We start from the raw sequence: 56,277 nt of genomic DNA on the forward strand, positions 1-56,277 counted from the left end.
CCGAACCCGGAAGCTAAGCCCTCCAGCGCCGATGGTACTGCACTCGGGAGGGTGTGGGAGAGTAGGACACCGCCGGACAATCTTTCAGTTCAGGGTCACCCCTTCGGGGGTGGCCCTGAACTGCGTTACGGACCAATTCGAGGCCGAAAGACGCCAGCGCGTCAGCGTCATGCTGAACGCCGCTCGGCGACTGTGTCAACGATCAGGCCGCGGCGGATCGTCCGGGTGTGCCGGCACAGTCATTCCGACCTGCTCGAACGGGCCGACGATCAGGTGGTACTGCTCAGGCGTGAGCTGCTCCGGCTTCCAGATCGCACGGGCCGCGCTCAGGGTCGCCACGATCGCCTCGCTGATCGCCCCGACACGGTACGCCCAGAACTGCGGGCCGCGGGCGCGCAGGTCATCCCGCACGCGCTTGTCCAGCTTGCTGAACGCCGCAGCGGACAGGCTCGGCTTCGGCTGCCGTCCGTGAGCCCGGCGCACCGCCATCCGCAACTCGTACACCCGCTCCAGGTCCTCGCTGCTCAACTGCGTCGCGACAGTGATGAACCGGTCGACCTCCGCCGTGAACGAAATTGCCATTGCGGCACCGACCTTCCTCTACAGGGCGGACAGCTCTACAGGACGGGGTGCGCGGTGCCTCCGCACCGCCGCGCGTCCATGCGATGGTCAGGACGGCTCGCGACCGCAGATGAAGCGCGGCTCGGCGGAGTAGCGCCAGGTGAACTTCTCCCGCTTCACGACCTTGCCGTCCTTCTTGAACACCCGGTAGGCGTCCTGGGTGAAGCCCTGGCTGCCGCCGGCCGGGATGCAGGTGGGGCCGGGCTCCAGGTAGACCGTCTTCGGCTGGGTGATGCTGCGGCGCGGGGTGTACTCGGTCTTCACGCTGTCCCAGATCTTCGTGCTCCAGATCGACACCGTGATCGAACTCGACGTGTAGGAGGTGTCGATCAGGACGCCGTGCTCGGTGTTGTTGCGGAACTTGAAGTCCAGGTCCGGCCAGAAGATGGTCGACTCGATGACCGCCGGGTAGCGGCTGAACCAGTACGAGTGCGGCTTGTGCTCGACGTCCTCCAGCCCGGCGTAGTACGTCGCGTTGAACAGCGTCGTGGTGAACTGCGAGGTGCCGCCGCCCACCCCCGGGACCAGCTTGCCGTCGAGGATGACCGGGGCGTCCCGGTAGCCCTGGGCGTAGCCGCGCTCGCCGGTGTGCCCGTTGAGGGAGAACGTCTCGCCGGGCAGCACCACCGTGCCGTCCACGTCCTTCGCGATCGTGACGATGTTCTGGCTTCGCGGCGAGGAGAGCCCACCCGTGAAGTGCGTGGTGAAGGTGGAAACCCGCTCCTTGATGCCCAACCCGGCCAGCTTCTCCGCGGTCAGCTCCGGCTCCGCCGGCTTCAGCTCGCCGGTGACCTTCCGGTCGTCCGCCTTCGGCAGGACGGCGAGCAGGTCGCGGCCGAGGGCCGCGCTGTCGAGCTGCTGCCCGGGCTTGCCGTCGACGACCTTCGGCTTGCCGCCGGAGATGGTCATCCGGGCGTCCCTCGGCGGCACCTCGATCGCGGCCAGGTCGGCGCCGAGCGCGGCCCGCAGCCGCTTCACGTCGACCTGCGGGGTGAGCTTGCCGGCCTTGTCGGCGGTGAACCGGAGGCTCCTCGCGATCGCCTTCGGCGGGATCTGCACCGAGCCCTTGCCGGTGGTCAGCGTGACCGGGGCGGCGACGGCCGGCTTCGCCAGCTCGGCGACCAGCCGGTCCACCTCCTCGGCGGTGGTCGCCGGGTGGGTCTCGACCAGCGGCACGGTCACCGGCTGGCCGGCGAGCCAGCCCTCCCGTACCACCTGCGCGGAGCGTTCCGGATCGAGGGCGAGGCTCGGCTTCGGGTGCACCGCCTTCGGCGTGGTGCCCTTCCAGGTGATCGCCGGCATGGTCATCTTCCGGCCCTGGGCGCCGACGACCTTCTCGAGGGCGGCGTCGAGCCGGACGGCGTCCACGGCCACCACCGGCTGCACCGCCCGGGACCCCACGAGCCGGTCGACGGCGTGCGCGTCGGCCTCGGCCGCCGCCGCCACGGTGGCGTCGACGTCGACCGCCAAACCGACGGTGGCAGGGTCGATCGTGGCGGTCCGCTCGCCGACGCGTACCGACAGCGGGGCGTTGAGCGTGGCGGCGCGGCGTTCGAGCTCCGTCCGCAGCTCCCGGGCGGCGTCCGCGCGGCTCCGGCCGCCCAACTCCGCGCCGAGCACCGTCGTCCCGCGCGGCACGTCACCGGCGTACGCGTAGGCACCCGCCCCCGCCACGGAGGCCAGCACCGCCGTGGCGGCCCCGGCGGCCAGCAACAGGCGGGTCCGGCGGGACCGTGACCCGCCCGGCCGGCCAGCCGGCGCGACCGGCTCCGGCTCGTCACCGGGCCAGGTCACAGCCTTGACCTGCACGGTGGGCCGGTCGTCGGCGGGTGGAATCTTCTCGCCGTACAGCGTCACGGTCACCTCGATCGGACGTACCACAACGGGGGAGCGCGCCTCCGCCCGGAAGACACCTACGGTAACCGGCGCCCCGGCGGGTCGGGAGTCAGCGCCCCACCCTTCGCGTCGCGGCGTGTCGCCCGGCGTGTCGGGGGACACCGGCCGGTCGTCGGGCGGGCCGGCGGGCATGGCACGGTAGGGAACATGGGAGCGGACGAGGCGGTCCTGGCGTACGGGGGCGGTTGGCTGGACCGGGCGGGGGAGCTGCGTACCGACCCGGAACGGCTCGCCGCACTGCTGGCGGACCCGGCGAGCACCCTGCTGCCGCTCTGGCGGGACCGCTGCCTGGTCGCGGGGGACGTGCCGGTGCGGCTGACCGGGGAACGGGCGGCCAAGGCGCTCACCGTCGCCGACGAGACCGTCTTCCTGGGCATGGACGAGGGCTCGGCCGTCTTCGCCGTCGACCTCTCCGGGCTGCCCGAGGCCGCCGCCGTCGAGGTGGCGGAGGCGAGCGCCGCCGTGGACGTCCGGGCGCTGGTCGGCCGGCTCGACCCGGCCGGGGCGGCCGTCCAGGCGTACGCGCGGGGGCTGCTGCACTGGCACCGCCAGCAGCGCTTCTGCGGCACGTGCGGGGCGTCGACAGTCGCCCGGGGCGGCGGACACGTCCGGTCGTGCGCGCGGGCGGACTGCGGACGGCTCCTCTTCCCCCGGATCGAGCCGGCCGTCATCGTGCTGATCGAGGCGCCCGGCGTCCCCGACCGTTGCCTGCTGGCCCGGCACGCGGGCGCGCCCGAGGGGGCGTACTCGACGCTCGCCGGCTTCGTCGAGGTGGGCGAGAGCCTGGAGGACGCCGTCCGGCGGGAGATGGCGGAGGAGGCCGGGGTGACGGTGACCGACCTGGCGTACGTGGGCTCGCAGGCGTGGCCGTTCCCGGCCGGCCTGATGGTCGGCTTCCGGGCCACCGCCGCGTCCGAGGAGGTGCGGGTGGACGGCGAGGAGCTGCTGGAGGCGCGCTGGTTCACCCGGGACGAGCTGCGCCAGCGGGCGGCCGCCGGACGGCCGCTGGGCCGCGCCGACTCGATCGACCACCACCTGCTGCACTCCTGGCTGACGGCCGGGGCCTGACCGGGCCAGCTCCTCCAGCGCGACGTGGTCACCGCCTGTGTCTCAGCGGACGAGCACGGCGACCGGCGCGGACGGCGTGCCGGTGTCGATGCCGTCGGTGGCGGCGACCCGGAACTCGTAGCGGTGCCCGCGGACCAGCAGCACGGCGGTGAAGTCCGTCCCGCCCACCGGCACCGGGTCCGTCCGCCATTCCCCACCGGCCGTGACGTCGCGGACCTGGACGCGGTAGGCGAGGCCCGGCCCCGCCGGCCGCCAGCTCAGTCGGGCCTCGCCGTTGCCGGCCGCCGTCGCCGCCAGCCCGGCTGGCGTGGGCAGCCGAGGGACGGCCCGGACCGGCCTGCTCTGCCGCCCGGCACCGGCCTGGTTGGCCGCGGCGACCACGAACTCGTACTCGTGTCCGTTGCGCAGCTGGCGGATGGTGGCCTCGGTGCCCTGCACGGGCACCTCCTCCTCGGTGAACTCCCGCTCCCCGGCAGTGAGGTCCCGCCGGTAGACGCGGTGCCACCCGCCGGGACTGGCCGACCGCCAGGTCAGCTCCACCTCGGCCGTGCCGACCTTCGTCACCCGCAGGTCGGTCGGCACCACCTTCGGCGCGCTGAAGGTCGCCCGGGCCTGCACCGGCGGGGAGAGCGGGCCCTCGCGGTCGCGGTCCACCGCGCTGACGGCGAACTCGTACTCGTGGCCGTGCTCAAGGTGGCGGGCGAGGTGGCTCGGCCGGCTCTCGAGTGCGGGCGACCCGAGGCGGCTCTGGCCCGCCGTCAGGTCGCGCCGGTAGACCCGGTAGGAGACGCCGGGACCGAGGTTGGCCCAGCCCAGCCGGATGTCGCCGTCCGGCTGGGCCTGTGCGGTCAGTCGGGCCGGCGCGGCCGGCGGGCTGACCGATGCGGTGGCCCGGACGGGCGTCGAGGGCGGGCTGTCCCCGCCGCCGCCGACCGCGACGACGGTGAACTCGTACGTCCGGGCGTGCCACAACGAGCCGACGGTGGCGCTGGTGCCGGTGAACGTGCCGACGAGGGCCGGTTCCCGCTGCCCCGCCGTGACGTCGCGCCGGTAGAGCCGGAACACCTGGACGAACGGGATCGGCTCCCAGTGCACCGCGACGTCCCCGGTGCGGCCGGCCGCGGCCCGCACCCCGCTCGGCGGCGGTGGCGGCGGCACGGTGGCGGTCATCCGCGCCACCGGCGAGGGAGGACCCTCGCCCCGCCGACCGACGGCGGTCACCCGGAACTCGTACTCGTGGCCGTTGACCAGGAAGTCGGCCGAGGAGCGGGGCTCGGCGGACGGCTCGCCGATCCGCACGAAGTGGGTCTGCCCGGCGGTCACGTTCCGGCGGTGTACCAGGTAGCGCAGCTCGTCATCGACCGGGACGGGACGCCACCGCAGCTCGGCGTTGCCCGCGCCCCGCGCTTCGGCCGTGAGTGCCACCGGCGCCGGCGGCACGTCGGCCCGGTCCGGCCGGGGGCGGGGCCAGTCGACCTCGACGAAGCGCGGCCGGTAGAGGCCGGCGTCGGCGTAGGTCACGGCGTCGTCGACGTTGTTGACGTTGTAGGAGATCAGCAGCTTGCCCGGACGAGCCAGGTCGGGGTGCAGGTCGGCGTCGTAGACGAGATGCCCGGCGTCCGTCTCGGGCGCGCGGTGCAGGTAGTCCGGACCTTCGAACGGACCCGTCGGCCCACCCGCCGTGTACGCCACCACGTCGGCGCTGAACACCAGGTTGTTCTCGTGGGTCACGAGCACGTACCGGTCGCCGACCCGCTGCACCCCGTACGACGTGCCGACCCCGCTGAGGATGCGGGCGGACTTGTCCGCTGCGGGCGCCCAGCCGGTGCCCGTCCAGAACTCCCACGGGCCGTTCAGGTCGGTCCCGGCGACCCGGGCGACATGCGCGAACTTCGTCTCGCCGCTCGCCTCGGTGCCGTAGATCAGGGTGTGTCCGCCATCGCGGAGCAGGCTGGAGCCCCACGAGATGCGCTCTCCCAGCGGCAGCGGCCGGACCGCGACGGGTGTCATCCCGGGCAGTGCGAAGGTCGCCAGCGAGGTGCCCAGCAGGACGTGGTCCAGCGGGCCGTCGCCCGTCCGGCGGTAGCGGTTGACCAGCATCTGGAGGGTCTCGTCGACGACCTGGGCGTCGCCGATCCAGTAGAACTGGTCGGCGGCCGGGGGCGGTACGAGCGAGGCGGGGTCCTCGGCGGTGCCGCCGTGCACCGTCTCGCGCAGTTCGTCGCCCTGCTGCACCACGGCGGAGTTGTTGATGAACGACGCGGTGCGGGGGCGGGAACCGTCCGGGCCCACAGGGCCGAGAAACGTGTCGGAGAAGAGCCAGAGGAGCCGGCCGTCGGGGAGCCGGACCGAGGCCGTCCGGTCGGCGCCGTTCCATCGGCCGGAGGTGTCGCCGTAGCGCTCGAAGAGGGCGGTGAGCCGGTCGGCCGACATGCCGCCCTCGGCCCGTGCCCGGCCCGGTACGCCGGCCGTCAGGGTGAGCACCAGCGCGGTGGCGTACAGAACGAGCAACCAACGGGCGTGGGTGCGCACCTTCCCTGGACCGGACCCGGTCGTGGCCGTGCTGACGCTCACCAGAAACCCCCGTCTCCTGGTTATCCGTCCCGCACTGTGACATGTCCTCCCGCTTGGGTGGTAGTGGCCGTACGGGTGCGTTTCGACCTGCTGCCCCGCTCGTGGGCCAATGTCAGGAATCCGGTGGCGACGGCGGTGGCCGCCGCCGTCGCCAGGGCGGCCCCGGCGATCCCGGCGACGGTCCGCGGCACGACGGTCGCGACGGCGGCCACGAAGATCACCGTGGACGTCCACAGCGGAGCGGCGGGCCACCGGACCGACGCCGCGACCCGGGCGTTGACCAGGATGAACACGACCGCGTACAGGGCGCCGGTGGCGGCGAAGACCGGGGCGTAACGACCGGCCGCGGCGTAGTCGGGGCCGCCGGCCAGGCGGAAGGCCAGCCCGCCCGCGAGCGCCGAGCCGAGCACCAGCACCGCCCCGGCGCCGGCGACCAGGGCCAGCGCGGCGACCAGGGCCCGCCGGTCCCCCTTGGCCAGGCGGGGCAGCACGATCACGGTCACCACCTGCGGCGCCCACAGCGCCCCCTTGGTCAGCACCGTGCCGACGGCGTAGGTGCCGGAGACGTCCGGCGGCAGGAAGCGGCGGGCGAGCAGGAGGTCGGCGTAGGAGACCACCAGCATCGCCAGGGTGGCGCCGCTGGCGGTGAGCACCGTCCGGGTGGCGAGGGAGGGCACGGCCGGGTCGATGCCGGCACCCCGGTTGAGGCGCACCAGCAGGGCGAGCACCAGGACCGAGGTGAGCGCGCCGGCCAGCAGCGACCCGGTGAGCCCGCCGCCGAGCGAGAGCCCGGCCACCATGCCCCCGTAGCGGCCGGCGCCGAGCAGCGCCATGCCGCCGGCGAGCCGCAGGAAGCGCTGGTCGCCCTGCAACTCGCCGAGCCAGCGGCCGGCCGCCACGACCGCCACGGTCAGCACGCCGAGCAGCAGCACCGCCGGGGCGGTCAGTCGGAGCTGGACGGCGGCCACCGGCAGCGTCAGGGCGAGCAGGGCGGCGGTGACGAGCACCGTGAGCAGGGCCGGCCGGGCGGTGGCGGCGCGACCGTGCCGGGCCCGGTGCACGGCGACCGCGATCTGGAGCCCGGTGCTGGCCACGCCACCGATCGCACCCAGCGCCAGGAGCGTGGCGAGCGCGCTCAGCTCCGCCGGATCAAGGTGCCGCGCACCGAGGACGGGCACCACGTAGGCCAGCCCGTTGACGAACACGCCGGCGAGCGTCACTGCGATGCCGGCGGTGCCGAGCCCGGTCGCCCGGCCGGGCTTTTCCGAATCCGTACCCATCAACCGTCCCGTGTCGCCGGCACTCCCGGCTGTGCAACGGGCGCGCGTACAGTGGCGCCACGCCGGTGCCACGCCCGGTCAGCGTAATGAGGAGGTCAACCCTGCGGGAGAGGTCGATGCTCGTCGGGCTCGGGCTGGCCGTCACCCTGCTGGTGCTGGCTCCGCTGGCGGCACCCGGTTACGTGCTCAGCTACGACATGGTCTTCGTGCCGCACCAGCCGTGGCGCGCCGAACTCGTCGCCCCGTCCGACTCGCTGCCACGGGCGGTGCCGTTGGACGCCCTGGTGTCGCTGGCGAGCCAGGCGGTGCCAGGGTGGCTGGTGCAGCGGCTGGCGCTGGTCGCGGTGCTGCTGCTCGCCACCGTCGGCGCCGGATTGCTGGTGCCGGCCCGGCACCCGGTCACCCGGCTGGTGGCCGCCGTCGGGTACGTGTGGACGCCCTACCTGGCGGAGCGGCTGCTGATCGGGCACTGGGGTCTGCTCCTGGCGTACGCGTCGCTGCCCTGGCTGGTGCTGGCGGTGATCCGGCTGCGGGCCGGTGGACGGCGGGCGCTGCCGCTGCTGGTGCTGGCGGCCGCCCTCGCCGCGGTGACCCCGACCGGCGGCCTCATCGCCCTGGCGGCCACCGTCGTGCTGGTGCCGCGGCGCGGCAGGGGCCGGGTCGGCGCGATCGCGATCGCGGTGGTGCTGCTGCTGAACGCGCCCTGGCTGGTGGCTGCCGCCCTGACCAGGGCGGACGCCCGGACCGATCCCGACGGGGTGGCGGCGTTCGCGGCGCGGGCGGAGAACTGGAGCGGAGCGCTCGGAGCCCTGGCCGGCACGGGCGGGATCTGGAACGCGCAGACCACACCGGTGAGCCGGTCGTCCCCGCTGGCGCCGCTGGCCACCGCCGTCGTGCTGGCCCTGGCGGTCCTCGGCTACCGGGCGCTGCGCCACCGCTGGCCGGACGGGTTCTGCGACCGGCTGGCCGGGCTGGCGGCCGGCGGGTTCCTGCTCGCAGCCCTGGGCGTGCTGCCCGGCCTGGGCGCGTCGCTGGAGTGGCTGGTCGCCACGGTGCCGGGAGCCGGGGTGCTGCGCGACGGGCAGAAGTTCCTCGTCCCGTACGCCCTGCTGGTGGCCGTGGGGTTCGCGCTCGGCGCGGAACGGCTGGCCGGAGCGGCCGGCCGGGTCGGACGGGCCGGCGCGGGCGCGGTGCTGGCCGGGGCGCTGGCACTGCCGGTGGTGGTTCTGCCGGACCTGGCGTTCGGCGCGGCCGGCCGGCTGCGGCCGGTGGCCTATCCGGCGGACTGGGACGCCGTCGCCGCCCGCCTTGACGGCCAGCCGGGCGAGGTGCTCTCGTTGCCGCTGGGCTCCTACCGGGCCTATGCGTGGAACGGCGGCCGGACGGCGCTCGACCCGCTGCCCCGCTACGTCGACGCCGAGGTCCTCGTCGACGACACGCTCTGGGTGGGCACGAGCGAGGTGAGCGGGGAGAACCGGCGCGTCGCGCACGTGCGGCGGGTGCTCGACTCCGGTGCCCCGGTGCGGGCCACCGGGGTGCGCTGGGTGGTGGTGCAACGGGTGGCCGGCGGGCAGCGGACGGACCCGGCGACGCTGGTCGGGCTCCGCGAGGTGTACGCCGGCGAGGACCTGACCCTGTACGAGAACCCGACCACGCGGGGCCCCGGTGCGCGGTGAGCTGCCGAGGGTTCCCGCCGCCAGGCCGGAATCGATCGTCCTCGCGGCCCTCCCCACCGACGCTACTTGGTGGTAACGTCCCGCGCACGCAGCTCACGAGGAGGAAGTCAGCACCATGCGCAGTGCTCTCTCGTTGGTTCTCGCCGGAGTGATCGCGGTCGCTCTCGGCGTCTTCGGGTCGGTGGCGCTGGCCACCACCCTCACCGGCACCTCGTCGTCCGAGGCCGCCAAGGCCGAGCAGGCCGCGCGGACCAGCTCGGACGGCGGTGGCGGCGGCGCCAACAAGCCGCTGGTCTACGGCACGAGGTAGGACGGCTCCACCGGTTCCATCTGCTCCGCCGGCACCACGCTCCGAACGTTCGCGGCCCTCGTCACGAGGGCCGCGAATTTTTCGCCCGAGATCGGCCAGGTGAAGCGGGCCGCGTGCGCCCGCGCCGCCGTGCCCATCGCGGTGCGCCGAGCGTCGTCGGTCAGCAGCAGCCGCACCTTGGCGACGAAGTCGTCGGCACCGTCGGCGAGCAGGCCGGTCTCGCCGTCGACGAGCGCCTCCTCGACTCCGCCGGCACCGCGGAACGCCACCGTCGGCGTGCCGACCGCCCCGGCCTCCACGATGGTCAGCCCCCAGCCCTCCTTGAGCGAGGGGGTGAGCGCGACCCAGGCGCTGGCCAGCAGCTCCCGCTTCTCGGCGTCACTGATGAAGCCGGTGAACCGGACCCGGTCGGTGACGCCCAACTCCTCGGCGAGCTGGCGCAGCTGCGGCTCCCACCAGCCCTGGCCGGCGACCACGAGGGTGAGCCCCGGCAGCTCGCCGGTGAGCCCGGCAACCGCGTGCAGGGCCAGCTCGACCTGCTTGTGCGGCACCAGCCGGCCGAGCACCACCAGGGACGGCTGCGGGGTGCGCGGCACCGGCCCCACCGTCATGTCGGGGGTGCCGTTGTGCACGATGGCGACCCGGGACGGGTCGATGCCGAGGGTGGCCAGTTCCCGCCGGGTGGCCGCCGAGACGGTCACGTACTGGCAGCGGCGGTAGACGCGCGGGGCGAGCCAGGACTCGACCCACCAGCCGAAGCCGGCCAGCCAGCGGCCCAGCACCACCGGCCACTGCTCACGGTGCACGTGGTGCACGAGTGCGATGACCGGCCGGCGGGCGTACAGGGCGGACAGGAAGGGCAGGCCGTTGCCGACGTCCACGATCAGGTCGGGGCGACCGCCCCGGCGCCGGGTCAGCGGCCCGAGGCCCAGGGCTCCGGCCAGGTAGACGAGCGCGGCGCGCAGGTAGACGGTGTGTCGGCCGCCGCGCCGCAGCACGCGTACGCCGGCGGCGGTGATCTCCTCGGCGGGGCCGGCGGAGTGGGTGGCGCAGAGCAGGGTGGCCCGGTGGCCCCGGCGTACGAGTTCACCGGCGATCCGCTCGACGTACACCTCCGAACCGCCGCCCTCCGGGTTCCGGGTGTCGCGCCAGTTGAGGAAAAGTACGTGCCGGGTGGCGGCAGGCGGTGCTTCCACACTTACTCCTACTGCCGAGTAGTCTTCGCGTCGCGTCACACTATGGGCTTCGTCACGGCCCCCGCAATGCCCGATCGGAGGCGAAATGCAGCAGGCGCCGGCCCGCCCGGAGCTGACCGACCGACCGGACGCCACATCGAGAAGGGTGTGGCGTCTACGCTTGGTCGCGGTCTGTCTCGGTTTGTCGGCCCTGGCGTTCCTTCAGGATCCGGGCATGATCGCCATCGACACCAAGGTGGACCTGGCCGTCGATCCAGCCGGATGGCTGAGCCGCGCCCTGCACGTCTGGGACCCGGACGGAACCTTCGGCCAGCTTCAGAATCAGGCGTACGGCTACCTCTGGCCGATGGGCCCGTTCTTCCTGCTCGGCGAGGTGCTCGACATCCCGGCCTGGGTGGTGCAGCGGCTCTGGTGGGCGCTGGTCATGACGGTGGCCTGCACCGGCGTGGTCCGGCTGGCCGAGCGGCTGCACATCGGCACGCCGGCCGCCCGCCTGCTCGCCGGGGTGGCCTTCGCGCTCTCCCCCCGGCTGGTCACCGAGCTGGGCCCGATCTCGGTGGAGGCATGGCCGAGCGCCCTCGCACCCTGGGTGCTGGTGCCCCTGGTGGGGCTGGCCCGAGGCGGCTCCGTACGCCGGGCGGTGACCCTGTCCGCGCTGGTCGTGGCGTGCGCCGGCGGCGTCAACGCGACGGCGGTGCTGGCCGTCGTGCCGCTCGCCGGTCTGTGGCTGGTCGGCCTGCACCCGTTCCGGCTGCGGATCCGGGCGCTCGTCGCCTGGGGGCTGGCGGTGGGCGCCGCCACCGCCTGGTGGCTGGTGCCCCTGCTGCTGCTGGGCCGGTACAGTCCGCCGTTCCTGGACTACATCGAGACGGCGCCGGTCACCACGGCCCCCACCGACATGACCACCGTGCTGCGCGGCGCCTCGCACTGGCACGCGTACCTCAACGGCGCGTACGGGCCGCCCTGGTCGGCCGGCTGGCGGCTGGCCACCGAGCAGCCGCTGGTGATCGCCACCCTGGTGGTGGCCGGTCTCGGCCTCGCCGGCCTGGCCCGGCGCGGGATGCCGCACCGGCGCTTCCTGGTCACCGGCCTGCTGGTCGGGCTGGCCCTGGTCGGGCTCGGCCACGTCGGCGCTATCGACGGGTTCGGCGCCCAGACGCAGCGGGACTTCCTCGACGCGGCCGGCGCGCCACTGCGCAACGTGCACAAGTTCGACGTGGTGCTGCGGCTGCCGCTCATCCTCGGCCTCGCCCACCTGCTGGGGCTGGTGGCGCGGGCGGCCCGCGCGGGCGACCGGCCCGACGTGAACCCGGGCCTGCCCCGACTGCTCCAGCCGGTGCGGCTGCGCGCCACACTGGTCACCGGCACCGCCCTCGTCGCGGTCGCCGGGGTGGCCGCCCCGGCGCTGGCCGCCGGACTGCCCGCCCAGGGCAGCTTCCGGGAGGTGCCCGGCTACTGGCACCAGGCGACCTCCTGGCTGGACAGCAACCTCGGCGACGACCGGGTGCTGGTGGTGCCCGCCGCCCGGTTCCCCCGCTACCTGTGGGGCAGCCCGAGCGACGAGGTCACCCAACCTCTGTTGGAGAGCCCCTGGGCGGTACGCAGTTCGGTGCCGCTCACCCCGCCGGGCACGATCCGGCTGCTCGACGCCGTCGAGTCGGCACTGGCCAACGGCGAGGGTTCCGCCGGGCTGGCCGACCTGCTCGCCCGCTCCGGCGTGCGGTACCTGCTGCTCCGCTCCGACCTCGACTACGGGCGCTCGGGCGCCACCCAACCGGTGGTGGTCCGGCAGGCACTGCAACGCTCGCCCGGCATCCGCCCGGTGCGGGCCTTCGGACCGGAGGTCGGCGGCGGCCAACTGCCCGGCAACTTCGTCGACCACGGACTGAACGTGAAGGTCCGGGCCCTGGAGGTGTACGAGGTCGCCCAGCCGGTCAGCCCCGTCGTCGCGTACGACGTGAAGGGCCTGACCACCGTGGTGGGCGGGCCGGAGTCGTTGCTCCAGATCGCGGCGGCCGGCCGGCTCTCCGACGCCCCGACGGTGCTCGTCGGGGATCGGCCGGCAGGGCTGACCGACGGCCCGGTGGTGCTCACCGACGGGATGCGCCGACGCGAGGTCGCGTTCGGGCAGCCGCACGACAACGCCTCGGCGACCATGACTTCCGCCGACGAGGCGAGGCTCGGCGCGCCCGCCCGGGACTACCTGCCGCCGTGGGGCGAGGGCCAGGCCACCACCGTGCGCTACCTGGGCATCGGGTCGGTCACCGCGTCGAGTTCCTGGTCCGACGCGCAGCCGCTGGTCGGCGGCCGACCGGCGCACCAGCCGTACGCGGCGCTCGACGGCAGCCTCGCCACCGCTTGGCGCTCGGCGCCCGGGACGGTCACCACCGAGCAGTGGCTGGAGGTGGAGCTGACCGAGCCGCAGGTGGTCCGCGAGGTGGGCATCGTCTTCGACACCGGCGCCGACTCCCTGCCCACGAAGATCACCGTCAGCGCCGGCAACCAGCAGGCGGTGGTGGAGAACCCGGGCCAGAGCGTGCAGGTCACCATGCCCGCCGGCTACCCGACCCGGCGGGTGCGGATCTCCATCGACGAGGTCTTCGACATCCGGGCCGGCTTCGGCGGCGTCGGCATCGCCGAGATCACCATCCCGGGCGTGCGGGCCGAGCGCACCCTGGCCGTGCCAGCGCCCCCGGCGACCGCCGCCCCGGCCTCCGTGGTGCTCACCGCCGCCGCCGGTGCCGCGCCCTGCGTCTTCGACGAGGGGCGGCCGATCTGCGACGGCGGACTCGTCCGGGAGTCCGAGGACGGCGACCGGATCGACCGGACGCTGAGCCTGCCGGTCGCCGCCGGCTACGACGTCGCGCTGCGGGTGCGCCCACGTGCGGGCGGCGCGCTGAACGCGCTGCTCGACGGCGGTGGCGCGGCGGCCGTCGCGCGCGGGGTCACCCCGGTGGTCGCCGCCTCCAGCGTCGGTGTCTCCCACCCCGCGGCCCGGCCGGGCGCGGTGGTCGACGGCGACCCGGCGACGACCTGGTACGCCGCCAGCTCCGACCGGCAGCCGTGGCTGCGCCTGACCTGGCCGAAAGCCCGCCAGATCGCCGGGCTGAAGGTGACCCTGCCGCCCACCGCGGCGGCGGCCCGCCCGTGGCAGGCGACCGTGATCGGCGACGGCGGCATGCGCGGTGGCGTCTTCGACGAGGGCGGCAGCCTGGTCTTCGACCGGCCGCTCAAGACGGACGAGATCACCGTGCTGATCTCCGACGTGGTGCCGGCCAACACCTTCGACCCGTACCGGCGGCTGTCACAGAGCCTGCCCGTCGGCGTCGGCGAGCTGACCGTGCTGCCGGACGGACCGGTGCCCCGCAACGACCCGGAGGCGCGCGTCACGCTCCCCTGCGGCACCGGGCCCACCGTCGAGGTCGGTGCGGTACGGCGCCGGACGGCGCTGGTGGCCAGCCGGCGGGAGCTGGCGGAGTTGCGCGAGGTGGACGCGCTCCTGTGCGGCGCCGGAGCGAAGGATCCGCTGCCGCTGGCCGGCGCAGAGGTGCGGGTGGTGGCGGCGGCGAGCCGCCTGGCTACGCCCACCCGGCTCGTCCTGACGCCGCACGCCGTGGTCCCGGGGCCCACCGACGGCAGCGCGGCCGGCTCGGCGGGCGTCGCCGGCGCGGCGCAGGTCCCGGACGCCGTGCAGACTCCGGTCCGGGTGGACGGCTGGTCGGCCACCCGACGGTCGCTGCACCTGGACGGGTACCCGGGTCAGCGGGTGCTGGCCCTGCGCGAGAACGCGAACCCCGGGTGGGAGGCCACCGCGGGCGGCGAGCGACTCACCCCGTTCGTGGTGGACGGCTGGCAGCAGGGCTGGCTGGTGCCGGCCGGGTTCTCCGGCGAGGTGCTGCTGCGGTTCGCCCCGGACGACGGGTACGTCCTGGCACTGGGCGCCGGCGCGATCGCGCTGGGCGGGGTCGCGCTGGCCGCCCTGCTCCCGAGTCGGGGTGTGCCGGTGCCGGTGCCGGCGGCGGGGCCGCCGCGTCGACGCCGGCACCGGCTGCTCGCCCTGCTGTTCGGCGGGACTGCGCTGCTGCTGGTCGGCGGCCTGGCCGCGGTCGCGGTGGCGCTGCTGGCGGCGGCCGGCGTGGTGGCCGGCCACGCGCTGGCGCCACACCTGCACCCACCGGACCGGCGCGGGCTGCGCCGGCTGTACCGGGTGGCCGGGCGCTGGCTGCCGGTGGCCGGCTTCGGGCTGGCCGGCTGGTACGCGGTGACCCGGGGTGGGCACACCGACGCGGCGCCTCAGTTGGCGGCGGTCGCCGCCGTGACGGTGCTCTGGTTCTCCCTCGTGCTCCCGCGCCGACGCGGCCGGGGGGCGTTCCAGCGCTGGAAGGGGCGCTCGACGGCGTAGTAGCTGATGGCGGCGAGGACCAGCCCACCGGCGACGGTGAGCAGGAATATCTCGCCCGTGTCGCCGCTGAAGTTCGGGCGGTCGCCCACGATGTAGACCCCCTCCAGCACGAACGGGTGCCAGAGGAACAGCCCGTAGGACACCCGGCCGAGCCACCGGCCGACCGCGCCGCCGAGGACGGCCTTGGTGCGGGTGGCCGGCCCGAACGCCACCGGCAGCACCACCATCACCGCCACGAGGGCGTACAGCGCCATCTTCAGCCCGAACTCGGCGGCGGTGGGCTCGGCCAGGTCGCGGGGACCCACGATCGGCGTGGTGGCCACGGCCAGGGCGGCCAGCGCGACCGACCAGCAGGCCAGCGGTGCGGCGCCCAGGTCGTCCAGCCACCGCCAGCGGTGACCGGTGCCGGTGCGCAGCGACACGTGGACGGTCGCCAGCGCCATGCCGGCGCCGAACCAGCCGGCGTACGAGGGCAGCCACATGGTGTGCAGGCCCAGGTTGAGCAGGCCCGATCCCATCAGGGCCACCCAGCCGGCGGTGATGGCCAGCCCCGCCGCCACGATGAGGACGGTGGACCGGCCGGGCCGCCAGCGCCGCCGCATCAGCAGCACGGCGAGCAGCGGCAGCAGCAGGTAGAAGGTCGCCTCGGTGGCGAGGCTCCAGGTCTGGCTCAGGCCGTGGCGCAACTGCCGGGGTTCGTAGATCTGGGTCAGCGTCAGGTGCCGCCACCAGTCGCCGGCGGAGGCCGGCTGGTTCTGCGGCAGCACCAGCAGGCAGACCACCACGGTCAGCCAGTAGGCGGGCAGGATGCGGGTCGCGCGGCGCCACAGGTAGCGCCGGGCGGAGGGGGACCGCTGCCCGGTGGCCGACGAGTGGGCGTACGGGCGGAAGAGCAGGAAGCCGGAGAGCACGAAGAAGACGGCGACGCCCACGTCGAGGCGGGACAACCAGCTGCCCAGCCCCGAGTCGCCGGTGTTGGCACCGGTGGCGAACCCGACGTGGTGCCCGACGACGGCCAGCGCGCCGATCACCCGTACGGCGTCCAACGCGGGCAGTCGGCGGAGGTCGTGATCCGGAGTTGGGGCAGACATCAACCGTCCAGAGGGTCGCGTGAATATGTAACCCGGGAGTAACCTGCGGCCAAGTTTAGGGACAGGACCGCTCGCCGGACACCGGCTGACTGTCTTTGTTAGGAGGATCAGTGAAGGCTCGTCTGGGCGCCGTGCTGTTCGGGATAGGCGTCTTGTGTCTCGTGCTCGCCGCGGGAGCGGCGTTCTTCGTGGCACCGACGGTGACGAAACTGCCGTACGACCTCAAGTTGTGCAACGCGGAGGGCAAGCCCGAGGGCTGCCTGAAGCCGAGCGTCGCGGTGGCGGAGAACGCCAAGTTCCTGCAGCTCAAGAAGGACGCCCCGCCGACCGTGCAGACCGGCAGGCTGGAGTCCACCACCGAGGTGGCGCCGCAGGCCGGGAGCACCGAGGCGGAGATGACCGGCGACCTGGAGGGCAAGTCGGTCGTCTGGGGCGCGTACGGCACGGTGAAGTGGGTCCAGACCGGCGAGGTGATCAGCCAGTACTCCGCGGAGTTGGCCCTGGACCGGAAGACCGCCGCGGCGGTCGACTGGGACAAGCAGTTCCTCCAGGCCGACGGCCCGGAGGGGCCGAGCGAGGTCACCTTCGGTGGTCAGACCTACAAGTTCCCGTTCAACACGGAGCGCAAGGACTACGAGTACTTCGACCGTGACCTGCGCAAGGCGCTGCCGATCCGGTTCGACGGCACCGAGAAGATCAACGGCACGGAGGCGTACCGGTTCCAGCAGGTCATCGAGGAGACCGATCTGGGCATGCCGGCCGAGCGGGTGGGTGGCCTGCTCGGGGCGTTCGCGCCGGGCGCGACCAGCGGCAAGGTGATGTACAGCAACACCCGCACCATCTGGGTCGAGCCGGTCAGCGGCAACTTCGTCAAGGTGCGCGAGCAGCAGAAGAAGACGCTGGTGCCAGACCAGGGCGCGAGCACCCCGCTGCTGGACGGCGACTTCGTCTACACCGACCAGACGATCGCCAACAGCGTCGAGTCTGCCGGGAACAACCGGGACAAGCTGCTGCTGATCGGTCGGACCATTCCGCTCGTGCTGACGGTCGTCGGCGCTCTTGCGCTGATCATCGGGCTCTGGCTGGTGCTGGCCGGACGCCGGGCCACCGCCGCCGCGCGGCACCGCGCCGACGGCGACGCCGACGCTGCCACGGCGCCCGCCCCGCGGGCGTCGTCCGAGCAGGTCACCTCCGGGGCGCCCGTGCACGACGGCGAGGCCGGACGCCGGTAGCGGAGCCACCTCGGCCGGCGTCCAGGTGCGGACGTCGATTACCGGCAACCAGTTGACAGGCCGCCACCGTCGTCCCCGTTCAGGGGCGACGGTGGCGGCCTGTCGTGCAGGGGGCCTCGCCGTTACTGAACCGTAATCTGAATCGCTGCTCGTCACGGACGGTCGTGCTCGAAGGGCGACGTGCCCGGTTTGCGCGAGAATCATTGATCAATGTCCATGGGGTCAGGGGCCCGGTCACGCTGGCTCACTACTCCGCGTGACCTTGGCTGTGGCGGCCGGCGATCCGGGCCTTGTGGCCTGCGTCTTCGCGCGGCATCATCGTCCCAGTTCCCTACTCGCCGGTAACTGTGGCAGCCCGGTGTGGGGCCGTCGCCGGTCGACCGGCGACCCGCGCGACATCCCTGAGGGGAGGAACCGTGCAGGACCGGTTCGACGACCAGGGCGGCCACCGGTGGCGGCGCTTCGCCGCGCTGCTGGTGTCCGACGGGACGACGGACCCCGTGGCGGTCTCGGGCATCCGCAGCGCCACGCTCTTCTGACCTGGATTCCGGGACCGCGGCGGTTGTGCTCCGTGGGCCCGTTCCAGCTCCGTCCCCTCTGGCCCGCCAGGAGGCGTACGTGACGACCGACGATCCGCAGCCCGTGTGGCGCGGCCGGTTCCGCGAGGCGTGGCACGGCTTCCGCCGCTGGCGGCGGGTGCGACCGTTCCGGGGCGGCCTGCTGACCGCGCTGGCCGATCTGGAGATCTTCGGTACCACTCAGATGTCGCTCGGCAGCCCCACCTTGTCCGCCGTGCCGGTGCCCGCCGAGCCAACCGGCGCCCTGCCTATCGGCACGAGGCCTGCCAATGCCATGCCGGCGGCCGAGCCGATGCAGTACGACGCCAGGCCGCGCGACCTCCGTCCGTACGTGGTGCTGCCGGTGCTGCTCGGCCTTGCCGCCGCCGTGGCGCTCGCCGCGCCCGGCCCGACGCCGGTGCGCGCCGTGGCGCCGCCGACTGCCGCCTGCCCCACCACAGTTCCCGGCCAGGGCGGAACGCAGCCGGCCCCGAGCGGCACGCCGGGCGGAACGCGACCCGCGCCGAGCGGCACGCCGGGCGGAACGCGACCCGCGCCGAGCGGCACGCCGGGCGCGTTGCCGGCCCCGACCGGGACGCCGGGCGCGACGCCGACCCCGACCGCCCCCGGCCCGTTCCCGTCGACGGGCGGCGGAGGCGACGCCGTCCGCGACACCCTCGACGGCATCGGTGACCTCTTCGATCGCGGCCGGCGCGACGACGAGGAGGTGGCCCGCCGGGCGACGCCATCGACCGCGCCGAGCGTCCGTCCCACGGTCACGCCGAGCGTCCGTCCCACGACCGCGCCGAGCGTCCGTCCCACGGCCACCTCGAGCGTCCGTCCCACGGTCGCGCCGAGCGTCCGTCCCACAGCCTCGGCCACGGGGCGGCCGGCGGTGCCCGGCCGGGGGTGCGCCCCGGCCAGCCCGACGCCGAGCCGACCCGGGCAGGTGGCGGCGGGCAGACCACTGCCCCGGATCGCAGCCGACCCGGGACAGCCGGTGGTGGCGGCGGTCCCGTCGAAGCTCACCGGTTCGAAGGTGACCATGGACGGGCTGCGGTTCGAGGGCATCGTCGACCTGCCCACCGCCGACGGGAGCCTGAAGGCACTGAAGTTCACCATGGACCGCGCGGACACCGACGATTTCCTGCTCCGTGCGCCCGCGCCGGCCGGCCGGACGATGCGGTTCGCCGCGGACCGGCTGACGGTGCAGGGGGACGTCGCGTTCTACGCCACCCGGTTCGTCGGGCGGCTGCTCGGCGTCAAGATCACGCTGACCCCGGGCCTGCCGTTCCCCGACGGGCTGCCGATCACGTCACCCGTTCCGATCACCTTCACCGAGCCGGTCATGGAACTGGCGTTCGTCAGCAGCGACACGCTGACCGCCACGCCGGCGTTGAAGCTGACCCTCTCCTGACCTCACTCCACCACCACCGACGGTGCGGGGCCGGTGTCCCGCCGGCCCCGCACCGCCGACCTCAGATGCGGGCGAGCGCCTTGCGCAGCGGGTCGAGCCCCAGCGAGCCGAGGTCGAGCGCCTGCCGGTGAAACTCCTTGAGGTCGAAGTCGGCGCCCTTGCGGGCCTTCGCCTCGTCACGGGCCTGGAGCCAGATCCGCTCGCCCACCTTGTAGGAGGGGGCCTGCCCCGGCCAGCCCAGGTAGCGGTTCAGCTCGAAACGCAGGTTCTCCTCCGGCACCCGGCAGTGCGCCCGCATGAACTCCCAGCCCAGCTCCGGCGTCCAGCGCTCGCCGGGGTGGAAGCCGAACGGGTTGTCCTTCGGGATCTCCAACTCCAGGTGCATGCCGATGTCGACGATCACCCGGGCGGCCCGGAACGCCTGCCCGTCGAGCATGCCGAGCTTGTCGCCCGGGTCCTCCAGGTAACCCAGCTCGTCCATCAGCCGCTCCGCGTAGAGCGCCCAGCCCTCGCCGTGCCCGGAGACCCAGCAGAGCAGGCGCTGCCAGCGGTTGAGCAGCTCGGCCCGGACGGCCGTCTGCGCGACCTGGAGGTGGTGACCCGGCACGCCCTCGTGGAAGACGGTGGTCACCTCGCGCCAGGTGGAGAAGTCGGTGACGCCCTGCGGCACCGCCCACCACATCCGCCCGGGGCGGGAGAAGTCCTCGCTCGGGCCGGTGTAGTAGATCGCGCCGTCGCTGGTCGGGGCGAGGCAGCACTCGATGCGGCGTACCTGCTCCGGGATGTCGAAGTGGGTGCCGTGCAGGTCGCCGATGGCCTTGTCGGCGAGCGCCTGCATCCAGTCCCGGAACGCCTCCTTGCCCCGGATCGTCCGGGCCGGGTCGGTGTCCAGCGCCTCGACCGCCTCGTCGATGGTGGCGCCGGGGCTGACGATCCGGCCGGCCACCGCGCGCATGTCGGCCTCCAGCCGGGCCAGTTCCTCGAACCCCCAGGCGTACGTCTCGTCGAGGTCGACCCTGGCGCCGAGGAAGTACTGCGAGGCCAGCTCGTAGCGCTCGCGACCCGCGGCCTGCTTCTCCCGGCCGAGCGGAGCCATCTCGGTGCGGAGGAACTGGCCGAACTCGGCCGTCGCCGCCGTGGCCGCCGCCGCACCCCGACGCAGCTCGGCGCCGAGGGTGCCGTCGGCGCCCAGCCGCTCGACCAGCCCGTGGAAGAAGTTGTCGCCGTCCGGGTCGACCCAGATGTCGCACTGCTTGGCGACCTCGACGAGCTGGACCCGGGCACTGACGTGGCCGGCGGCGGCCGCCTCGCGCAGCGTCGCCTTGTAGCCCTCCAGGGTGCTCGCGAAGCGGTTGAGCCGGGCCGCCACGTGGGCCTTGGCGTCGTCGCCCTCGGTCGGCATCAGGTCGAAGACCATGCGGACCTCGTGCAGGCCGCTGGAGATCACGTTGACCTCGCTGCTCGCCTCGCCGGCGTCGTAGCGGGCGAGGTCGAGGCCGAGCCGCTCCTGCATGGCGTCCTTGGCGGTCCGCTCCAACTCCGACTCCGGCTCGGTCACCTCCAGGTCGGTCAGCGTCCGTCGGATCAGCTCCGCGCGGGCCGTGTACCCGTCGGGCGACAGGTCGTCGAGCTGGTCGTCGTAGCCGGCAATGCCGACATAGGTGGCGCCGATCGGGCTCAGCGGCGCCCACTCGGCCACGTAGCGGTTCGCGAGGTCATCGATTCGTCCCACGCTGCGACCCTACGTGAGGGCACCGTCGAGTTGTCGAACGCGTTCTGCGTGTTCAGGGCAGCAGGTCGGCGGGATCGAAGTCGATCGGGAACGGCAGGTCGGCCGAGAGCCGCCGACCGCCGACCGCCTTGGCGACGGTGTCGTAACCGCCGAACTTGCCGAGGGCGAAGAGCTCCGCCTGGGCATGCCCCAGCCGGCGGGAGAGTTCGACCCGCAGGAAGTACGGCACCCGTCCCTCCGCGCACCGCATCGGCTTGTCGACGAAGTCCTGCCGGCGGCTGCCGGGCGAGACGAACTCCACGCCATCGTGCAGAGGTGGGCCGGGATCCACCGGTCCTCCTCGTCGGTCTTCGGCAGCGCGTGCAGGACGGTGATGTCGGGCTGGATCCAGCGCCGCGGCGAGAAGGTCAGATTCACCTGCCCGAACACGTAGAACCCGTGGGTCTCTGCGGCGGGTGACAGCAGACGGGCGAGCTTTATCTCGCCGTAGCTGTTCGTGCCGACCTCGGCGGGCGTCATGACCAACCTCCCGTCGATGCACTCGTAGCGCGCATCGGGCAGCCCCGGCAACGGGAGGTACCGGTCGGCGAACTGGGTCGTCCACATGCCGTCGAGGTCGACGAGCGGGTCGAAACGCATCGGCATCGCCACGGCGTGCACCTCCTCGGGGTGGTCAACGCGTCAACAGCGTAGGCGTTTCTGTGGTGGTCGACACGGCGTGGAAGAAGTCGCGGGACTTCGTCGTACGGCTGCGGCAGAGTGTCAGGGGTGACAGTGGATTCCACTCCTGACCGCGCGGCGCTGCGGAGCTGGCTGCCCGGGTTCCTGGCGCTGGCGGCCATCTGGGGCTCCAGCTTTCTGTTCATCAAGATCGGCATCGGGGAGCTGCATCCACTACACCTCACCCTCTACCGGGTCGCCGCCGGCGCGGTGACCCTGCTGCTGGTGCTCGCCGTGCTCCGCGACCGCCTGCCCGCCGAGCCCCGGGTCTGGGCACACCTGACCGTGGCCGCCGCGTTCGGCGTCGCCGTGCCGTTCACCCTCTTCGGCTACGGCGAGCAGCGCGTCGAGTCGATGCTCGCGGGCATCTGGAACGCCACCACCCCGCTCATCGTGCTGCCGTTGGCCGTGCTGGTGTTCCGCACCGAGCGGCTCACCACGCGCCGGGCAGTCGGGATGGCGCTGGGCTTCGCCGGGGTGCTGGTGGTGCTCGGGGTCTGGCAGGGCGTGGGCGGCGCCCACTTCACCGGGCAGCTCATGTGCCTGGGCGCGGCCGCCTGCTACGGCGTCGCCATCCCGTACCAGAAGAAGTTCGTCGCGGGCAGCGCGCACTCCGGGCTCTCGCTCTCGGCGGCACAGCTCCTGGTCGCGACCGCCCAGCTCGCGGTCGTCGCGCCGTTGGTTGCCGGGGCGCCGCCCGCCCCGACCGGCCTCTCGGCCGAGGTGCTCGCCAGCGTGCTCGCGCTCGGTGCGCTCGGCACCGGCCTCGCCTTCGTCATCAACCTGCGCAACATCCGGGTCGCCGGGGCGAGCACCGCCTCCACCGTGACCTACCTGGTGCCGGTGTTCGCGGTGCTGATCGGCGCCCTGGCCCTCGACGAGCGGCTCACCTGGCACCAGCCGGTGGGCGCGCTCATCGTGCTGTCCGGCGTCGCCGTCTCGCAGGGCCTGATCGGCCGCCGCCGGCCCGCACCCGCTGACCCCACCGAGCCGTCCGCCCCCGCCGGCGTGATCGAGTCGACCACGGCCGATGCCGATGCGCCTGCCGCTGTCGTCGCGCCGTCCGGCGTCGCCGCGCAGGCCGCGCCGTCCGTGCCGGCTGCCCGCCGCTGAGCGCTCCCGCCCGTCGCCCGCCCTTCGCCCGTCGCCCGGTCGCCCTTCGCCAGGTCGCCCTTCGCCAGGTCGCCCTTCGCCAGGCCGCCCGGCGCCGCCTGCCGCCTGCCGCCCGGCGCCGCCTGCCGCCTGCCGCCCGTCGCCCGGTCGCCCGCCCGGTCGCCCGGCTGCCGCCCTTCGCCCGGTCGTCCGGCTGCCGCCCGGTCGCCCGGCTGACGGGTGGAACACCATGGGTGTCAACGCCCGCCTTTGACACCCATGGTGTTCCACTCGTGAACGTGGCGGGACATGCCGTGGGCCGGCGACCTTCAGGAGCAGCGCGGCTCGTCGCCCCACCCGCTGCCGCTTCGCACCCGTCCAGGCGCGGTCACCGCTCCGCCGCCCGTCAGTGACGGCCGGGCCGCCTGTTCGGCCGGGCCGCCTGTGATGGCCGGCACTTGTGATGGCCGGCGCTTGTGAAGGCCGGCGCGTGTGGTGGCCGCGCCCGGCGGCCACCGGCGTCCGTGTGATGCGGTCTCATGAACGGGGCAGCTCGACAGCGTCCGTGGTGTCATCCCCTGGTCGGCGGCGTGTTGCCGCGGGGGCCCGGTCCGCCAGGCGAGGCGAGGGCCCGGTGCGCCAGGCGAGCAGCCAGGACGTCAGCGGGCGGAGCGGGCCCAGTCGACCAGCCGGTCGGCGTCCCAGGTGTTGACCACCCGGTCGGCGGGCACCCCGCACAGGGCGGCGCGCTCGCAGCCGAACCGCTGCCAGTCGAGCTGCCCGGGGGCGTGCGCGTCGGTGTTGACGGCGAAGTCGCAGCCCGCCTCCAGCGCCCGGCGGATCAGCCGCTTCGGCGGGTCCTGCCGCTCCGGCCGCGAGTTGATCTCGACGGCCACCCCGTGCTCGGCGCAGGCGGCGAAGACGGCGTCGGCGTCGAAGTCGCTCTCCGCCCGGGTACGCGGCCGGTGCGCCCGGTCGCCCGGCCCCTTCACCCCGGCGGGCCGGGACGCCACCATCCGCCCGGTGCAGTGGCCGAGGATGTCCAGGTGCGGGTTCGCGATCGCGGTCAGCATCCGCCGGGTCATCTTCGCCCGGTCGTCGTTCAGGCCGCTGTGCACCGAGCCGACCACCACGTCGAGGCGGGCCAGCAGCTTCTCGTCCTGGTCGAGCGACCCGTCGGCGAGGATGTCCACCTCGATGCCGGTCAGGATCCGGAAGCCCTCCGGCAGCGCCTCGTTGACCTTCGCCACGTGGTCGAGCTGCTTGCGCAGCCGGTCGGCGGTCAGGCCACGGGCCACCTTCAGCCGGGGCGAGTGGTCGGTCAGCACCACGTACTCGTGGCCCAGCTCGACCGCCGCGAGCGCCATCTCCTCGATGGGTGAGCCGCCGTCGGACCAGTCGGAGTGGGTGTGGCAGTCACCGCGCAGCGCGGCACGCAGCGCGGTGGCCGCCTCGTCCAGGTCCGTGCCCTCCGTGGCGAGCAGCCGCCGCAGGTAGACCGGCTCCTCGCCGGCGAGCGACTCGGCCACGCAGCGGGCGGTGACGTCGCCGACCCCGGACAGCTCGGTGAGCTTGCCGGTGCGGGCCCGCTCGGCCAGTTCCCTCCCCGGCAGCGCGGCGAGGGCCGTGGCCGCCGAGCGGAACGCCCGGACCCGGTAGGTCGCCTCGTTCGCCCGCTCCAGGAGGAAGGCGATCCGGCGCAGGTCGGCGATGGGGTCCCGGGCGCTCATGCCATGGAAAATACGCCTCCGCGCCGCCGGTCGCGGGACGACCGACGGCGCGGAGGGCCATGGAATCAGCGGAGAGCCATGGAATCAGGAGTGCGGCAGCTTCACCAGCGACCTGTCGCCGATGCCGAGGGTGGTCGGGTTGTTGCCGATCGCCGACCAGACCTCCACCCGCACGGTGCCGTTCGACAGGTTGCCGAGGGCGCCGGTGGCGGAGTGCAGGCCGCTCTGCTGGGTGTAGCGCTCGTACCCGGGAACCGGGTCGGTGGCGAAGTAGCGGTACGTCTCCACCCGCTCCCAGCTGCCGTTGCCGGTCAGGTCGTAGGAGACCCGCACCTGCACCCCGTTGCCGACCGCGTTGCCGGCATCGAGGAACAGGTCGAACGTGGTCTGCCCGCCGCCGTACGCCAGATCCAGGCCCGTGGCGGTGAACACCTGCGGGTTGGTCGGCGTGCCGTCGCGGTTCGCGCCGCCCGCGCCGGCCACCGTGGCGGTCGTCGGGCTGCCGGCCGCGGCCAGCCCGCCACCCGGCAGCAGGTACCGGGTGGGGAAGTCCGACGACGGCGGCGGGGTGGTGGGCGGCGGGGTCGTCGGCGGGGCCGTGGTGGGCGGCGGGGTCGTCGGCGGGGCGGTCGTGGGCGGCGTCGTGCCGCTGACCCCGCCGGTCGCGGTGCCGCCGCTCCAGGTGTACGCCCCGCTGGTGGCCGTCTTTCCGGCGGGCACGGCGAGCCGGGTGCCGTCGGAGAACGTGACCGTCAGCGGCGCGGCGGTGATGTTGCTCGCCACGTAGGTGCGCGCGCCGTTGCGCTGGAACACCGCCGCCAGCGGGTGGTTGGCCGTGACCGGGGTGTGCACCGTCCCGAGGGCCGCGAGGTTGCGGATCCAGTGGAAGGTGTGCGCCCGGCTCTCGCCCTCCTCCGGCGTGTACCCGGGGTTCGCGCGGAGCTTCGCCAGCGCCGCGTCCGGGTCGCCGAGCGCCAGGAACTGCCAGAGGATGTCCTGCCACACCGTCGGTTCGCCGCCGTTGTTGCGCACCAGTTCCTGGTAGTTGGCGCGGTTGGACGCCGGGTACTGCCCGAGGTAGAGGTGCCCGCCCGTGACCGGGAGCATGTTGATGCCCTGGATCATCTCCGGGTCGGCGCTGAACCAGGTGGCGTACGCGCCGCCGTCACCCCAGACCATGCCGACCGTGGAGTGCCCGAACGCCGCCGGGTAGTTCTCGTTCGTCACGTCGAACCAGTACTCGTGGATCGCCGCGGCCTGGGTGGTGTGGATGAAGATGCCGGCGTCGCGTACGGCGGTGTTGCCGGTCGCCTGACCCCACTGGATGAGGGCGTTGGCGAAGTTCATCCCCTCGGACGAGGACTCCTGGTTGTTGCCGGCGTTGAACGAGCCGTGCCCGGCGGCCCAGTCGTGCCCGGCGTAGATGTCGAAGTCGCGCAGGTACGGGAAGCGGTTGTCCGTGCGGTCGTAGTTGTTCGCGTCCCGGATCAGCAGGTCGATCATGCCGCCGTACTGGTCCTGCCGGGCCCAGGTCGGGTCGAACTTGGCCAGCGTGGCGGCGGCGGCGATGTAGTAGCCGTAGTGGAAGTGGTGGTCGTTGAGTTCCTGGTCGGAGCCGTAGGAGGCCGGGTAGCCGATCAGGGTTCCCCAGTTGCGGTCGTAGTGGAAGACGCCCTCGGTCTCCCCGGGCGTGGCGGTGAGCCAGTCGTTGAGGGTGCCCCGGATGGCGTTCAGCGCGGCGGTACGCGTCTCGGCGTCGCCGACCTGGTCGGCGATCTCGGCGATCCGGGCGGCCCGGCCCAGGCCCTTGCCCGTCCAGTAGGTGTCGGTGCCGCGCTGGTCCATCGGGTTGCCCCGGACCGCCGCCAGGTGGTTGCGCAGCGTCGTCAGGTCCGCCCCGGTGCCGGTGGCGACGGCGGGAACCTCCGGCAGTACGCCGTTGAACTTCATCGAGGTGCGGAACGCGTCGACGCCGGTGAGCACCTTCATCCGGCCGCGCGCCGACGGGTAGGTGAGCGCCAGCGGGGTGGCGCCGGTCAGCGACCGCCACTGGTGCGGGTAGAGGCTGACGACCGTCCGGTTCGCCGTGCCCTCCCGGGCGGTCGTGGTGAACGCGTACGTGGTGTTGACGGTGCTGGTCGCCTGGTCGTAGGCGTACGAGACCCGGGTGCCGGTGACGTGGGCGTGGGCGTACTGGCCGTAGGTGGTGGCCAGCCCGGTGCGGGTGGCGGCGTCGGTGCTCGGGGTGGTGGGCAGCAGGGCGACGGAGAAGTAGCCCTTGCCGGCCAGGGTGGAGGTGATCCGTCCACCGCTGACGGTCCAGGTGGCGCCGGTGGGCGCGTACGCCACGTAGTCGTGCCCCCGGACGGTGAAGCCGATCGTGGCGCCGCTGTTCGACCAGACCGTGGGGCTGCCGCCGGTGGCGTTGACCAGGGCGTTGCCGCCGCTGGTGCGGAAGTATGCGAACGGAAGTCCGTGGCCGATGGTGGCGCGCATGGTCCGGGCGCCGTCGGTCCAGTGCGGGGTGACCGTCCAGTCGGTCCAGCCGTCGACCTTGACGACCGGGGCACTCAGCCCCGCGATGCCGACCCGGATGTCCTCGGAGTACGTGTACTTGAACTCGCCGACGCCGGTCGCGGTGCCGCTGATCGTCGGGGTGGAGGTGGCCGAGATCCCGAGGCCGTCGCCGGCCGGCTGGTAGGAGGCCGGGTGCGCGTGCAGCGGCTCGCTGTAGGAGCAGTTGGTCCGCTTCCACAGCAGCGACGACCACCAGTCGTTGGTGGGTACCGGCCCGGGGGGCGCGTCGGCGGTGGCGAACTGCCGGGGGTTGGTGGTCATGTCTCCGCAGCCGGTGGGCAGGGGGCCCACGCGGTCGGTGGTGTAGCTGCCGGCGCCGACGGTGGCGGCCTGGGCGGGGGTGGTGGTCACGACGGCGAGGCCGCCGAGGGCGAGGGCCAGGGCGGAGGTGGCCGCCACGGCCCAGGTGCGGCGTGTCGCAGGAGGTGTCACAGTGCCTCCGGTCGGGGGGCGCCGGTCGGGGACGGGCGCGTTCTGCGAGCGAATTGTGTGGAAAGTGGTCTCAGAGAGCGCTCTCTTGCGACGGGACGCTAGCCCAGCGTCGAGACTTCCGTCAATGTTTCCCAGCGATGAAGCGCTGATGACGACAAACCGGAGCGGGTCGTCAGGCGGTCGGCGGGGCCTTCGGGCAGCCGTGTCGGCGGTGCCAGGCGGCCACCTCGGCGGCCGGTTCCTTGTTGCCCTTGCGCCGCCACGAGTTCAGGTACGGCGCCGGCCAGACCACGCCCCGGCGGATCCACCAGCCGTCCCGGCCCGTGCACGGCGGGGAGATGCCGAAGTGCAGGTGGCACACGTTGTTCGCGTTACCGGTCCGGCCCACCTCGCCGAGCCGCTGCCCGGCGCGCACCCGCACCCCGACGTCGATGCCGTCGGCGACGCGGCGCAGGTGGGAGCCGTAGTAGCGCACCCCGTCGTCGCCGAGCAGCGACACCGACAGCCCGCCGTTGTGCGGCCCCCGCGGCCCGCGCCTGTCGAACCGGTCGACCCGGCTGACCTCGAGGAGGACGCCGTCGGTCACCGCCACGACCGGCTCGCCACAGTCGGCGAAGATGTCCGTCCCCGGATAGGCCGAGTGGGTCGGGTGGTAGGCGACGTTCGCCGCGCGTACCGGAAAGACGTGCGGCAGCCCGGCGCGGGTCGGCGCGGTCGACGGGCCGGTCGGGGCGGCGGCGCCGGTCGGGCTGGGAGCGCCGGTCGGGGTGACGGCCGGCGGCGCGGGCTGCCCGGCCGTCGCCGGCAGGCTCGGCCGGGGTGCGCCGGGCGTCGTCCCGGGCCGCGTCGTCGCGCAGCCGGCGGCCAGCACCGGCACCAGCACCAGCAGGACCGGGTACGCCGGACGCGCGCGGCGTCCGATCGTCGGCGAGGGCATCCGGTCATCCTCGCAGAGTCGGTACGGTGGTGGAGGTGCGCGGCAGAAGGGGAGGGGTCGATGACGACCGGACGGTACGCCTTCCCGCCCGAGCCGGACGCCGGGTTCCGGCCGGCGCCACGGGTCCCCTCGGGGCTCTTCCCGTCCACGCCGCCGTCCCAGCCCACCTACCGCGAACCGCACCCGGTCACCGGCGCGGGCGTCGCGTCCGGCGCCGCCGTGGCGACCGTCTGGCTGCTCCTGTTCGGCCTGCTCGGCCGCGGCGTGCCCGGGTACGCCTGGTGGACGCTGCTGGCCGGCGGCCTGGCCTGGCTGGCCGCGCTGCTGCTGGTCCGCGCGGGCGACCGGGGCGTGGCCACCGGCATCGCGATCGTCACCGCCGGCGGGTGGAGCATCGCCGCCGCCATCGTCACGGTGCGGTGGGTGTCGAGCGGGGACTGGCCGCTCTGGTGAGCCCGGTCCGGCCCGTCCCGCGACCCGCCTGGCGGCACCCGTTCCGGCGGGCCCGTGGCTGCGCTGCGTCGCGGGCCGGCTGCGCAGCGAATCCTGCCTTGACGTGGCCGCCCGAACTCGGCACCCTCGGCGTTATGGCCTGGACCACTCCGCGGCTCGATCCCGAGCGCAGCCGCCGTCGCCAGCAGCTCCTCGCCGAGTTGGCGGGCGCCCGGGCGGTACGCCAGCGCGTACGGCCGCAGCGGGTGCGCAGCGAGCGCCTGCGGGAGCTGATCGCCACCCGCCGCCGGGTCGCCGGCTGACGACCGGCAGACTTTCCCCAGGATTGACCGGCCCTTCGGGGCGTTGACCGGTCGACTGCCGACCCGACCGGCTAACGTGCACGCGTAACGGGTCGGCCTGCCGAGGCTCTTTTGGGGGAACCGTGTCGTACTTCGCTGCGGCCGTCGTACGTGACGACAGCGGTTGGACGGCCGCCGAGGTGAACCTGCGGGGGGTCACCGACATCGAGGACGTCGCCGACCGGCTGCGCGACGTCGACCCCGACGCCGACCTGTCGCTGCTCTTCGTCGAGGCCGACGACACGTACCTGGTGGTCCTGCGCCTGGACGAGGGGGAGGACCTGCGGGTCTTCGGCTCCGACTCGGCCTACGCGGAGGAGTCCCGGCTGGGCGCCCTGCTGGTTGGGGACCTGAAGACCTCGGTGACCGGGCTCGACGACACCGACGAACCGCGCCCGTCCGGCCGCGGCGACGACGACACCGAGCAGCCCGCCGTCGACCCCGAGGCCGACCCGGTCGGCGAGGCGGACCTCCTGGCCGACCTGGGCATCCCCGCGCAGAAGCTGCTCAACCTCTGCGCGCAGGAGGGCATGATGCCGGCCGACGTCACCGCCGAGGTGTGCCAGGTGCTCGGCTGCGCCGACGAGGTCGAGGAACTGCGTGAGGTCTGAGCCGTCCGGGCCGGGCCGGGCCGGTACGGGCGGCGCCGAGCCGGCCGACGCCACCGATCCGGCGCTGGGCACCGTACGCCCCGGTCAGCCGACCCCGGGCGCGGCGGGCCGGGTCGGGCCCGGCGCCCACGAGGGGCTGGCCGAGCCGGACGGCGCCGGCCGGCGGCAGCGGCACGAGCTGTGGATGCGGCGGGCCCTGGCGGTCGCCGTGACCGGCCCCGACAGCCCCGCGGACGCGGGCCCCGACGCCGCCGACGACATCCCGGTCGGCGCCGTGCTCTACGGGCCGGACGGTGCCGAACTGGCGATCGGGCGCAACGAGCGGGAACTGACCGGCGACCCGACCGCGCACGCCGAGGTGCTGGCGCTGCGCCGGGCCGCCGGACGGCTCGGCCGCTGGCGGCTCGACGGCTGCACCCTGGTCGTCACCCTGGAACCCTGCACGATGTGCGCGGGCGCGCTGGTGCTGGCCCGGGTGTCCACCGTGGTCTTCGGCGCCTGGGAGCCCAAGACCGGGGCCGCCGGGTCGCTGTGGGACGTGCTGCGTGACCGCCGGCTCAACCACCGGCCGGAGGTCTACGGCGGCATCCTGGAGTCGGAGAGCGCCGCCATCCTGCGCGCCTTCTTCCGGGTGTGAGGAAGGGCGCCTTCCTGACGTCTGCGGTACAGGAATGGCCCCTTCCTCACTCCTCTCGGGCAGGCCGCCCGGGCCGCGGGGGACGGGCCGGTGACCGGGCTCAGGCGTCGGCCGGGGCGGGCCGGAGCAGGGTCGCGGCCACCGCGCGGGCGGTGTCGGTCCAGGGGGCGGGGCGCAGGGTCGCCGGGTCGACCCGGACGATCGACCGCTGGCCCTCCGCGTGCACGATGCGTCCGTCGACTGAGTGGAACCGGTAGGCGTACCGGGCGCTGCTGGTGCCGAAGTGGTCGAGCCAGAAGTGCACCGCCACGGGGCCGGTCCCGGTGACCGGGGCCCGGTAGGTGATGGTGAACTCGCGGACGGCGTGGAACACGTCCGGTGCGCTCTGCTGGCCGGCCTGGAACGCGACACCGTGGTCCGCCCAGTACCCGGTCAGGGCCCGTTCGAGCAGCACCGCGTACCGGGCGTTGTGCAGGAGGCCGAACGCGTCGAGGTCGTCGAAGTGCACCGCGACGTGCGCGACGTGACCGAACTCGACGGCGGGCTGGTCGACGATGGCGTGGCTCATGAGAGGCCTTCCGGTAGCAGGGTCGGATCGGGGCACAGTGCCCGCAGTCGGTTCAGCAGGCCCTGGCGGGCGTGCCGGTAGGCGGTGTCGGGGTCCAGCAGCCGGGAGCGCATCGCGGCGGTGATCCCGAGCGCGTCGATCTCGTACGCCAGCTGTGCGACGTCCACGTCGGCGGGCAGCTCGCCGGCGGCGACCGCCTCGCGGACGAGCTGTTCGAGGAACGCGGTCCAGCGGCCGAACACCTCGGCGAGCCGGTCCCGGACCGGGCCGGGGCGCGCGTTGTACTCGAAGTCGGCGCTGGCGAAGAAGCAGCCGCCGGGGAGCACCCGGGCGGCGAAGAAGTCGATCCGGGCCTGGTGCAGTGCCCAGAGCCGCCGTACGCCCCGGGGGGCGCGCAGGGCCGGCTCGATGACCCGTTCCCGCTGCTGCTCGACCGCCCGGTCGACGGTGGCGAGCTGGAGCGCCTCCTTGGAGCCCCAGTGCGCGAAGAGGCCGGACTTGCTGACGCCGAGCGCGTCAGCGAGCTGGGCGAGGGAGAGCCCGTGCAGGCCGACCTCGGTGGCGAGGACCACGGCGGCGTCCAGCGCGGCGGTGCGGGTCCGGTCGCCCCGCGCGACGCGTCCGTCGACTGTCATGGGCACAGGCTAATGAATAAGCACGACCGTTCGTATAGTTTCTTGGCGTGACCATGGTCACGACATAGCGACGCCGCCCGCCATCCGGGGACGGACGGCGGGCGGCGTCGGGCCGACGAGGATCAGGCGATGATCGTGTCCAGGGCGATCTCGACCATCTGGCTGAAGGTCTGCTCACGCTCCTCGGAGGTGGTCTTCTCGCCGGTCTTGATGTGGTCGCTGACGGTCAGCAGCGTCAGGGCGCGGGCCTTGAACCGGGCGGCGATCGTGTAGAGCGCCGCCGACTCCATCTCCACCGCCAGCACGCCGTAGTCGGCGAGGCTGTCGTAGAGGTCCGGGCGGTCGGTGTAGAAGGCGTCCGCCGCCAGGATCGGCCCGACCCGCATCGCGATGCCGCGCCGCTCGGCCACCTCCACCGACGTACGCAGCAGCCCGAAGTCGGCCACCGGGGCGTAGTCGATCAGCCCGTCGAAGCGCATCCGGTTCATGTTCGAGTCGGTGGACGAGCCGATCGCCGCGATCACGTCGCGCAGCCGCAGGTCCTCGGTCAGTGCCCCGCAGGAGCCGACCCGGATCAGGCTCTTCACGCCGTACTCGTTGACCAGCTCATGGGCGTAGATCGAGGCGGAGGGCATGCCCATGCCGGAGCCCTGGACGGAGACCTCGACGCCGTTGTGGCGGCCGGTGAAGCCCAGCATGCCCCGGACCGTCGAGTAGCACTGCGCGCCCTCGAGGTAGGTCTCCGCGATCCACTTCGCCCGCAGCGGGTCGCCCGGCATCAGGACCCGCTCGGCGATCTCTCCCGGCTTCGCGCCGATGTGCGTACTCATGGCAAGGATCCTGCCAGGCCGCCCCGGGGCGTACCGGTTCGGCGTCCGAACCCGGGGTCATGTACCCTTCTCGGCGGTGGCGTGTCCGAGCGGCCTAAGGAGCACGCCTCGAAAGCGTGTGAGGGTTTACGCCCTCCGAGGGTTCAAATCCCTCCGCCACCGCTCGTGAAGTGCGAGAACGCCCGGCAGATCCGCAAGGATCGGCCGGGCGTTCTCGCATGCACCCCCCCCCGCACCCCTGCCTGCGTCGATCATGCAGTTGTGGTGCCATGCGAAAGGGGCGTCTGGGTAGCTGTTGCCCACCACGAGTGCATGATCGACGTCGAGATGGGTGGGGCGGGGCGGAGGGGCCGGTCAGCGGCGGCTTAGTTCCTTTTCCAGGCGGGTGATGAGGGTCTTGCGGGATTTGCCGTCGCGTTCGCGGCGCAGTGCCGACTTCAGTTGGCCCTTGTCGAGGTCGCGGACTAGCTTGGCCGCCTCGGCGACCGGCAGCTCCGACAGTTGTTCGGCCGACGTGGCGTTGCGGCGGGCGCGTTTGGCCGGTCCGGTGTTGGCGACGTGCTGCTTGCCGGACTTTGATTCCTTCCGCTTCTTGGCGTCGGTCGCCCGCTTCTCCTTCTCGGAGAGCTCCTTCCAGGCCTGTTCGGGCAGGTAGCGGCTCGTCTCGTCGCCGTGCCGCGCCCGGGTGTCGCCCTCCTTGGTCTGCCAGTGCTCGCCGCCCCAGCGCTGGAGGGACTTCTGCCGTTCGTCCTTCGGGCCGACGAAGCCCCCGCCGCGCCTCTTGTACTCCTGGGTGACCAGCTGCGACTTGCGTGCCGACCACTGTCCCGGCCGGCCGCCCTTGTCGGAGGCCTTGATCTCTTCCTTGACCTGCTCCCTGAGTTCGGGCTTCGTGTACCGCGCCATGCCCGGCGGTTACCCCACCTCGCGGCCCTCACGCGTCAAGCCTGCGCGGGGCTCAGCAGGGGCTGTGGCCCTCGTCGAAGAGGCGCTGGGCCCAGTCGGCGTACCCGGCGATGATCTTCTTCACCGCCCGCCCGTCGTGCAGGAAGAGGTACGCCCGGTCGCCCTGCCGGGCGAGCAGCCCGTCGAGCCGGTACGTCCCCTGTGGAGCGTCCAGCTCCCGGGCGGACGGGTAGCGGGTGCGGACCTCGTCGACCGGCATGCCGGCGGTGACTCCCTGCGGGGTGCGCGTCGCCTCGCCGAGCCAGAGCAGCACCAGCCGGTCGTCGACGAAGATGGGACTGGTCGTGTCGTACCCGGCCAGCGCCGGGCCGCAGGCGTCGATGTCGGAGCGCAGGATGCCCCGCCGGGTCAGCTCGTCCTCGGTGTCGCCGAACTCGACGTCGCGCAGGCCGTTGAGGTCGACCACCTCGACGGCCCCGACGGGCCGGCCGTCCAACTCGCGCAGCGGCGGGTGCACGCCGCTGCCCGAGACCCAGGCAGCCGTCGTCAGCGCGGCTATAAAGCCAAATTGTCGCAATTTCATGGAATCCCCCAGTCCCCAACGGGACCGGGCCGTTCAGGTTGCTGCCCGCCCGCAGATTGCCGGTTTTCCCATTCCTCGGCCAGCTCGTCCCAGTAGTCGGCGCTCAGCCGTCGGCGCCCGTGCGCCAGCCAGCCGGCGGTGCTCCGCTCGACGTGCAGGCCCAGCTCGGCGAACGGGTCGATCCACGCGCCGGGCTCCGCCCCGAGCCGGGCGAGCGCCGCGTTGAGCGGCCACTCCGGGCGCGGCCCGTCGAAGAGACGGTCGAACCCCGGCCCCCAGCTCACCTGGCCGCCGAGCCACACCAGCGCCGACTGGTAGCCGGCGCCGCCGAGGAACTCCGCCTCCAGGTACGCCACCGGACCCGACCGTGACCAGCGGGCGAGGACCTCGGCGAGGGGTGCCGAGAGCACCAGGTGGAACGGCTGCTCCGGGGACCGCTCCGCCGTCGAGTAGTCGGGCGGCGCCCCGGTCAGCTCCTCGACCAGTTGCGGGGTGACCGGCAGCAGCGCGAACTCCTGGCGCAACTCGCCGAGGACCGCGTGGTCCAGGTCGGCGGTGTGCTCGCGGAGCAGCTCGGTGTCCGCGACGACCGCGCTGAGCTGGTAACCCATGGGAGCCCTCCGCCGTCCACAGCCTGTGGATGGAACATGTGTACGACGAGTCCCGCCTACGCCGTTCTCCGCACCGTACCCAATCGTCCCCTTCCGGCACCGCCCCGCGATGCCGCACTGCCGGCCCTCCTCCGGGCGTGACGCGGCCTCCGGCGAGGGTCGGTCGGGCAGGGCGGAGAGGCAGGAGGTGATCGATGCCGCCGCCAAGGGCGGGACGGGTGCATCCCGCGTCGGGAGGCACCCGTGGTGTTCCACCCGCGCCTTGTGTCGGGGGTACCTCTGCCGTGGGCGGGCTCGGTTCAGGGGCGCTCGGCGATGGTGGCGACGAACGCGCGCCACGCCGCCGGGGCGAAGGCGAGCGCCGGGCCGGCCGGGTCCTTCGAGTCGCGCACCGCGACGACGCCGGGCAGGTTGTCGGCGACCTCGACGCAGTCACCGCCGTTGCCGCTGCTGCGGCTGCTCTTGCGCCACCGCGCGCCGTTCAGCTCCATGTCTCCGCCACTTCCGTGATGAGATCGACCGACTGCCAGTGGGACAGCGCCTCGCCGCGCACGTTCTCCCACGCAGCCATCATGGCGGCGATGTCCGCGGGATCGCTAACCAGTTGGCCCTGGAGTTGGTTGTCGAGGTAGCCGGCGACCCGGTGGTCGTGGCTGCTGGCGATCACGAACGGCCCGTTCAGGCCCGCGTAGGCGCCGACCGACGACAGCACGACGTGCACCCGCACGTGTGGTTCGGCGCAGGCGGCGACGACGGCCCGGAGCTGCTCGCGCATCGTGGCCCGGCCGCCGACCGGACGGCGCAGCACCCCCTCGTCGATCACGGCCGTGAACTGCGGCGGCTCGTCCTGCCGCAGGATGCCCTGGCGGGCGAGCCGGGAGGCGAGGTGGCGCTCGACGTCGCCGCGGGGAAAGAGGCCGCCGCCGGTCAGCACGGCCCGCGCGTACGCCTCGGTCTGGAGCAGGCCCGGCAACACCATCGATTGGTACGACCGCAGCGACACCGCCTCGCGCTCGATCTCCTGCCACGGACGGAACCAGATCGGGTCACGACGTCTCGAAGTGTCCGGCCAGATGTCCGACACGTCCCGGCGGAGGGCCTCCGCCGCCCCCAACCGGTGCCGGGCGTGCGGGATGCGGTCCTCGGTCAGCCACCGCCCGACCGTCTTCGGGTCGACGCCGACGGTCTCGGCCAGGGATTCGATCGTGTGCCCGGTGTCGCTGAGCGCCACCCGGAGCGCATCGTTCACGGGCTCCTCCCATCGGATGTCTCAAATATCTGGCGACCATAGCGCTACGGGATGTATCTGTCTGCCCACACACGGCAAGTTGGGGTGACGAAGACGGCGCGGCCGGTGGAGGCGAAGGAGCCCGGCGGTCGGCGTCAGTCGCGGGGCCGCCCCGGCGGGGAGGGCGGGGCGGCCCCCCTCCAGTCCCACGTCCCTGCCAGCCCGGCCCTTTCAGCCTTTCGTCCCGCCAGGGCGAGCCCTGCCGAGCCGCCAAGGAGGTCCGCCCGTGCCAACCCGCCGCGCTCCAGTCTCCGAGCCTCGGGGCGAGCCCCGTCCCCCGGCCGACCGCGACGATCCGCCCCCACCGGCCGCCCCCGCCCGGAGCCGGCCGGTGGGATGGCCCGCCGGTACGACCATCCGCGTTCCCGACGACGCCTACCGCTTCGGCGAGGGCCCTCTGACGCTGCGCGTCACCGAGGTGCTGAGCGTCGGCCCGTTCGAGGGTCGGCTCTGGGCCGAGGTACGCGGCCATCAGGTGAACGCCGACGGCACCCTCCGCCCCCGCAAGCGCTTCGCCTCGATCCGCGTCGACCGCGCCCGGGTGATCGCCACCGATACGCCCCGGGTCCGGGCTGCGGACGGGCTCGGGGCGGCTCAACAGCCCGGGACGGCTGATCGGCTCGGGACGGTGGACCGGCTCGGGACGGAGCAACCCGGGTCGGTGGACCGGGTCGGGTCTGCGGGACCGGCGGCGCGGTGAGCCGCCGCACCCGGGAGCACGTCCCGACCCGGCCCACGTGGCGGTGCCGGGCGTGCGGCATTGCCTGGCCCTGCTCGCCGGCGAAGCTGCGGCTGCTCGGCGAGTACCGCCACGACCGCGCCGCGCTCACCGTCCACCTGGCGACTCTCCAGGTCGAGGCCGCCGCACAGCTCGTCGCACTCGACCCCGGCGTGAGCCCGGCCCAACTAGCCGACCGCTTCGTCTCCTGGGCCCGCCCACGCGGATGACCGCCCGCCGAGCCGCGCCCACCCGTGGCCGTGCCCGCTCGTTGCCGCGCCCACCCGTTGTCGCGCCGCCCGGATTCGTCCGGTGCGGCCCGTACCCGGGTCGGTGGTCAGCGCAGCAGGTTGACCAGGGCGGCGAGCCCGACGACCACGATCGTGGCGCGCAACGCCACCGGCGGCAGCCGGCGTCCCCACCGGCCGCCGATCAGGCCGCCCACCACGGAACCCGCCGCGATCAGCAGCGCCGGCTGCCACGCCACCGATCCCACGGCGACGAAGAGGACCGCCGCGACCCCGTTCACGAGGCCGGCGAGCACGTTCTTCACCCCGTTGACCCAGCGCAGGTCGGCCGAGAGCAGCACGCCGAGCAGCCCCAGCAGCAACACTCCCTGGGCGGCGCCGAAGTAGCCCCCGTACACCCCCGTGCCGAAGACGCCGAGCAGCAGCAGCGGCCCCGCCCGCCGTACCGCCTGACCGCCCGCCGACGACGCGCCCGCGTCGTCCGCGACCGGCCGCCGGTGGGCCAACGCCCGCGCCAGCCACGGCTGCACCACCACGAGCACCAACGCCAGGACGATCAGCACCGGCACGATCGCCCGGAACGCACCGGGCGGCAGGAGCAGCAGCAGTACGCCGCCCGTGATCCCGCCGAGCACGGCGGCGAGACCCAGGCGGGCCAGCAGCCGGCCGTGCCCGGCCAGTTCCTGGCGATAGGCGTACGCCGCGGTGAACGACCCCGGCACCAGCCCGACGGTGTTGGACACGTTCGCCACCACGGGCGGATAGCCGAGGGAGAGCAGGACCGGGAAGGTCACCAGCGTGCCCGAGCCCACCACCGCGTTGATGGCTCCCGCCGCGACCCCGGCAGCCAGCACGGCCAGCCCGTCGGCGACGTTCAGCGTTGCGTTCACCTGTGTCCGCGCTCTCCCCGGGCCGGTCGACGCCCGCAGGTCGCCGCCGCCCGGTTGTCTCGCTGTCGGATGCGGCTGTCAGCGTAGGACGCGGGCGGTGTTTCCTGATCGACGTGCGGCAGGGATCACGCCGTGACCAGTCGCTTCGTCGGCGGCGTTCACCGTCGCAGCCGGCGCGGTCGCCAGGGCCCGGCGTGGCGGCGGCGCAGCCAGCGGGGCAGACGGTGCCGGGGCACGAACGTGCCGATGTCGTCCGCCGCGTTGTCGGCGTAGCCGCGTAGCTGACAGCCACCGAGCGGGGTGCGGTCGCGCAGCGCGCCCCGGAGCAGCGCCAGCGACTCGACGTCGACGTCGCGGTGCAGGCGCCCGAAGTGACCCAGCGACTGCAACGCGTTCCCCCTGGTCTGCGCGTCCCGCGACCGGAGCCCGCGCTTGATCCGGGGAAGGACGACGGCAGGCGGGTGGAACTCGTCCAGCACCAGCCAGAGAAGCGCCGGCCCGGCCCCGGGCTCCGTACGCGCCAAGGCCGCGTCGACCTTCTCCGGGCAGTCGCATTCGTCGAACTCCGGGTCGGTCGGCCGCTCGCTCACCCGGCATCGGGTTTCTCGGCGTTGCCGCTGGTGCGGCCGATGATCAGCGCGGCGACACAGTACAGCGCCATCCCGGCCGCCCCGCAGCCGACGACGATCTCCAGCGGTCGGTCGAACCCGGACCCCACCTGGGAGAGAAGGACGCAGGACATCGCGACCAGTTGCGTCCAGAGCAGCCAGCGCGGATTTTTGCCCAAGCGGGTCGCCCCTTCCGGCCTCACCCGTCGAGAGGCGCGACCGCCACCGACCGATCGTCGATGAGGCATCGACACAGGTCGGAGGAGCGTAACCAGGGGAGCCGCCGTGGCGCTCGGCAGAAACGGTACGAGGGCCGTCCCCGATGGGGGTCGGCCCTCGCGTTCGTGCTGCTCAGCGAGCGGAGGATACGAGATTCGAACTCGTGAGGGTGTTAACCCAACACGCTTTCCAAGCGTGCGCCCTAGGCCTCTAGGCGAATCCTCCGCAGACGAGGATACAGGTCCCCGGCGGGTGGGCCACCCCACCACCCCCTGAAGATCGACGCGGCGTCGGGTAGGGTTGGCGGTACCTCCCGTGCGGCGGTATCTCGTGAACCTCCCCAGGGCCGGAAGGCAGCAAGGATAAGCGGGCTCTGCCGGGTGCACGGGAGGCCTTTTTGTCTCCGGGTCCCGGTAACGTCCCTGCGGGTCAGGTCACGGGGTGGTGGGTGGTCACCCGCGCCCGACCGGCGCAGAATGGCTCGGTCGAGAGGAGGCGGGACGAGTGGCACTGGCGCTCTACCGCAAGTACCGGCCGCGTACCTTCGCCGAGGTCATCGGGCAGGAGCACGTCACCGAGCCGCTGTCGCAGGCGCTGCGCAGCGGGCGGCTCAACCACGCCTACCTCTTCTCCGGCCCACGCGGCTGCGGCAAGACCTCAAGCGCCCGGATCCTGGCCCGCTCGCTGAACTGCGAGCAGGGCCCGACGCCGGAGCCGTGCGGGCAGTGCGACTCCTGCCGCGAGCTGGCCACCGACGGCGGCTCGATCGACGTACTGGAGATCGACGCGGCCAGCCACGGCGGCGTCGACGACGCCCGCGAGCTGCGCGAGAAGGCGATCTTCGCGCCGGCCAAGAGCCGCTTCAAGATCTACGTCATCGACGAGGCCCACATGGTCTCGTCGGCCGGCTTCAACGCCCTGCTCAAGCTGGTCGAGGAGCCGCCGGAGTACGTCAAGTTCATCTTCGCGACCACCGAGCCGGAGAAGGTCCTCGGCACGATCAAGTCGCGGACCCACCACTACCCGTTCCGGCTGATCCCGCCGAAGGTGCTCCGGCCCTACCTGGAGCAGCTCTGCGAGGCCGAGAACGTCGCCGTCGAGCCGGCGGTCTTCCCGCTGGTGGTGCGCGCCGGCGGCGGCAGCGCCCGGGACAGCCTCTCCGTGCTCGACCAGCTCATCGCCGGGGCCGGGCCGGAGGGAGTCACCTACTCCCGGGCCGCCGCCCTGCTCGGCGTGACCGACGCCGCCCTCATCGACGAGATGTGCGACGCGCTGGCGGCCGGGGACGGCGCGACGGCGTACGCGACCGTCGACCGGGTCGCCGAGGCCGGGCACGACGCGCGCCGGTTCGCCTCCGACCTGCTGGAGCGGCTGCGCGACCTGATCGTGCTCCAGCAGGTGCCGGACGCCGCCGCCAAGGGCCTCATCGACGGCCCGGCCGACCAGATCGAGCGGATGGCCGCCCAGGCCCAGCGGCTCGGCCCGGCCACGCTGTCCCGCTGCGCCGACATCGTGCACAACGGCCTGGTGGAGATGCGCGGCACCACCGCGCCCCGGCTGCTGCTGGAGCTGATCTGCGCCCGGATGCTGCTGCCCGGCGCCGACGACAGCACCGGCGGCCTGCTCCAGCGCCTCGAACGCATGGAGCGCCGGCTCACCCTCGCCGGCACCGACATGCCGCCGGCCGCCGCCGGCCCCGCGCCGGTCACCTCCGCCCCTCCGGTACGCCCCGAGCCTCCGGTACGCCCCGAGCCCACCCCCACCACGACCGCGGCTGACCCGGGGCCCGCCGGCCCGCCGGCGCCTTCCGGCGCCACGTCCGGTGCCGCGGCAGCCCGCGCCGCGGCTCTGGCCGCCGCCGGTTCCCGCGCGACGGAGGCAGTCCCGGGCGCCGCGGAACCGGTGGGTGCGCCCGCCGGTAGCCCACCCGCCGGTAGCCCACCCGCCAGTAGCCTGCCCGCCGATGCTCCCGCCCGCCGTCAGGTGCCGCCCTCGGCGGTGATGCCCGACCCGGCCACCCCCGCCCCGCCCCGCCCCGGCGCGGCTGCGGCGGGCACCCTGGACGCCGTCGCGGTGCGCCGGGTCTGGCCGGACATCGTCGCGAAGGTCAACCGGATCAAGAAGCCGGCCGCCGCGCTGATGCGCGACGCGGTGGTCCGCGACGTGGACGGCGACACCCTGGTGCTGACCGTCAAGTCGCCGGTGCTCGCACAGATGATGGGCAACCACACGTCGGTGCTGGCCGAGGTGCTGTACGAGGAGTTCGGCGGCCGCTGGCAGATCCGCTGCGAGGTGGCCGGCGAGCGGGGTGGCGCGTCACTCGGTGGCCCGTCCCGTCCCGCCGCGCCGGCCCGCCCGGCATCCCCGCCGCCCGCGGCCCCCGCCCACCAGGACCCGACCGGCGCTGGTCCGAGCGGCGCCGGCCCGAGCGGTGGTGGTCCTGACGGTCGGGGCGGTCCGAGCGGCGGGCTGCCCGTTGGCGGTCCGAGCGGCGTGGCCGGTGGCGCTCCGCACGGCGGGCCACCCAGCGGCGCTCCGAACACGGGCGGCGTCAACGGCAGCAGCTCGAACGGCAGCGTGACCGGCGCGTCCGGTGGCGCCACCGATGACGAGGACTGGCCCGAGCCCGCCCGACCGGGTGGTGCCGCGACGGGTGCCGGCGACGAGGACGAATGGCCCGAGCCGGCCCGACCGGGCGGCGCATCGGGCACCGGAGCGTCGGCCAGCGACGCGGCGGCGGTTGCCCCGACAGCGACCGGCGGGCCGCGCGCGGCGTCGACAGCCAGGCCGGCCAGCGCCGCCATGGCGTCGGCGACCGCCGCACCCGCCGTGCCAAAGCCGGCCGGTCCTTCGGCGGCGCCGCAGCAGGCCGCGCCCGCCGGCCCTCCGGTGAGCAGCGCGATCGCGGCGGCGCGGGCGGCTGCGGCGGGACGCGGTCCACGTACCGGTCAGGCGGCCCGGAAGACCGCGGACGCCGACTGGGCCGGCGAGCCGCCGTACGACCCGGACTTCGACGGCCCGGTGCGCGGCGGCGCGGGACGCCCCGGCGGCGCCGCGCCGGCGGCCCCGAACTTCGAGGGCTTCGACCCGGGCGACGAGCCGCTGGACGAGGTCATCGACGAGCAGACCGCGCGGGAGTCCAGCGAGGAACAGGCGGTACGGCTGCTCCGCGAGGCGTTCGGCGCGGAAAAGATCAACGAGGTGGACGCCCGGTAGGGCGCTGCCCGCTCAGGAACCGTGCCGCCCGGTCAGTACTCCGACGTCAGATCGCTTGTCTGCCTTGGTAGTGGGATCATCGGGCTCGGGCTTGGGATGTTCGTCGCGAGACCGACCAGTGCAGGGTTTGCTCTGGCGGTAGCGCCACGGTGAGAATGATTCCCGCTGGAGCATCGAGGAGTTGTTCCAGACGGGCAAGGCCAGGTTGGCCTGGACCACCACCAGGTCCGCGGCTGGACCGGCTGGCACCGGTCGTCACCCTGGCCATGCTCGCCCTGGCCGTCCTGACCATCCTCACCACCACCACCACGCAGCAGTCCCGACGCTGACCCCGAGATCATCGCGTTGACCGTCGCCGAGAGCCGCCGACTCCCCAACGCCTTGGCCACCCGGACCAGGGTGTGCAGTGGCATCAGTGCGGTGACCAGCGCGGGTAGAAGGCCAGCTCGCCCGGTGGTGCGGTTGCGATAGATGAGCAGTCACCGGCGCTCTACGGGTTGGTGGCGGTGATGATCCACGCCACAGATGGTCGCGAGGACCTTTCGATCCCGGTCCCAGCTATGTCTTTGCCACTCGGTGGCGCCAAGGAAGGCCTGCTCGACCTGCTCGCGACCACCACGATCGAGACTGGGTGGCCGCAGATCCTCGCGTTCCTGATCACCCGCATCACCAACGCTGGCTCGGAAGGAACCAACCGGCTCATCAAGGCCGTCGCCCGCGACGCCTACTGCTCCGAAACGCCAGAATCAACGGCTACGCGCCGCACCGCGACCGCTCGACGCCACCGTGGACACCTTAACCCCGCTTAACTTCGATGAGCCGAAAAACTGCCCCCCATGACCGGACTGGGTCCTGTAAGGTTCGATCACTGCCAATGAACACCGGAGGCTCATGTGCATGTTTCATTGAAGGCCGGTCTGCGCAAGGCCTTGGTTGCCGGGGGGGCTGCAGCCGCAATCGTGCTGACCGCCGGGCTTATCAATTCCGCGCCGGCGCAGGCGTCGGCCTCTCAGGGGTACGTCATAGGTAGCGGTGACGTAACGGACGACTTCGGCGACGAGGGGACCCTGCGACGGGGCGGCCTGTACGCCAACAGTGGCGCCACCGGACTGTGGCAGTGGATCCTGTACGCCGACGGATACCTTACCTCGTCCGACATCGACTGCGAGTTTGGGCCGACGACCGAGGCTGCAACCAAGAATTGGCAGGCGGCCCGTAGCCTAACCGCCGACGGTGTTGTCGGAACGGCGACCTTCGGCTACGCGGACTGGAAGCTTGGCGTAACAGGTCAGAGCGGCGAAACCCTCGATGTGCGGTACTCCGGGACGGCGCGCAGCGTGTATTTCACGCGCAACTCGCAGGGAAAGTACAATTTCCGTAGCAACGCAGGTGAGCCCTACTTCATGCTCCCCACGTTCTACACCAGCATTCCAGTCGGCTGTTAGTCCGATCCGCCAGCTGACAATGGGCTCTCGGCCACACTCGGGTCCGAGAGCCCCATTGTCATATGACGCAGGTCGGTAGACTGACCGAGTATGGGTCGCCAGGCTCGTCCGTGAACGCGCGACCCGCCCCAGATCCTGCCAAGCCCGAATCGTGGGGCGGCTGATCGCGGCGGGCCAACGTGGCCGGTGTGGCTATGGTGGTCCGACGTCGAGGCCGCCAGCGCTGATGTCGACCGGCTCTGGCAGACGTTCCTGTGTCGTTTCGACATCGAGCGCACGTTCCGCCTGTTCAAGCAGACCCTCGGCTGGACCTGCCCAAAGATGGTGACGACCGCCGGCATGCGGCCCAGCAGGCGTTCAAGTTGCCTGGCCGGGGCGTCCCGACCGCGGTAGCGAGTGCGGACCAGGTCAGAAGCCTGGCCGGAGAGTACCAGCGCGTGCACCAGCGATGCCGCCGTTGCCTGGCCACCTACCCCTCGATGGCCTGCCCGCGTGGCCCGCTGGCGCAGACCTCCGTATCAGGCCCGGACGAGTAGTCGGCGTAGAGCCCGGCGGACCTGGCGGCGGCCTCCCCGGTGGCGGCCCGAACGGCGGTGCGGCCGGCAGGTCCGGCGGCCTGTCGGGCGGTGGCCGCAGCGATGTGGCCGGCGGGGGTCTCCCCGGTGGCGGCCCGTCCGGCGGTTCCGGCGTGGTGGGCGGTCCCTCGGCTGGGGCGGCCCGTCCGACCTCGGGGCCGGCGCGGGCCGGGGGCGCTGCTGTCGTCGAGGAGACCGAGGACTGGCCCGAGCCGGCCCGACCCGGCGGCGCCGTCGGCGGTGGCGAGGACTGGCCCGAGCCCGTCCGCCCCGGCGGCGCCGCGACCGGGGCCGGCAGCGAGGACGACTGGCCGGAACCGGCCCGCCCCGGCGGCGCGTCGACCGCCACGCCGACCACCGGCACGTCGACTGCCAGGCCGGCGAGCGCCGCCGCGTCGGCGACCGAGACGTCCGGCGTACCGAAGCCGGCCGGTCCTTCGACGGCACCGCAGCAGGCGGCCCCCGCCGGCCCCCCGGTGAGCAGCGCGATCGCGGCGGCGCGGGCGGCGGCGGGACGCGGTCCGCGTACCGCCCAGGCAGCCCGGAAGACCGCGGACGCCGATTGGGCCGGCGAACCGCCGTACGATCCTGACTTCGACGGCCCGGTGCGCGGCGGCGCGGGACGCCCCGGCGGTGCCCGGCCGGCGGCCCCGAACTTCGAGGGCTTCGACCCGGGCGACGAGCCGCTGGACGAGGTCATCGACGAGCAGACCGCGCGGGAGTCCAGCGAGGAACAGGCGGTACGACTGCTCCGCGAGGCGTTCGGCGCAGAGAAGATCGACGAGGTCGACGCCCGATAGCCCTCCCCGACGCCGACACCGACGCGGAGGGCACGCCTCGCCGGACACGGCGAGGCGAACCGCGGCAGATCTTGGTAGGAATCGGCCCCTCCAGGGGCACTCCGGTACCAAGATCTCTGGCGACGACGCACCGGACGCGGTGGGCGCGGTGGGTCAGGCGGGCCAGGCCGGGAGGCCGTGGGGGTGTGCCTCGGCCAGCAGGCGTTCCGGGCCGGTACCGAGCCGGGCGCGGAGCTGGAAGTCGTTGCGGGCCTCCCGCGGGTGCGGCTCGAAGGACAGGTGGGCGACCGGCGCGTCGGTGCCGCCGGCGGCGGCCAGCCGGTCCAGCTCGGCGGTGACCCGCGCCCACTCCTCGCCCGGGACGTACTGGCGCATCACCGAGTGCCACACCACGGTCAGCGTGCCGGGGCGCGGGGTGATCCCGGCGAGGAAGTCCGCCGCCCCCGCCGCGACGACCCGGGCCGGCAGTCGCCCGGCCAGCTCCAGCGCGCCGGCCAGCCGGGCCGCGCGGGCGGTGTGCTCCGGCCAGAGGTACGCCCGCAGCGCGAGCGCGCCGTCGGAGTCGCCCGGGTCGAGCGGGCTGACGTCGCAGCCGAGCCGCTCCACCACGGTCAGCTCGGGGTACGCCTCGGCCGCCGCCCGCAGCCAGTCGGGCGCCCCGCCCCGCCAGGCGTCCGGCAGGCGTACCGGGGAGTCGGCCGGTCCCCAGGCGAAGCCGGCGGCCTCGATGCGGAACCGGTCGGCGCGCAGGTTCAGCCCGGCGCTCGCGCCCAGCTCGACGAGGCGCACCGGCAGCCCGCCCACCGCGTGGACGGCATGCAGCAGGCCGGCCAGCAGCAGGTTGGCCCGGCCGACCTCGTTGGTCTGGGGCGGTCGGCGCAGCCAGCCGCGCAGCGTGTCGTGCTCGGCCCCGACGACCGCCCGGAACGCGGCCCAGCAGGCGGGGGCGTCCGCCGCCCGGTGCGCCCCACCCGCGCTGGGGTAGAACCGGGCCAGCTCGGGCGCCCGGCCGGACAGCACCAGGGCGTGCACCCCGCCGAGCAGGCGTATCGACACGAGGGCGTCGGCGTCGGCGTCCTCGTACCCCTTGATGACGGTGGCGCACGGGCCGCCGGCCCGCACGTCACCGGCGGCGCGCGCCAGCAGGTGGGCGTAGAGGGCGGCATCCATGTCGGCGCAGGCCCGGGCCTGTCGTTCCATGGCCGCCGCGGCCTGTTCCCGGGACATCCGCCACCTCCGTCCGGTCGGTCCCGTGATCCTGCGCCCGGACCCGGCGCGAGGGAAGCACCGGGCGGGGCGAGGCTGCTCACAGCCGATAGGCTGAGCGGCGGCCGAGCAGACGAGTGCGAGAAGGAGCCATCCGTGCGCCCAGGTGGACAGCCGAACATGCAGCAGATGCTGAAGCAGGCGCAGAAGATGCAGCAGCAGATCGCCAAGGCGCAGGCCGAGCTCGCCGAGGCGGAGCTGACCGGCACCGCCGGCGGGGGCCTGGTCACCGCGACCGTCGCCGGCAGCGGCGAGCTGAAGTCGATCAGGATCGACCCGAAGGCGGTGGACCCGGAGGACGTGGAGACCCTGGAGGACCTCGTCGTCGCGGCCATGCACAACGCCGCCGAGGCGGCGCGGGAGCTGACCGAGCAGAAGATGGGCCCGGTCACCGGCGGCATGGGCGGCCTCGGCCTGCCCGGTTTCTGAGCGGCAGATGTACGAGGGCGCCATCCAGGACCTGATCGACGAGCTGGGGCGGCTGCCGGGCGTGGGCCCGAAGAGCGCCCAGCGGATCGCCTTCCACGTCCTGTCCGCCGACCCGGCCGACGTCAACCGGCTGGCCGGGGCGTTGCGCAAGGTCAAGGAGCTGGTGCGGTTCTGCACCAGTTGCTACAACGTGGCCGAGTCCGACCGGTGCCGGATCTGCCGCGATCCGCGCCGCACGGACGAGGTGCTCTGCGTGGTCGAGGAGCCGAAGGACGTGGTCGCGATCGAGCGGACCGGCGAGTTCCGGGGCCGCTACCACGTGCTCGGCGGGGCGATCAATCCGCTGGAGGGGATCGGGCCGGACAATCTGCGCATCCGCGAGCTGATGGCCCGGCTCAGCGACGGCACCGTGCGGGAGCTGATCCTGGCCACGGACCCGAACACCGAGGGCGAGGCGACCGCGACGTACCTGGCGTTGATGGTCAAGCCGATGGGCATCTCGGTGACCCGGTTGGCGAGCGGCCTGCCGGTCGGCGGCGACCTGGAGTACGCCGACGAGATCACGCTCGGCCGCGCCTTCGAGGGCCGGCGCGCCGTCTGACGTTTCCGCGATGGTCGGCACCCGAATCGGGTGCCGACCATCGCCGTACGGGCACTGTCGGATCCACTGTGGGGTCTGACATCGGAGTGAAGCAGGCGACGATCGATGTAACAAATCGGCATCGGCCAACCCGGACATAGCGCCCCTTTGTCGACGGTCCGGAACGGCCGCTGAGGCGGTGCGCATCGGTTAAGACACGATCCGGTACCAACCGGTTCCGCGATGGTTTCCCGCCGGTCCGAACGGCGGCTAAGGTCACGGCGATCGGTGACCCCTGTCACCACGATTGTCCGTAACCCCAAGGACGAGGTGAAGCACCCATGCGTGCATCCAGGCCGAAGGTCGCCCTCGCGGCCGTCGCGGTCGCGGCCCTCGCGGTAGCAGGCTGCGCCGAGAGCAACCGCGATGACAGTTCCGGCGGTAGCAAGAAGGACACCCTCGTCTTCGGCGTAGCCGGAGATCCGAAGGTGCTCGACCCGAGCTTCGCCAGCGACGGTGAGTCGCTGCGCGTGGCGCGTCAGGTCTTCGAGACGCTGGTCCGTCCGGAGGAGGGTGGCACCAAGGTCACCCCCGGTCTGGCCGAGACCTGGACCCCGGACGCCGCCGGCACCACGTGGACCTTCAAGCTGCGCTCCGGCGTGAAGTTCCACGACGGCACCGAATTCAACGCCGAGGCGGTCTGCAAGAACTTCGACCGCTGGTACAACGCCAAGGGCCTCATGCAGAGCCCGGACGTGACCCCGTACTGGCAGGACGTCATGGGCGGCTTCGCCAAGAACGAGAGCGCGGACCTGCCGCCGAGCCTCTTCAAGTCGTGCACCGCCAAGGACGCCACGACCGTCGACCTGGCCTTCACCCGGGTCTCCAGCAAGATCCCGGCCGCGCTGATGCTGCCCTCGTTCTCGATGCACAGCCCGACCGCGCTGGAGAAGTACGACGCCAGCAACGTGGGCGGCACCGCCGAGGACATCAAGTACCCGGCCTACGCCACGGCGCACCCGACCGGCACCGGCCCGTTCAAGTTCAAGTCCTGGGACGTCGCCAACAAGACGCTCACCATCGAGCGCAACGAGGACTACGCCGGCACCAAGGCGAAGCTGAAGACCCTCATCTACAAGACGATCTCGGACGAGAACGCGCGCAAGCAGGCGCTGCGCTCCGGCGACATCCAGGGCTACGACCTGGTCGGCCCGGCCGACGTCGAGCCGCTGAAGGGTGAGGGCTTCAACGTCCTGACCCGCCCGGCGTTCAACATCCTCTACCTGGCCATGAACCAGAAGGGGAACCCGAAGCTCGCCGACGTGAAGGTCCGCCAGGCCATCGCGCACGCGCTGAACCGGCAGGCTCTCGTCGACTCGAAGCTGCCCCCGGGCGCCAAGGTCGCCGACAACTTCATGCCGGACACCGTCGAGGGTTGGAACGGCGACGTCACCAAGTACAACTACGACCCGGCGAAGGCGAAGGCGCTGCTGGCCGAGGCCGGCGCGACGAACCTGACCCTGCGGTTCCACTACCCGACCGAGGTCACCCGGCCGTACATGCCGAACCCGAAGGACATCTTCGAGCTGCTCTCGGCGGACCTCAAGGCGGTCGGCATCAACGTCCAGGCCATCCCGCTCAAGTGGAGCCCGGACTACCTGAACGCCACCACCTCGGGCAACAAGCACGACCTGCACTTCCTCGGCTGGACCGGTGACTACGGCGACGGCTACAACTTCATCGGCACCATGTTCGACCGGACGAAGGCCGAGTGGGGCTTCACCAACAAGGCCCTGTTCGACCAGTTCAAGGACGCGGACAGCACCGCCGACGTGGCGGCCCGGACCGAGAAGTACAAGGCCCTGAACAAGGCCATCATGGACTTCCTGCCCGGTGTCCCGGTGTCGCACTCGCCGCCGGCGATCGTGTTCGGCAAGGACGTGACCGGGGTCAAGGCGAGCCCGCTCACCGACGAGCGGTTCTCCACCGCCGAGTTCAAGTCCTGATCTGACGCTCCGAGTCGTGGGCGGGCGCTGTTTCGGCAGCGCCCGCCCACGACCCTCCGTACCCCTTTCGAGGCCGCCGTGTTCCGGTTCATCGTCAGACGCCTGCTTCAGCTGATACCCACGCTGTTCGGGCTCTCCCTCCTGCTGTTCATCTGGCTCCGCCGACTGCCCGGCGGTCCCGAGACCGCCATCCTCGGTGAGCGCGGGACGCCCGAGATGCGCGCCGCGATCCGGCGCAACATGGGCCTCGACGAGCCGATCCTGGTGCAGTACGGCCGGTTCGTGCGGCGGCTGATCCGCCTCGACCTGGGCACGTCGACCTCCACCAAGCGGACGGTGGTCACCGAGTTCGTCGAGCGCTTCCCCGGCACGGTGGAGCTCTCCGTCACGGCGATGCTGATCGCGGTCGGCGTCGGCATCCCGCTGGGCTACCTGGCGGCCCGACGCCGCGGCCGGATGCTGGACCACCTCTCGGTCGGCGGCTCCCTGATCGGCATCTGCATCCCCGTCTTCTTCCTCGCGTACGTGCTCAAGGCGATCTTCGCGGAGAACCTCGGCTGGTTCCCGGCGAGCGGCCGGCAGGACCCGACGCTCGGGGCGACGCGGGTCACCAACTTCTTCGTCCTCGACGGGATCATGACCCGGGAGTGGGACGCCGCCGCCGACGCGCTCTGGCACCTGGTGCTGCCGGCCGTCGCGCTGGCCAGCATCCCGCTGGCGATCATCGTCCGGATCACCCGCGCCAGCGTGCTGGAGGTGCTCAACGAGGACTTCGTACGCACCGCCGAGGCGAAGGGCCTGACCGAGAGCACGGTCCGGCGCCGGCACGTGCTGCGCAACTCCATGCTGCCGGTGGTCACCTCGATCGGCCTGCTCACCGGCGGCCTGCTCTCCGGTGCGGTGCTGACCGAGACCGTCTTCGCCTTCAGCGGCATCGGAGCCTTCATCTACGAGGCGATCAGCCAGCGTGACTATCCCGTGCTGATGGGCTTCATCCTGATCATCGCGGTGGTGTACGTGCTGGTGAACCTCCTGGTCGACCTCTCCTACAGCCTGATTGACCCGAGGGTGAGGGTCCGATGACGATCACCGGCGGCACCAAGAAGGAAAAGATCGACCGGCTCGCCGAGTTGGCGGCCCGGGAGGACGAGCGCGGCGTCAGCCTCTGGAAGGAGGCGTTCCGCCGGCTGCGGCGCAACCCGGCGGCGATCGTCGGCGCGGTGATCCTGAGCCTGTTCCTGCTGGTCGCCATCCTCGGGCCGTTCTTCGTCCCGTACGCGCCCGACGCCCAGCTCTGGAAGAGCGAGATCCGCCTCGGCGACTTCCCCGGCTTCCGGGGCGAGAACTGGTTCGGCGTCGACCACATCGGTCGCGACGAGTTCAGCCGCATGATCGTCGGTGCCCGGCAGACCCTGCTGGTCGGCGTGGTCTCCACCCTGATCGGCCTCGCGGTCGGCTCGCTGATCGGCGGGGTCGCCGGCGCCGCCGCCGGCCTCGGCGGCCGGTGGGGCCGGGCGGTCGACAACGTGCTGATGCGTTTCGTCGACATGCTGCTGGCCATGCCGAGCCTGCTGCTGGCGATCAGCATCGCCGCCCTGCTCGGCGCCGGTCTGACCACGGTCATGATCGCGGTCGGCGTGGTGTCGGTGCCGGTCTTCGCCCGGCTGCTGCGCGGCTCGATGATCTCCCAGGCCAACAGCGACTACGTCCTGGCCGCCGTCTCGCTGGGCGTGAAGAAGCCGAAGATCGCGCTGACCCACGTGGTGCCGAACTCGCTCGCCCCGGTCATCGTGCAGGCCACCCTCACCCTGGCCACCGCGATCATCGAGGCCGCGGCGCTCTCCTTCCTCGGGCTCGGCAACAACGACGCCTCCATCCCCGAGTGGGGTGTGATGCTCGCCGACGCGCAGCAGTACCTCGACTCCGCGCCCCGGCTGGCGATCCTGCCCGCCCTCGCCATCATCGTCACCGCGCTGGGCTTCACCCTGCTCGGCGAGGCGATGCGCGAGGCACTCGACCCGAAGCTGCGGAAGTAGGGCCGGTGAGCGCGAGGAGTGAGCTTGCGAGCCCCGCAGTCGCGAACGAAAAGGCCAGCACGGTGAGCGCGAGGAGTGAGCTTGCGAGCCCCGCAGTCGCGAACGAAAGGCGGGCCCGACATGGCTCTGCTTGATGTCGAAGATCTCTCCGTCACCTTCGCCCGGCGCGGTCAGCGCGCCGTGCACGCCGTGGACGGGGTCTCCTTCTCCGTCGACGCGGGCGAGGTGGTCGGCCTGGTCGGCGAGTCCGGCTGCGGCAAGAGCGTCACCTCGCTGGCGATCATGGGTCTGCTGCCCAAGCAGCCGGGCCTGCGCGTCGGCGGCAAGGCCGTCTTCGACGGCACGGACCTGCTCCAGCTCGACGACCGGTCCCGGCGGGACATCCGGGGCCGCGACGTCGCGATGATCTTCCAGGACCCGCTCTCGTCGCTGAACCCGGTGATCCCGATCGGGTTGCAGGTCACCGAGGTGCTCACCCGGCACCGGGGGATGAAGGGCGCGGCGGCGGAGAAGGAGGCGGCGGCGCTGCTCGACCGGGTCGGCATCCCCGACCCGAAGCGGCGGCTGAAGGAGTACCCGCACCAGCTCTCCGGCGGCATGCGCCAGCGCGCCCTGATCGCGATGGCGGTGGCCTGCCAGCCCCGGCTGCTGATCGCCGACGAGCCGACCACGGCGCTGGACGTGACCATCCAGGCGCAGATCCTGGAACTGCTCAAGGAGCTGGTCCGGGAGTCCGGCACCGCCCTGGTGATGATCACGCACGACCTGGGTGTGGTCGCCGGCATGTGCGACTCCATCAACGTGCTCTACGGCGGCCGGGTGGTGGAGACGGCCCGCCGTCGCCCGCTGTTCCGCGAGCCCCGCCACCCGTACACCGTGGGTCTGCTCGGCTCGGTGCCGCGCCTGGACGCCGGGCGCGGCGAGCGGCTGAACCCGATCCCGGGCTCGGTCCGCGACCTGCTGCCCTGGACGGACGGCTGCGCCTTCGCGCCGCGCTGCACCCGGCGGGTCGACGAGTGCGTGGGGGAGCCGCCCGCGCTGGTGCACGCCCACGACGGGCGCAGCTACCGTTGCGTCAACCCGGCGCCGGTGCCTGGCACCGTGCCCCGGCCGGCCGCCAGCAGCAGCACCGCGCCTGCGGCGGCGCCGGCCGCCACCAGCACCGCCCCGGCGGAGGCACCGGCCGCCACCGCCCCGGCGGCGGAGGCGACCGCGGGCCAGGTGCCCGCCCCGCGCGAGGAGGAGAAGCCGTGACCGAGAGCGAATTCCTCGTCGAGGTCCGCGACCTGAAGGTGCACTTCCCGATCCGCACGGGGGTGATCTTCGACCGGACGATCGGCCACGTGAAGGCCGTCGACGGCGTCGACCTCAGCATCCCGCGCGGCAAGACGTACGGCCTGGTCGGCGAGTCCGGCTGCGGCAAGTCGACGCTGGGGCGGGCGCTGCTCCAGCTCACCCCGCCCACCAGCGGCGAGGTCCGGTTCGACGGTGTCGAGCTGACGAAGCTGCCGGCGGGCAAGCTGCGGTCGATGCGCCGCCGGATGCAGATGATCTTCCAGGACCCGATGTCGAGCCTGGACCCCCGGCAGAACGTCGAGTCGATCCTCACCGAGGGCCTTCAGGCCCACGGCATCGGCGGCAACCGGGACGAGCGGCGCCGGGTCATCGGCGAGACCCTGGACAAGGTCGGCCTGCCCCGCTGGGCGCTCTCCCGCTATCCGCACGAGTTCTCCGGCGGCCAGCGGCAGCGCATCGGCATCGCCCGCGCGCTGGTGCTCGGTCCCGACCTGATCGTCGCCGACGAGCCGGTCTCCGCGCTCGACGTGTCGATCCAGGCCCAGGTGGTGAACCTCCTCGACGACCTCCAGGACACCCTCGGCCTGACCTACCTGGTGATCGCGCACGACCTCGCGGTGGTCCGGCACATCTCCGACACCGTCGGCGTGATGTACCTGGGCGCGCTGGTCGAGGAGGCGCCGAGCGACCGGCTCTACACGGAGCCGATGCACCCGTACACGCGGGCGCTGATGTCGGCGGTGCCGGTGCCGGACCCGGACGTGGAGGACCGCCGAGAGCGCATCCTGCTCGCCGGCGACCTGCCCTCGCCGGCCAACCCGCCGGCGGGCTGCCGGTTCCACACCCGCTGCCCGTGGGCGCAGCCGACCCGCTGCGCGGACGAGCGGCCCGCGCTGCGGGATGTCGGCGGCAGCCGGGTCGCCTGCCACTTCGCCGAGCGGATCGCCAGCGGGGAGCTGCGCCCGCACAAGGTCAGCGTGCAGCTCACCCGCCCGCTCGGCGAGGGCGAGGAGCCGCACACCGTCTCCGCCCCCAACGAGCCCGGCTCGTACGTCTGATCCGCGTCGCGGACGCGGTCCTCGTCGAGGGGGCCGCGTCCGGGCGGTCGGCGGGTCAGCCCTCCGGGCGGTGCAGGAGCGCGACCGCGATCCCGTGCACCGCGTCCAGCCCGGCCGGGTCGGCCAGCGCGACCGTGCCGCCGGTGACCCTGTACCACTCGTCGGCGTCCCGGTACTGCACCGTCAGCGTCACCTGGCCGTCGGCGTACGCGGTGCGCAGGGTCAGCTCGCCGGTGACCACCCCGACCTCGTCGGTCATCACCCCGCCCGGGCCGGGCACCACGTCGGCCGTACGCTCCCGCGCCGCGGTCGACGTGCCCTCGGCGTCGGCGGCCATCCCAGCCCCCGGCACGCCGGTGGTCGTGCCGGCCGCGCCGTCCGCCGTCATGCCGGCCGTGGTCGGCCCGGGCGGCGCGCTGCCGGTGGCCGCCGCCGCGTCCTCCCCGGTGGCGTCCGGCGTCTGCTCCGGGGCGGGGGTCGCCCCGGCTCCGGTCACGGCTTGCTCGCCCATGTGCAGCCCTCCAGCATGTCGGTCAGGGCGGCCTTCTCGGCACTGGTCACCGTCAGCCGCCAGTGGTGCTTGACCGTCACCCAGTTGTCGGCGTACTGGCACCAGAACGACCGGTTCGCCGGCTTCCACTGGGACGGGTCCTGGTCACCCTTTGCCCGGTTGGAGGACGCGGAAACCGCGATGAGCTGCGGCCGGTCCAGGTCGTTGGCGAACTCGCCACGCTTCGCGTCGTCCCACTCGTCGGCGCCCGAGCGCCACGCGTTCGCCAGCGGCACGGTGTGGTCGATGTCCACGTCGGACGGGTCGGTGAACGCGCGGTCGTCGTAGACGCTCTCCCAGCGGCCGCCGACCACGTTGCAGCCGGAGAGCTTGATGTCCTCCCCGTCGCGTTTCAGCACGCTGTCGCGTACATCGCAGTTCTTGCCGGTGTCCCGCCAGTGCGGGAAGCGGCTGCGGCTGTAGCCCTTCATCGACCCGGCGGTGGCCACGGTGAGTTGGGTCAGCTTCTGCGCGGCGTTGCCGCCGCTGCCACCGCTGCTCGGCGCGACGTCCGGCTCGTCGACGGCGACACAACCGGCCGCGCCGAGCGCCAGCGCCGCGGCGAGCGCGGCCGTCACTGCGGCGCGCGGTCCTGATCTGGTACGCACAGACGACACCTCTCCAGCTTGCGGGCTCCCGGCGATCCCGCACAGTACCCGGGCCGGGTTTCGGCGATTCGTGGCGTCTCTCATATCGTGCGGGGCAGATTGGACGCCATGACCGAAACCACGCCCGCGCTCCGGCTGGGCACCGCGCACGGGCGGGGCACCCTGCTCGCCGCCGTCCTCGCCTCCGGCATGGTCTTCCTCGACACCACCGTGGTCAACGTGGCGCTGCCCCGCCTCGGTGCGGACCTGGACGCCACCGTCGCCGGTCTCCAGTGGACGGTCAACGGGTACCTGCTGATGCTGGCCGCCTTCGTCCTGCTCGGCGGCGCGCTCGGCGACCGCTTCGGGCGGCGGCGGGTCTTCCTGCTCGGGGTGGTCTGGTTCACGCTAGCGTCGCTGCTCTGCGGCCTGGCCCAGGGCACCGAGTGGCTGATCGCGGCCCGGTTCCTCCAGGGCGCCGGGGGCGCGCTGCTCACCCCCGGCTCGCTGTCGGTGCTCCAGGCCAGCTTCCACCCGGACGACCGGGGTCGCGCCATCGGCGCCTGGTCGGGGCTCTCCGGCGTCTCCACCGCGCTCGGCCCCTTCCTCGGCGGCTGGCTGGTCGACGCGCTCTCCTGGCGGTGGATCTTCTTCCTCAACCTGCCGCTGGCCGTGCTCGTGGTGCTGGCGGCGCTGCGCTGGGTGCCGGAGAGCCGGGACGAGGCCGCGTCCCGCACCGGGGGGCCGGGACGTCACCGCCGCCGGTTCGACGTGGCCGGCGCGCTGCTCGGCGCGCTCGCCCTGGCCGGCGTCACGTACGCGCTGATCGACGCCCCCGTCCGGGGCCTCGACTCGGTGCCGGTGCTCGTCGCCGTGCTGGCGGGCGTGGTCGGCGCGGTTGCCTTCGTGCTGGTCGAGCGGCGCCGGGGGGACGGCGCGATGCTGCCCACCGGCCTGTTCGGCAGCCGGCTCTTCTCGGTGCTGAACGTCTTCACCGTGCTCGTCTACGCGGCGCTCGGCGGCTTCACGTTCTTCCTCGCCGTCTACCTGCAGAACGTGGTCGGCTGGTCGGCGCTGCTCACCGGGGTCGCGCTGCTGCCGATGACGGTGCTGCTGCTGGTCGGCTCGGCGCGGGCGGGCGCGCTGTCGGCGCGGATCGGGCCGCGGCTGCCGCTGACCGTCGGGCCGGTGGTCGCCGCCGCGGGGCTGGTGCTGCTGCGCGGTGTCGGCCCCGGCGCGTCGTACTGGCGGGACGTGCTGCCCGGGGTGGTGCTCTTCGGGATCGGGCTGACGCTGGTGGTGGCGCCGCTGACCGCCTCCGTGCTGGCCGCGGTCGACGACCGGTTCGCCGGCGTGGCGAGCGGCTTCAACAACGCGGCGTCCCGGGCGGGCGGCCTGCTGGCGGTGGCCGCGCTCCCGCTGCTGGTCGGGCTCTCCGGCTCCGGCTACGCGCAGCCGGCCGCGCTGACCAGCGCGTACCGGGGCGCGATGCTCTGGTGCGCCGGCCTGCTGCTGGCCGGGGCGGCGATGGCGGCCCTGCTCATCCACCGCCCACCGAAGCGGTAGGAAGGGCACCCTGCCGCAACCGGATGCCCTTCCTCGCCGCGTCAGGCGCGGGCGCGGTTGACGGCGCTCGTCACGGCCTTCACGGAGGCGGTGACGATGTTCGCGTCGGTGCCGACGCCCCAGACCGTACGGCCGTCGACCTCGCACTCCACGTAGGCGGCGGCCTGCGCGTCCCCGCCGG

Annotated in this window: 51 protein-coding genes, 2 tRNA genes, 1 other RNA gene and 2 pseudogenes (1 of these 56 only partly in view); 28 read left to right on the forward strand and 28 right to left on the reverse strand. The window is 73.3% G+C overall.

Annotated features, from left to right (window positions below; genetic code table 11):
- Positions 1–195: 195 nt before the first annotated feature.
- Positions 196–528, reverse strand: coding sequence for a hypothetical protein (locus tag ABZ573_RS28710; RefSeq protein WP_327029930.1), 333 nt, complete (start codon positions 526–528; stop codon positions 196–198).
- 141 nt (positions 529–669) lie between these two features.
- Positions 670–2,484 (reverse strand): VanW family protein, encoded by a 1,815-nt coding sequence (locus ABZ573_RS28715; protein WP_358122162.1) that lies wholly within the window; start codon positions 2,482–2,484, stop codon positions 670–672.
- Between the two features lie 180 nt (positions 2,485–2,664).
- Between ABZ573_RS28715 and nudC the strand changes: the two genes are divergently transcribed.
- Positions 2,665–3,585, forward strand: coding sequence for an NAD(+) diphosphatase (nudC, locus tag ABZ573_RS28720; protein ID WP_358122164.1), 921 nt, complete (start codon positions 2,665–2,667; stop codon positions 3,583–3,585).
- Between the two features lie 42 nt (positions 3,586–3,627).
- On the opposite strand, the gene ABZ573_RS28725 is transcribed toward nudC, so the two are convergent.
- Entirely contained in the window at positions 3,628–6,096 is a 2,469-nt protein-coding gene (locus ABZ573_RS28725) for a DUF5005 domain-containing protein (protein WP_358122166.1), read from the reverse strand.
- Between the two features lie 83 nt (positions 6,097–6,179).
- Positions 6,180–7,439 (reverse strand): polysaccharide biosynthesis protein, encoded by a 1,260-nt coding sequence (locus ABZ573_RS28730; RefSeq protein WP_151454841.1) that lies wholly within the window; start codon positions 7,437–7,439, stop codon positions 6,180–6,182.
- An 86-nt stretch (positions 7,440–7,525) separates the two neighbouring features.
- Between ABZ573_RS28730 and ABZ573_RS28735 the strand changes: the two are divergent.
- Both ABZ573_RS28735 and ABZ573_RS28740 read left to right on the forward strand, forming a co-directional pair.
- A pseudogene (locus ABZ573_RS28735) lies at positions 7,526–9,088 on the forward strand (hypothetical protein); the annotation flags it as partial.
- Between the two features lie 142 nt (positions 9,089–9,230).
- Positions 9,231–9,425 (forward strand): hypothetical protein, encoded by a 195-nt coding sequence (locus tag ABZ573_RS28740; protein ID WP_132238409.1) that lies wholly within the window; start codon positions 9,231–9,233, stop codon positions 9,423–9,425.
- Here ABZ573_RS28740 and ABZ573_RS28745 read toward each other — a convergent pair.
- Complete coding sequence (locus tag ABZ573_RS28745) at positions 9,410–10,621, reverse strand: glycosyltransferase family 4 protein (RefSeq protein WP_151454839.1); 1,212 nt, start codon at positions 10,619–10,621, stop codon at positions 9,410–9,412. The genes ABZ573_RS28740 and ABZ573_RS28745 overlap by 16 nt on opposite strands.
- 85 nt (positions 10,622–10,706) lie before the next feature.
- Between ABZ573_RS28745 and ABZ573_RS28750 the strand changes: the two genes are divergently transcribed.
- Complete coding sequence (locus tag ABZ573_RS28750; RefSeq protein ID WP_358122169.1) at positions 10,707–15,023, forward strand: alpha-(1->3)-arabinofuranosyltransferase; 4,317 nt, start codon at positions 10,707–10,709, stop codon at positions 15,021–15,023.
- On the opposite strand, the gene ABZ573_RS28755 is transcribed toward ABZ573_RS28750, so the two are convergent.
- A complete protein-coding gene (locus tag ABZ573_RS28755; RefSeq protein WP_151454837.1) occupies positions 14,915–16,114 on the reverse strand; it encodes an acyltransferase in 1,200 nt (399 codons plus the stop codon). The two genes, ABZ573_RS28750 and ABZ573_RS28755, sit on opposite strands and share 109 nt — an antisense overlap.
- Before the next feature lie 110 nt (positions 16,115–16,224).
- Between ABZ573_RS28755 and ABZ573_RS28760 the strand changes: the two genes are divergently transcribed.
- The 3 genes from ABZ573_RS28760 to ABZ573_RS28770 all read left to right on the forward strand — a co-directional run bounded on the left by ABZ573_RS28760 (position 16,225) and on the right by ABZ573_RS28770 (position 19,320).
- The gene (locus tag ABZ573_RS28760; protein WP_192581409.1) at positions 16,225–17,346 is read left to right on the forward strand and encodes a DUF3068 domain-containing protein; all 1,122 of its coding nucleotides are present in this window, start codon (positions 16,225–16,227) and stop codon (positions 17,344–17,346) included.
- Between the two features lie 416 nt (positions 17,347–17,762).
- Positions 17,763–17,885: a hypothetical protein gene (locus tag ABZ573_RS28765; protein ID WP_255474753.1), complete on the forward strand. Its 123-nt coding sequence runs from the start codon at positions 17,763–17,765 to the stop codon at positions 17,883–17,885.
- Positions 17,886–17,964: 79 nt separating this feature from the next.
- On the forward strand, positions 17,965–19,320 hold the full coding sequence (locus ABZ573_RS28770; protein WP_358122172.1) for a hypothetical protein: 1,356 nt from the start codon (positions 17,965–17,967) through the stop codon (positions 19,318–19,320).
- 61 nt (positions 19,321–19,381) lie between these two features.
- Here the strand turns inward: ABZ573_RS28770 and ABZ573_RS28775 are convergent, their stop codons facing one another.
- The 3 genes and pseudogenes from ABZ573_RS28775 to ABZ573_RS28785 form a co-directional block, all read right to left on the reverse strand.
- Positions 19,382–21,052: a DUF885 domain-containing protein gene (locus ABZ573_RS28775; protein WP_358122174.1), complete on the reverse strand. Its 1,671-nt coding sequence runs from the start codon at positions 21,050–21,052 to the stop codon at positions 19,382–19,384.
- Positions 21,053–21,104: 52 nt separating this feature from the next.
- Complete coding sequence (locus tag ABZ573_RS28780) at positions 21,105–21,383, reverse strand: hypothetical protein (RefSeq protein ID WP_358122211.1); 279 nt, start codon at positions 21,381–21,383, stop codon at positions 21,105–21,107.
- Positions 21,384–21,406: 23 nt separating this feature from the next.
- Positions 21,407–21,697 (reverse strand): annotated as a pseudogene (locus tag ABZ573_RS28785) (Uma2 family endonuclease); the annotation flags it as partial.
- Positions 21,698–21,820: 123 nt separating this feature from the next.
- Here ABZ573_RS28785 and ABZ573_RS28790 point away from each other — a divergent pair.
- Entirely contained in the window at positions 21,821–22,885 is a 1,065-nt protein-coding gene (locus ABZ573_RS28790; RefSeq protein WP_358122176.1) for a DMT family transporter, read from the forward strand.
- Between the two features lie 638 nt (positions 22,886–23,523).
- On the opposite strand, the gene ABZ573_RS28795 is transcribed toward ABZ573_RS28790, so the two are convergent.
- The 3 genes from ABZ573_RS28795 to ABZ573_RS28805 all read right to left on the reverse strand — a co-directional run bounded on the left by ABZ573_RS28795 (position 23,524) and on the right by ABZ573_RS28805 (position 28,540).
- Positions 23,524–24,594: a PHP domain-containing protein gene (locus tag ABZ573_RS28795; protein ID WP_151454832.1), complete on the reverse strand. Its 1,071-nt coding sequence runs from the start codon at positions 24,592–24,594 to the stop codon at positions 23,524–23,526.
- Positions 24,595–24,678: 84 nt separating this feature from the next.
- Positions 24,679–27,603: a glycosyl hydrolase gene (locus ABZ573_RS28800; protein ID WP_358122178.1), complete on the reverse strand. Its 2,925-nt coding sequence runs from the start codon at positions 27,601–27,603 to the stop codon at positions 24,679–24,681.
- A 172-nt stretch (positions 27,604–27,775) separates the two neighbouring features.
- Positions 27,776–28,540, reverse strand: a complete 765-nt coding sequence (locus tag ABZ573_RS28805; protein ID WP_151457441.1) for a M23 family metallopeptidase — start codon at positions 28,538–28,540, stop codon at positions 27,776–27,778.
- Positions 28,541–28,600: 60 nt separating this feature from the next.
- Here ABZ573_RS28805 and ABZ573_RS28810 point away from each other — a divergent pair, with 60 nt between their 5' ends.
- The 4 genes from ABZ573_RS28810 to ABZ573_RS28825 all read left to right on the forward strand — a co-directional run bounded on the left by ABZ573_RS28810 (position 28,601) and on the right by ABZ573_RS28825 (position 30,582).
- Positions 28,601–28,993, forward strand: coding sequence for a hypothetical protein (locus ABZ573_RS28810; RefSeq protein WP_151457442.1), 393 nt, complete (start codon positions 28,601–28,603; stop codon positions 28,991–28,993).
- A gap of 134 nt (positions 28,994–29,127) precedes the next feature.
- The gene (locus tag ABZ573_RS28815) at positions 29,128–29,295 is read left to right on the forward strand and encodes a hypothetical protein (protein WP_165947875.1); all 168 of its coding nucleotides are present in this window, start codon (positions 29,128–29,130) and stop codon (positions 29,293–29,295) included.
- Positions 29,296–29,417: 122 nt separating this feature from the next.
- On the forward strand, positions 29,418–29,945 hold the full coding sequence (locus tag ABZ573_RS28820; protein ID WP_358122180.1) for a tRNA adenosine deaminase-associated protein: 528 nt from the start codon (positions 29,418–29,420) through the stop codon (positions 29,943–29,945).
- A gap of 184 nt (positions 29,946–30,129) precedes the next feature.
- The gene (locus ABZ573_RS28825) at positions 30,130–30,582 is read left to right on the forward strand and encodes a nucleoside deaminase (protein ID WP_327031117.1); all 453 of its coding nucleotides are present in this window, start codon (positions 30,130–30,132) and stop codon (positions 30,580–30,582) included.
- 100 nt (positions 30,583–30,682) lie between these two features.
- Here ABZ573_RS28825 and ABZ573_RS28830 read toward each other — a convergent pair whose 3' ends face one another.
- From ABZ573_RS28830 to deoD, 3 genes are all read right to left on the reverse strand, one after another.
- Complete coding sequence (locus ABZ573_RS28830) at positions 30,683–31,150, reverse strand: thioesterase family protein (protein WP_358122182.1); 468 nt, start codon at positions 31,148–31,150, stop codon at positions 30,683–30,685.
- Positions 31,147–31,785 carry a TetR/AcrR family transcriptional regulator gene (locus ABZ573_RS28835; protein ID WP_151457421.1) on the reverse strand — a complete coding sequence of 213 codons (639 nt, stop codon included), beginning with the start codon at positions 31,783–31,785 and terminating at the stop codon, positions 31,147–31,149. The genes ABZ573_RS28830 and ABZ573_RS28835 overlap by 4 nt, the downstream gene beginning before the upstream one ends.
- A 122-nt stretch (positions 31,786–31,907) precedes the next feature.
- Positions 31,908–32,615: a purine-nucleoside phosphorylase gene (gene deoD, locus ABZ573_RS28840; RefSeq protein ID WP_311414588.1), complete on the reverse strand. Its 708-nt coding sequence runs from the start codon at positions 32,613–32,615 to the stop codon at positions 31,908–31,910.
- Positions 32,616–32,690: 75 nt separating this feature from the next.
- Here deoD and ABZ573_RS28845 point away from each other — a divergent pair.
- Positions 32,691–32,777: transfer RNA gene (locus tag ABZ573_RS28845), tRNA-Ser, on the forward strand.
- 192 nt (positions 32,778–32,969) lie between these two features.
- Here ABZ573_RS28845 and ABZ573_RS28850 read toward each other — a convergent pair.
- The 5 genes from ABZ573_RS28850 to ABZ573_RS28870 form a co-directional block, all read right to left on the reverse strand.
- Positions 32,970–33,521: a DUF5872 domain-containing protein gene (locus ABZ573_RS28850; protein ID WP_151457423.1), complete on the reverse strand. Its 552-nt coding sequence runs from the start codon at positions 33,519–33,521 to the stop codon at positions 32,970–32,972.
- Positions 33,522–33,573: 52 nt separating this feature from the next.
- On the reverse strand, positions 33,574–34,104 hold the full coding sequence (locus tag ABZ573_RS28855; protein ID WP_327029909.1) for a hypothetical protein: 531 nt from the start codon (positions 34,102–34,104) through the stop codon (positions 33,574–33,576).
- A complete protein-coding gene (locus ABZ573_RS28860; RefSeq protein ID WP_358122185.1) occupies positions 34,101–34,715 on the reverse strand; it encodes a hypothetical protein in 615 nt (204 codons plus the stop codon). The genes ABZ573_RS28855 and ABZ573_RS28860 overlap by 4 nt, the downstream gene beginning before the upstream one ends.
- A gap of 299 nt (positions 34,716–35,014) precedes the next feature.
- On the reverse strand, positions 35,015–35,206 hold the full coding sequence (locus ABZ573_RS28865; protein WP_151457426.1) for a DUF397 domain-containing protein: 192 nt from the start codon (positions 35,204–35,206) through the stop codon (positions 35,015–35,017).
- A complete protein-coding gene (locus ABZ573_RS28870; RefSeq protein ID WP_151457427.1) occupies positions 35,197–35,964 on the reverse strand; it encodes a helix-turn-helix transcriptional regulator in 768 nt (255 codons plus the stop codon). The genes ABZ573_RS28865 and ABZ573_RS28870 overlap by 10 nt, the downstream gene beginning before the upstream one ends.
- A gap of 370 nt (positions 35,965–36,334) precedes the next feature.
- Here ABZ573_RS28870 and ABZ573_RS28875 point away from each other — a divergent pair, with 370 nt between their 5' ends.
- Together ABZ573_RS28875 and ABZ573_RS28880 are read left to right on the forward strand one after the other, a co-directional pair.
- Positions 36,335–36,703, forward strand: coding sequence for a hypothetical protein (locus ABZ573_RS28875; protein ID WP_358122187.1), 369 nt, complete (start codon positions 36,335–36,337; stop codon positions 36,701–36,703).
- Positions 36,700–36,951, forward strand: a complete 252-nt coding sequence (locus tag ABZ573_RS28880) for a flavin reductase (RefSeq protein ID WP_151457621.1) — start codon at positions 36,700–36,702, stop codon at positions 36,949–36,951. The genes ABZ573_RS28875 and ABZ573_RS28880 overlap by 4 nt, the downstream gene beginning before the upstream one ends.
- 107 nt (positions 36,952–37,058) lie before the next feature.
- Here the strand turns inward: ABZ573_RS28880 and ABZ573_RS28885 are convergent, their stop codons facing one another.
- From ABZ573_RS28885 to ABZ573_RS28900, 4 genes are all read right to left on the reverse strand, one after another.
- Positions 37,059–37,859 (reverse strand): sulfite exporter TauE/SafE family protein, encoded by an 801-nt coding sequence (locus ABZ573_RS28885; RefSeq protein WP_358122189.1) that lies wholly within the window; start codon positions 37,857–37,859, stop codon positions 37,059–37,061.
- A gap of 158 nt (positions 37,860–38,017) precedes the next feature.
- Entirely contained in the window at positions 38,018–38,449 is a 432-nt protein-coding gene (locus ABZ573_RS28890) for a hypothetical protein (RefSeq protein WP_151457622.1), read from the reverse strand.
- Complete coding sequence (locus tag ABZ573_RS28895; RefSeq protein ID WP_151457623.1) at positions 38,446–38,646, reverse strand: hypothetical protein; 201 nt, start codon at positions 38,644–38,646, stop codon at positions 38,446–38,448. The genes ABZ573_RS28890 and ABZ573_RS28895 overlap by 4 nt, the downstream gene beginning before the upstream one ends.
- 180 nt (positions 38,647–38,826) lie before the next feature.
- A tRNA-Ser gene (locus ABZ573_RS28900) sits at positions 38,827–38,911 on the reverse strand.
- A gap of 82 nt (positions 38,912–38,993) precedes the next feature.
- Between ABZ573_RS28900 and ffs the strand changes: the two genes are divergently transcribed.
- The 5 genes from ffs to ABZ573_RS28925 all read left to right on the forward strand — a co-directional run bounded on the left by ffs (position 38,994) and on the right by ABZ573_RS28925 (position 44,722).
- Positions 38,994–39,083: signal recognition particle sRNA small type (gene ffs, locus ABZ573_RS28905), an RNA gene on the forward strand.
- Positions 39,084–39,190: 107 nt separating this feature from the next.
- Positions 39,191–41,902, forward strand: a complete 2,712-nt coding sequence (locus tag ABZ573_RS28910) for a DNA polymerase III subunit gamma and tau (protein ID WP_358122192.1) — start codon at positions 39,191–39,193, stop codon at positions 41,900–41,902.
- 509 nt (positions 41,903–42,411) lie between these two features.
- Positions 42,412–42,711 (forward strand): transposase, encoded by a 300-nt coding sequence (locus ABZ573_RS28915; RefSeq protein WP_358122194.1) that lies wholly within the window; start codon positions 42,412–42,414, stop codon positions 42,709–42,711.
- A gap of 84 nt (positions 42,712–42,795) precedes the next feature.
- Positions 42,796–43,347: a peptidoglycan-binding domain-containing protein gene (locus ABZ573_RS28920; RefSeq protein WP_358122196.1), complete on the forward strand. Its 552-nt coding sequence runs from the start codon at positions 42,796–42,798 to the stop codon at positions 43,345–43,347.
- A 688-nt stretch (positions 43,348–44,035) separates the two neighbouring features.
- Complete coding sequence (locus ABZ573_RS28925; protein ID WP_358122198.1) at positions 44,036–44,722, forward strand: hypothetical protein; 687 nt, start codon at positions 44,036–44,038, stop codon at positions 44,720–44,722.
- 153 nt (positions 44,723–44,875) lie between these two features.
- Here the strand turns inward: ABZ573_RS28925 and ABZ573_RS28930 are convergent, their stop codons facing one another.
- On the reverse strand, positions 44,876–45,949 hold the full coding sequence (locus ABZ573_RS28930; RefSeq protein ID WP_358122200.1) for a DUF2332 domain-containing protein: 1,074 nt from the start codon (positions 45,947–45,949) through the stop codon (positions 44,876–44,878).
- Between the two features lie 159 nt (positions 45,950–46,108).
- Here ABZ573_RS28930 and ABZ573_RS28935 point away from each other — a divergent pair, with 159 nt between their 5' ends.
- The 7 genes from ABZ573_RS28935 to ABZ573_RS28965 all read left to right on the forward strand — a co-directional run bounded on the left by ABZ573_RS28935 (position 46,109) and on the right by ABZ573_RS28965 (position 53,393).
- A complete protein-coding gene (locus ABZ573_RS28935) occupies positions 46,109–46,417 on the forward strand; it encodes a YbaB/EbfC family nucleoid-associated protein (RefSeq protein ID WP_225852050.1) in 309 nt (102 codons plus the stop codon).
- 7 nt (positions 46,418–46,424) lie between these two features.
- Positions 46,425–47,018 carry a recombination mediator RecR gene (gene recR, locus ABZ573_RS28940; protein WP_089003014.1) on the forward strand — a complete coding sequence of 198 codons (594 nt, stop codon included), beginning with the start codon at positions 46,425–46,427 and terminating at the stop codon, positions 47,016–47,018.
- Between the two features lie 320 nt (positions 47,019–47,338).
- Positions 47,339–49,003: an ABC transporter substrate-binding protein gene (locus ABZ573_RS28945; protein ID WP_151453560.1), complete on the forward strand. Its 1,665-nt coding sequence runs from the start codon at positions 47,339–47,341 to the stop codon at positions 49,001–49,003.
- 78 nt (positions 49,004–49,081) lie between these two features.
- Positions 49,082–50,086, forward strand: coding sequence for an ABC transporter permease (locus ABZ573_RS28950; protein ID WP_132238455.1), 1,005 nt, complete (start codon positions 49,082–49,084; stop codon positions 50,084–50,086).
- The gene (locus ABZ573_RS28955) at positions 50,083–51,039 is read left to right on the forward strand and encodes an ABC transporter permease (protein WP_151453561.1); all 957 of its coding nucleotides are present in this window, start codon (positions 50,083–50,085) and stop codon (positions 51,037–51,039) included. Before ABZ573_RS28950 ends, ABZ573_RS28955 begins: the two co-directional genes overlap by 4 nt.
- 120 nt (positions 51,040–51,159) lie before the next feature.
- Complete coding sequence (locus ABZ573_RS28960; protein ID WP_358122203.1) at positions 51,160–52,293, forward strand: ABC transporter ATP-binding protein; 1,134 nt, start codon at positions 51,160–51,162, stop codon at positions 52,291–52,293.
- On the forward strand, positions 52,290–53,393 hold the full coding sequence (locus tag ABZ573_RS28965; RefSeq protein ID WP_151453563.1) for an oligopeptide/dipeptide ABC transporter ATP-binding protein: 1,104 nt from the start codon (positions 52,290–52,292) through the stop codon (positions 53,391–53,393). The genes ABZ573_RS28960 and ABZ573_RS28965 overlap by 4 nt, the downstream gene beginning before the upstream one ends.
- A 55-nt stretch (positions 53,394–53,448) precedes the next feature.
- Here ABZ573_RS28965 and ABZ573_RS28970 read toward each other — a convergent pair whose 3' ends face one another.
- Together ABZ573_RS28970 and ABZ573_RS28975 are read right to left on the reverse strand one after the other, a co-directional pair.
- Positions 53,449–53,904 (reverse strand): hypothetical protein, encoded by a 456-nt coding sequence (locus ABZ573_RS28970; protein ID WP_151453564.1) that lies wholly within the window; start codon positions 53,902–53,904, stop codon positions 53,449–53,451.
- On the reverse strand, positions 53,886–54,551 hold the full coding sequence (locus ABZ573_RS28975) for an HNH endonuclease family protein (RefSeq protein WP_151453565.1): 666 nt from the start codon (positions 54,549–54,551) through the stop codon (positions 53,886–53,888). Before ABZ573_RS28975 ends, ABZ573_RS28970 begins: the two co-directional genes overlap by 19 nt.
- Positions 54,552–54,659: 108 nt before the next feature.
- On the opposite strand from ABZ573_RS28975, the gene ABZ573_RS28980 reads away from it, so the two are divergent.
- Positions 54,660–56,096 carry an MFS transporter gene (locus tag ABZ573_RS28980; protein WP_327029903.1) on the forward strand — a complete coding sequence of 479 codons (1,437 nt, stop codon included), beginning with the start codon at positions 54,660–54,662 and terminating at the stop codon, positions 56,094–56,096.
- A gap of 41 nt (positions 56,097–56,137) precedes the next feature.
- Here ABZ573_RS28980 and leuA read toward each other — a convergent pair whose 3' ends face one another.
- Positions 56,138–56,277: the 3' portion of a 2-isopropylmalate synthase gene (gene leuA, locus ABZ573_RS28985; RefSeq protein ID WP_151453567.1), read on the reverse strand. The gene runs 1,612 nt beyond the window's last position; the window shows 140 of its 1,752 coding nt (coding positions 1,613–1,752); the start codon falls outside the window, past its right edge; its stop codon occupies positions 56,138–56,140.

The sequence above is a fragment of the Micromonospora sp. NPDC007220 genome (assembly GCF_040634035.1).
Lineage (GTDB): Bacteria > Actinomycetota > Actinomycetes > Mycobacteriales > Micromonosporaceae > Micromonospora > Micromonospora reichwaldensis.

Coding starts and splice junctions, on each gene's coding strand:
- nudC (WP_358122164.1), top strand. CDS start 2,665: ATGGGAGCGGACGAGGCGGTCCTGGCGTACGGGGGCGGTTGGCTGGAC.
- ABZ573_RS28730 (WP_151454841.1), bottom strand. CDS start 7,439: ATGGGTACGGATTCGGAAAAGCCCGGCCGGGCGACCGGGCTCGGCACC.
- ABZ573_RS28740 (WP_132238409.1), top strand. CDS start 9,231: ATGCGCAGTGCTCTCTCGTTGGTTCTCGCCGGAGTGATCGCGGTCGCT.
- ABZ573_RS28750 (WP_358122169.1), top strand. CDS start 10,707: ATGCAGCAGGCGCCGGCCCGCCCGGAGCTGACCGACCGACCGGACGCC.
- ABZ573_RS28755 (WP_151454837.1), bottom strand. CDS start 16,114: ATGTCTGCCCCAACTCCGGATCACGACCTCCGCCGACTGCCCGCGTTG.
- ABZ573_RS28795 (WP_151454832.1), bottom strand. CDS start 24,594: ATGAGCGCCCGGGACCCCATCGCCGACCTGCGCCGGATCGCCTTCCTC.
- ABZ573_RS28805 (WP_151457441.1), bottom strand. CDS start 28,540: ATGCCCTCGCCGACGATCGGACGCCGCGCGCGTCCGGCGTACCCGGTC.
- ABZ573_RS28810 (WP_151457442.1), top strand. CDS start 28,601: ATGACGACCGGACGGTACGCCTTCCCGCCCGAGCCGGACGCCGGGTTC.
- ABZ573_RS28815 (WP_165947875.1), top strand. CDS start 29,128: ATGGCCTGGACCACTCCGCGGCTCGATCCCGAGCGCAGCCGCCGTCGC.
- ABZ573_RS28825 (WP_327031117.1), top strand. CDS start 30,130: ATGCGGCGGGCCCTGGCGGTCGCCGTGACCGGCCCCGACAGCCCCGCG.
- ABZ573_RS28830 (WP_358122182.1), bottom strand. CDS start 31,150: ATGAGCCACGCCATCGTCGACCAGCCCGCCGTCGAGTTCGGTCACGTC.
- ABZ573_RS28835 (WP_151457421.1), bottom strand. CDS start 31,785: ATGACAGTCGACGGACGCGTCGCGCGGGGCGACCGGACCCGCACCGCC.
- deoD (WP_311414588.1), bottom strand. CDS start 32,615: ATGAGTACGCACATCGGCGCGAAGCCGGGAGAGATCGCCGAGCGGGTC.
- ABZ573_RS28850 (WP_151457423.1), bottom strand. CDS start 33,521: ATGGCGCGGTACACGAAGCCCGAACTCAGGGAGCAGGTCAAGGAAGAG.
- ABZ573_RS28855 (WP_327029909.1), bottom strand. CDS start 34,104: ATGAAATTGCGACAATTTGGCTTTATAGCCGCGCTGACGACGGCTGCC.
- ABZ573_RS28860 (WP_358122185.1), bottom strand. CDS start 34,715: ATGGGTTACCAGCTCAGCGCGGTCGTCGCGGACACCGAGCTGCTCCGC.
- ABZ573_RS28865 (WP_151457426.1), bottom strand. CDS start 35,206: ATGGAGCTGAACGGCGCGCGGTGGCGCAAGAGCAGCCGCAGCAGCGGC.
- ABZ573_RS28915 (WP_358122194.1), top strand. CDS start 42,412: ATGATCCACGCCACAGATGGTCGCGAGGACCTTTCGATCCCGGTCCCA.
- ABZ573_RS28930 (WP_358122200.1), bottom strand. CDS start 45,949: ATGTCCCGGGAACAGGCCGCGGCGGCCATGGAACGACAGGCCCGGGCC.
- ABZ573_RS28935 (WP_225852050.1), top strand. CDS start 46,109: ATGCAGCAGATGCTGAAGCAGGCGCAGAAGATGCAGCAGCAGATCGCC.
- recR (WP_089003014.1), top strand. CDS start 46,425: ATGTACGAGGGCGCCATCCAGGACCTGATCGACGAGCTGGGGCGGCTG.
- ABZ573_RS28945 (WP_151453560.1), top strand. CDS start 47,339: ATGCGTGCATCCAGGCCGAAGGTCGCCCTCGCGGCCGTCGCGGTCGCG.
- ABZ573_RS28955 (WP_151453561.1), top strand. CDS start 50,083: ATGACGATCACCGGCGGCACCAAGAAGGAAAAGATCGACCGGCTCGCC.
- ABZ573_RS28960 (WP_358122203.1), top strand. CDS start 51,160: ATGGCTCTGCTTGATGTCGAAGATCTCTCCGTCACCTTCGCCCGGCGC.
- ABZ573_RS28970 (WP_151453564.1), bottom strand. CDS start 53,904: ATGGGCGAGCAAGCCGTGACCGGAGCCGGGGCGACCCCCGCCCCGGAG.
- ABZ573_RS28980 (WP_327029903.1), top strand. CDS start 54,660: ATGACCGAAACCACGCCCGCGCTCCGGCTGGGCACCGCGCACGGGCGG.